This is a genomic window from Enterococcus spodopteracolus, assembly GCF_030441955.1.
Taxonomy (GTDB): Bacteria; Bacillota; Bacilli; order Lactobacillales; family Enterococcaceae; genus Enterococcus_B; species Enterococcus_B spodopteracolus.
The window spans coordinates 1-57671 of sequence record NZ_JARJHD010000009.1 but is presented as its reverse complement, the minus strand read 5'-3'; the positions used below and the strand labels follow the sequence as shown (position 1 = coordinate 57671).

Annotated in this window: 49 protein-coding genes and 2 pseudogenes; 35 read left to right on the top strand and 16 right to left on the bottom strand. The window is 37.2% G+C overall.

What is annotated here, in order from left to right; all coding sequences use genetic code 11:
- Positions 1–97 precede the first annotated feature (97 nt).
- The 4 genes from P3R27_RS10730 to P3R27_RS10715 all read right to left on the bottom strand — a co-directional run bounded on the left by P3R27_RS10730 (position 98) and on the right by P3R27_RS10715 (position 5134).
- Positions 98–1114: a LacI family DNA-binding transcriptional regulator gene (locus P3R27_RS10730; RefSeq protein ID WP_034690095.1), complete on the bottom strand. Its 1017-nt coding sequence runs from the start codon at positions 1112–1114 to the stop codon at positions 98–100.
- Positions 1115–1178: 64 nt separating this feature from the next.
- Positions 1179–2189 carry an aldose epimerase family protein gene (locus tag P3R27_RS10725; RefSeq protein WP_034690093.1) on the bottom strand — a complete coding sequence of 337 codons (1011 nt, stop codon included), beginning with the start codon at positions 2187–2189 and terminating at the stop codon, positions 1179–1181.
- The gene (gene pgmB, locus P3R27_RS10720) at positions 2182–2847 is read right to left on the bottom strand and encodes a beta-phosphoglucomutase (protein WP_126133874.1); all 666 of its coding nucleotides are present in this window, start codon (positions 2845–2847) and stop codon (positions 2182–2184) included. The genes P3R27_RS10725 and pgmB overlap by 8 nt, the downstream gene beginning before the upstream one ends.
- Positions 2840–5134 carry a glycoside hydrolase family 65 protein gene (locus tag P3R27_RS10715; protein WP_034690089.1) on the bottom strand — a complete coding sequence of 765 codons (2295 nt, stop codon included), beginning with the start codon at positions 5132–5134 and terminating at the stop codon, positions 2840–2842. Before P3R27_RS10715 ends, pgmB begins: the two co-directional genes overlap by 8 nt.
- 284 nt (positions 5135–5418) lie before the next feature.
- Between P3R27_RS10715 and P3R27_RS10710 the strand changes: the two genes are divergently transcribed.
- The 4 genes from P3R27_RS10710 to P3R27_RS10695 all read left to right on the top strand — a co-directional run bounded on the left by P3R27_RS10710 (position 5419) and on the right by P3R27_RS10695 (position 9449).
- Positions 5419–7581 carry a PTS transporter subunit IIBC gene (locus tag P3R27_RS10710; protein ID WP_034690087.1) on the top strand — a complete coding sequence of 721 codons (2163 nt, stop codon included), beginning with the start codon at positions 5419–5421 and terminating at the stop codon, positions 7579–7581.
- A 128-nt stretch (positions 7582–7709) separates the two neighbouring features.
- Positions 7710–8537 carry an endonuclease/exonuclease/phosphatase family protein gene (locus P3R27_RS10705; protein ID WP_301356979.1) on the top strand — a complete coding sequence of 276 codons (828 nt, stop codon included), beginning with the start codon at positions 7710–7712 and terminating at the stop codon, positions 8535–8537.
- Positions 8538–8804: 267 nt separating this feature from the next.
- Positions 8805–9212: a GNAT family N-acetyltransferase gene (locus P3R27_RS10700; RefSeq protein ID WP_034690085.1), complete on the top strand. Its 408-nt coding sequence runs from the start codon at positions 8805–8807 to the stop codon at positions 9210–9212.
- Between the two features lie 105 nt (positions 9213–9317).
- Positions 9318–9449 (top strand): hypothetical protein, encoded by a 132-nt coding sequence (locus P3R27_RS10695; protein ID WP_268745033.1) that lies wholly within the window; start codon positions 9318–9320, stop codon positions 9447–9449.
- A 426-nt stretch (positions 9450–9875) separates the two neighbouring features.
- Here P3R27_RS10695 and P3R27_RS10690 read toward each other — a convergent pair whose 3' ends face one another.
- Positions 9876–11555 (bottom strand): putative glycosyltransferase family protein, encoded by a 1680-nt coding sequence (locus P3R27_RS10690; protein ID WP_034690084.1) that lies wholly within the window; start codon positions 11553–11555, stop codon positions 9876–9878.
- Positions 11556–11814: 259 nt separating this feature from the next.
- Complete coding sequence (gene padC, locus P3R27_RS10685) at positions 11815–12348, bottom strand: phenolic acid decarboxylase (protein ID WP_034690082.1); 534 nt, start codon at positions 12346–12348, stop codon at positions 11815–11817.
- 103 nt (positions 12349–12451) lie between these two features.
- On the opposite strand from padC, the gene P3R27_RS10680 reads away from it, so the two are divergent.
- The gene (locus tag P3R27_RS10680) at positions 12452–13000 is read left to right on the top strand and encodes a PadR family transcriptional regulator (protein ID WP_010736381.1); all 549 of its coding nucleotides are present in this window, start codon (positions 12452–12454) and stop codon (positions 12998–13000) included.
- A 189-nt stretch (positions 13001–13189) separates the two neighbouring features.
- Here P3R27_RS10680 and P3R27_RS10675 read toward each other — a convergent pair whose 3' ends face one another.
- Positions 13190–13657, bottom strand: coding sequence for a MerR family transcriptional regulator (locus tag P3R27_RS10675; RefSeq protein WP_034690080.1), 468 nt, complete (start codon positions 13655–13657; stop codon positions 13190–13192).
- Positions 13658–13791: 134 nt separating this feature from the next.
- Here P3R27_RS10675 and P3R27_RS10670 point away from each other — a divergent pair, with 134 nt between their 5' ends.
- From P3R27_RS10670 to P3R27_RS10655, 4 genes and pseudogenes are all read left to right on the top strand, one after another.
- Positions 13792–15264 (top strand): MDR family MFS transporter, encoded by a 1473-nt coding sequence (locus P3R27_RS10670; RefSeq protein ID WP_126133876.1) that lies wholly within the window; start codon positions 13792–13794, stop codon positions 15262–15264.
- Positions 15261–15968, top strand: a complete 708-nt coding sequence (locus P3R27_RS10665) for a DUF4811 domain-containing protein (protein WP_034690077.1) — start codon at positions 15261–15263, stop codon at positions 15966–15968. Before P3R27_RS10670 ends, P3R27_RS10665 begins: the two co-directional genes overlap by 4 nt.
- Before the next feature lie 215 nt (positions 15969–16183).
- A pseudogene (locus P3R27_RS10660) lies at positions 16184–16444 on the top strand (AbrB/MazE/SpoVT family DNA-binding domain-containing protein).
- Entirely contained in the window at positions 16438–16788 is a 351-nt protein-coding gene (locus P3R27_RS10655) for a type II toxin-antitoxin system PemK/MazF family toxin (protein WP_126133877.1), read from the top strand. Before P3R27_RS10660 ends, P3R27_RS10655 begins: the two are co-directional and overlap by 7 nt.
- 142 nt (positions 16789–16930) lie before the next feature.
- Here P3R27_RS10655 and P3R27_RS10650 read toward each other — a convergent pair whose 3' ends face one another.
- Complete coding sequence (locus P3R27_RS10650; protein ID WP_034690025.1) at positions 16931–19267, bottom strand: ABC transporter ATP-binding protein/permease; 2337 nt, start codon at positions 19265–19267, stop codon at positions 16931–16933.
- Between the two features lie 145 nt (positions 19268–19412).
- Between P3R27_RS10650 and P3R27_RS10645 the strand changes: the two genes are divergently transcribed.
- The 12 genes and pseudogenes from P3R27_RS10645 to P3R27_RS10590 form a co-directional block, all read left to right on the top strand.
- Entirely contained in the window at positions 19413–20081 is a 669-nt protein-coding gene (locus P3R27_RS10645; protein WP_034690026.1) for a response regulator transcription factor, read from the top strand.
- Positions 20081–21145, top strand: coding sequence for a sensor histidine kinase (locus P3R27_RS10640; protein WP_034690027.1), 1065 nt, complete (start codon positions 20081–20083; stop codon positions 21143–21145). Before P3R27_RS10645 ends, P3R27_RS10640 begins: the two co-directional genes overlap by 1 nt.
- Positions 21146–21316: 171 nt before the next feature.
- Positions 21317–21610, top strand: coding sequence for a hypothetical protein (locus P3R27_RS10635; protein WP_126133879.1), 294 nt, complete (start codon positions 21317–21319; stop codon positions 21608–21610).
- A gap of 392 nt (positions 21611–22002) precedes the next feature.
- On the top strand, positions 22003–22320 hold the full coding sequence (locus tag P3R27_RS10630) for a PadR family transcriptional regulator (RefSeq protein ID WP_010736371.1): 318 nt from the start codon (positions 22003–22005) through the stop codon (positions 22318–22320).
- Positions 22313–22927, top strand: a complete 615-nt coding sequence (locus tag P3R27_RS10625) for a DUF1700 domain-containing protein (RefSeq protein WP_034690030.1) — start codon at positions 22313–22315, stop codon at positions 22925–22927. Before P3R27_RS10630 ends, P3R27_RS10625 begins: the two co-directional genes overlap by 8 nt.
- Before the next feature lie 3 nt (positions 22928–22930).
- On the top strand, positions 22931–23794 hold the full coding sequence (locus P3R27_RS10620; RefSeq protein WP_235186374.1) for a DUF4097 family beta strand repeat-containing protein: 864 nt from the start codon (positions 22931–22933) through the stop codon (positions 23792–23794).
- A gap of 195 nt (positions 23795–23989) precedes the next feature.
- On the top strand, positions 23990–24481 hold the full coding sequence (locus tag P3R27_RS10615; protein WP_034690033.1) for a DUF5348 domain-containing protein: 492 nt from the start codon (positions 23990–23992) through the stop codon (positions 24479–24481).
- Positions 24482–24565: 84 nt separating this feature from the next.
- Positions 24566–25375, top strand: a complete 810-nt coding sequence (locus P3R27_RS10610) for an SPFH domain-containing protein (RefSeq protein WP_126133880.1) — start codon at positions 24566–24568, stop codon at positions 25373–25375.
- Positions 25376–25587: 212 nt separating this feature from the next.
- Positions 25588–25965: a YxeA family protein gene (locus tag P3R27_RS10605; RefSeq protein ID WP_034690037.1), complete on the top strand. Its 378-nt coding sequence runs from the start codon at positions 25588–25590 to the stop codon at positions 25963–25965.
- Entirely contained in the window at positions 25958–26710 is a 753-nt protein-coding gene (locus P3R27_RS10600; RefSeq protein ID WP_034690038.1) for an ABC transporter ATP-binding protein, read from the top strand. The genes P3R27_RS10605 and P3R27_RS10600 overlap by 8 nt, the downstream gene beginning before the upstream one ends.
- A gap of 15 nt (positions 26711–26725) precedes the next feature.
- Positions 26726–28540 (top strand): FtsX-like permease family protein, encoded by a 1815-nt coding sequence (locus tag P3R27_RS10595; RefSeq protein WP_034690039.1) that lies wholly within the window; start codon positions 26726–26728, stop codon positions 28538–28540.
- A gap of 210 nt (positions 28541–28750) precedes the next feature.
- Positions 28751–28855: pseudogene (locus P3R27_RS10590) on the top strand (DUF2087 domain-containing protein); the annotation flags it as partial.
- Positions 28856–28993: 138 nt separating this feature from the next.
- On the opposite strand, the gene P3R27_RS10585 reads toward P3R27_RS10590, so the two are convergent.
- Complete coding sequence (locus P3R27_RS10585) at positions 28994–29761, bottom strand: MurR/RpiR family transcriptional regulator (RefSeq protein ID WP_034690042.1); 768 nt, start codon at positions 29759–29761, stop codon at positions 28994–28996.
- A gap of 657 nt (positions 29762–30418) precedes the next feature.
- Between P3R27_RS10585 and P3R27_RS10580 the strand changes: the two genes are divergently transcribed.
- The 5 genes from P3R27_RS10580 (at position 30419) to P3R27_RS15170 (ending at position 35006) form a co-directional block, all read left to right on the top strand.
- Positions 30419–32008, top strand: coding sequence for an alpha-glucoside-specific PTS transporter subunit IIBC (locus P3R27_RS10580; protein ID WP_126133881.1), 1590 nt, complete (start codon positions 30419–30421; stop codon positions 32006–32008).
- A gap of 13 nt (positions 32009–32021) precedes the next feature.
- Entirely contained in the window at positions 32022–33353 is a 1332-nt protein-coding gene (locus tag P3R27_RS10575; RefSeq protein ID WP_126133882.1) for a 6-phospho-alpha-glucosidase, read from the top strand.
- Positions 33354–34598: an MFS transporter gene (locus P3R27_RS10570; protein WP_235186375.1), complete on the top strand. Its 1245-nt coding sequence runs from the start codon at positions 33354–33356 to the stop codon at positions 34596–34598.
- 55 nt (positions 34599–34653) lie between these two features.
- Positions 34654–34767 (top strand): AbrB/MazE/SpoVT family DNA-binding domain-containing protein, encoded by a 114-nt coding sequence (locus P3R27_RS15205; RefSeq protein WP_369075742.1) that lies wholly within the window; start codon positions 34654–34656, stop codon positions 34765–34767.
- A 107-nt stretch (positions 34768–34874) separates the two neighbouring features.
- Entirely contained in the window at positions 34875–35006 is a 132-nt protein-coding gene (locus P3R27_RS15170; protein ID WP_235186379.1) for a hypothetical protein, read from the top strand.
- Between the two features lie 256 nt (positions 35007–35262).
- On the opposite strand, the gene P3R27_RS10565 is transcribed toward P3R27_RS15170, so the two are convergent.
- The gene (locus P3R27_RS10565; RefSeq protein WP_301356951.1) at positions 35263–37404 is read right to left on the bottom strand and encodes a glucosaminidase domain-containing protein; all 2142 of its coding nucleotides are present in this window, start codon (positions 37402–37404) and stop codon (positions 35263–35265) included.
- Positions 37405–37806: 402 nt separating this feature from the next.
- A complete protein-coding gene (rbsR, locus tag P3R27_RS10560) occupies positions 37807–38835 on the bottom strand; it encodes a ribose utilization transcriptional repressor RbsR (protein ID WP_034690049.1) in 1029 nt (342 codons plus the stop codon).
- 439 nt (positions 38836–39274) lie between these two features.
- Between rbsR and P3R27_RS10555 the strand changes: the two genes are divergently transcribed.
- The 3 genes from P3R27_RS10555 to P3R27_RS10545 are packed head-to-tail and all read left to right on the top strand — an operon-like array spanning position 39275 to position 43019.
- Complete coding sequence (locus P3R27_RS10555; RefSeq protein ID WP_010736355.1) at positions 39275–39976, top strand: ABC transporter ATP-binding protein; 702 nt, start codon at positions 39275–39277, stop codon at positions 39974–39976.
- 11 nt (positions 39977–39987) lie between these two features.
- Positions 39988–42699 carry an ABC transporter permease gene (locus P3R27_RS10550; protein WP_126133884.1) on the top strand — a complete coding sequence of 904 codons (2712 nt, stop codon included), beginning with the start codon at positions 39988–39990 and terminating at the stop codon, positions 42697–42699.
- A 17-nt stretch (positions 42700–42716) separates the two neighbouring features.
- The gene (locus P3R27_RS10545) at positions 42717–43019 is read left to right on the top strand and encodes an antibiotic biosynthesis monooxygenase family protein (protein ID WP_034690053.1); all 303 of its coding nucleotides are present in this window, start codon (positions 42717–42719) and stop codon (positions 43017–43019) included.
- 165 nt (positions 43020–43184) lie between these two features.
- On the opposite strand, the gene P3R27_RS10540 is transcribed toward P3R27_RS10545, so the two are convergent.
- Positions 43185–44279, bottom strand: a complete 1095-nt coding sequence (locus P3R27_RS10540) for an AI-2E family transporter (protein WP_034690054.1) — start codon at positions 44277–44279, stop codon at positions 43185–43187.
- Positions 44280–44634: 355 nt separating this feature from the next.
- Between P3R27_RS10540 and treC the strand changes: the two genes are divergently transcribed.
- Positions 44635–46266, top strand: coding sequence for an alpha,alpha-phosphotrehalase (gene treC / locus P3R27_RS10535; protein WP_126133885.1), 1632 nt, complete (start codon positions 44635–44637; stop codon positions 46264–46266).
- Positions 46267–46429: 163 nt separating this feature from the next.
- Here treC and P3R27_RS10530 read toward each other — a convergent pair whose 3' ends face one another.
- Positions 46430–47611, bottom strand: coding sequence for an AI-2E family transporter (locus tag P3R27_RS10530; RefSeq protein WP_034690058.1), 1182 nt, complete (start codon positions 47609–47611; stop codon positions 46430–46432).
- Between the two features lie 517 nt (positions 47612–48128).
- On the opposite strand from P3R27_RS10530, the gene P3R27_RS10525 reads away from it, so the two are divergent.
- Positions 48129–49712: a zinc ABC transporter substrate-binding protein AdcA gene (locus tag P3R27_RS10525; RefSeq protein WP_034690060.1), complete on the top strand. Its 1584-nt coding sequence runs from the start codon at positions 48129–48131 to the stop codon at positions 49710–49712.
- Positions 49713–49817: 105 nt separating this feature from the next.
- Here P3R27_RS10525 and P3R27_RS10520 read toward each other — a convergent pair whose 3' ends face one another.
- The 3 genes from P3R27_RS10520 to P3R27_RS10510 form a co-directional block, all read right to left on the bottom strand.
- Positions 49818–50546, bottom strand: a complete 729-nt coding sequence (locus P3R27_RS10520; RefSeq protein ID WP_010736348.1) for a LytR/AlgR family response regulator transcription factor — start codon at positions 50544–50546, stop codon at positions 49818–49820.
- Positions 50547–50550: 4 nt separating this feature from the next.
- Positions 50551–51834 carry a sensor histidine kinase gene (locus P3R27_RS10515; protein WP_034690062.1) on the bottom strand — a complete coding sequence of 428 codons (1284 nt, stop codon included), beginning with the start codon at positions 51832–51834 and terminating at the stop codon, positions 50551–50553.
- A 140-nt stretch (positions 51835–51974) separates the two neighbouring features.
- Positions 51975–52577, bottom strand: coding sequence for an accessory gene regulator B family protein (locus P3R27_RS10510; RefSeq protein WP_010736345.1), 603 nt, complete (start codon positions 52575–52577; stop codon positions 51975–51977).
- Positions 52578–53152: 575 nt separating this feature from the next.
- Here P3R27_RS10510 and P3R27_RS10505 point away from each other — a divergent pair.
- From P3R27_RS10505 to P3R27_RS10490, 4 genes are all read left to right on the top strand, one after another.
- Positions 53153–53368 carry a hypothetical protein gene (locus P3R27_RS10505; RefSeq protein ID WP_010736344.1) on the top strand — a complete coding sequence of 72 codons (216 nt, stop codon included), beginning with the start codon at positions 53153–53155 and terminating at the stop codon, positions 53366–53368.
- A gap of 301 nt (positions 53369–53669) precedes the next feature.
- Complete coding sequence (locus P3R27_RS10500; protein ID WP_034690064.1) at positions 53670–55874, top strand: ATP-dependent helicase; 2205 nt, start codon at positions 53670–53672, stop codon at positions 55872–55874.
- 248 nt (positions 55875–56122) lie between these two features.
- Positions 56123–56530 carry a transcriptional regulator Spx gene (gene spx / locus P3R27_RS10495; RefSeq protein WP_019724106.1) on the top strand — a complete coding sequence of 136 codons (408 nt, stop codon included), beginning with the start codon at positions 56123–56125 and terminating at the stop codon, positions 56528–56530.
- A gap of 17 nt (positions 56531–56547) precedes the next feature.
- Positions 56548–56904, top strand: coding sequence for an ArsC/Spx/MgsR family protein (locus P3R27_RS10490; protein ID WP_034690067.1), 357 nt, complete (start codon positions 56548–56550; stop codon positions 56902–56904).
- Positions 56905–57671 lie beyond the last annotated feature (767 nt).

Sequence of the window (57671 nt, the reverse complement as noted above, 5' to 3'; positions counted from 1 at the left end):
ATCAGTTGATTACTAGTAAAAATAAATAGCAAAGTATCTTTTGTCCTAAGACAAGATGCTTTGCTATTTTTTTTTGATTCGCCTAGGAATGGCTACCCTATTTTTCTTTCAATGGAACGACCGTTTCTCGTTTGATCAAACGATGGGGGATCACTAAGCGTACACCATTGCTCACTTCTTCATGGATCAGTTCTTGCAATTTTTGCATCGCGACTCGACCTAACTCAGAGATATCGATGTCGATACTTGTTAAGTAAGGATGCATCAATGTAGAAAAAATCGAGTTATTGAAGCTGATCATCGAAAGGGTTTCCGGGATGATATAGCCATACATTTGGGCGAGTTGCATCGTGCGTAAAGCAAAAATATCATCGATAACAACTAGCGCTGTCGCTTCAGCTTTTTTTAAGATCGTGTCAAAATCTAAGTAATCTTCAGCCTGTTCCAAAGTCACACTTGGTTGGGCACTCAGTCCTGCTAACATCATCGCTTTTTGATAACCGAAATAGCGTTCAAAGTATAAACTTTCATGTGTTGTATTGGTCACGAAAAGAATATTTTTATGGCCATTATCGATCAAAAATTCGGTGGCTTGTTTTCCTAATAGTTGATTGTCGTTATCAATGTAGATGATTTCGTTCTCATGATGATACGGTTGTCCGATCAGTGTGAACGGAATCTGTTGTTCATAAAGGTAATCGATGACTGGATCGTCACTATCGGAGTAGACTAGGATAAAACCATCAACTTGTTTTTGTAAATGCATACGCTGAACGTTCTCTAATAAGACGTCGAAACTTTTTGCGGTAGCAATAGCTGTTGTTACACCGTGATGTCGTGCTTCTTCGTTGATTGCTTCCATGATTTCTAAATAAAACGGGTTGCCAAGACGCTCTTTGGAATCGAGTGGTGGAAGAATGACACCTACAGCGCTTGATACACGTTTACCAAGATTTCTCGCTGTGATATTGGGAACATATCCTAGTTCATCCATGATTTTTCGTACTTTCTTTTTCGTTGTTTCGGAAATACTTGGATGGTCATTGATCACGCGAGAAACAGTAGATGTCGCTACGCCTGCTTTTTTTGCAACATCTTTCACTGTAATTGCCATAAGTTAAATCACCTTTCTTTTTCATCGTCCATCGTCTTGTTGAAACCAAGTTAAATCAAACTGGTTAAGTGAATGTACTAAATTCATAAGTTGTTTGGCTGACGCGTTCTTGTCCAGGTCGCAGCGTAATCGAGCCAAACTCCGGAAAATGAACGATATCTGGTATTTCTTGTGGTTCGATCGCTAAGCCAAAATGAGAATGCATGTGTTGACCGTTGATCTGTAAATCTGCATCGAACCCAGTTGTAGAAAATAATACCATACTTTTGTTCGTAGTTGCTATATTCATTTGGCGACCGGAAGCTTCTTCTGATAAAGTTAAGCTGTTTTTGGTGAGTTTAGGCGTATTTAATAAAAAAACGTCATCAAGACCTAAAGGATACTTGGATAAAATCTCTGTCACTGTATTTGATTCTTGAAAATTGATTGGTAAGTCCGCTTTGTCCAGGGTTTCCCCTGTAGGTAATTTGTCATGATCCAAAAGTAATAAGCTATCTAATTGAATCTGGAGTTGATGGGAATCAATATCACGTTTTCCATTTCCAGATAGATTGAAATAGGCATGATTTGTCGGGTTACAAATCGTTTCTACTACACTGTTGGCTTTAGTGATCATGACTAATCTATTTCCTTCTAATTGATAAGTCACAGTCGCGGTGATTGGTCCAGGATAACCTGAAAATGTATCTTTTAAATAAAAGACGACACCCACTGCTTGAGGTGATTTGAATACTTCTACCTCCCAAAACTGAAAGGACCAGCCGTTTGTTCCGCCGTGGATATGATGCTTGCCATGATTTTTTTCTAGTCGGTGAGGTCCCCATTCACCGTTTCTGATCCTACCTGCCACTGGACCAACAGTTGCACCGAAAAAACTATGATCAGATAAAACATCTTGAAGATGGTCGTAAGAGAGTAAGATATTTTCCATTTTTCCCACTCTATCTACTGTGAATATTTGATGCAAGCGAGCACCATAATTGAGAAGAACGACTTCTAGCTCGTCGTTCTTCAATGTGATTTTTTTTAGATTTGTTTGTTTGATGGGGAGGACAGAAATGCTTGGTTCAGACATCTTTGCGCCAAACGTGTTGTAGATAGTCGAGTGTTAACGAAGACGTATCAGCGACGATCGGAATGTCCTCCCCAAGATCTTCCTTGCGTCCAATGCCTACAGGATAAGCGCCACTTGCAATGATCGCTTGGATGCCTGCTTTTGCATCTTCAATACCTAAACAATCAGTCGCCTCTAATCCGATTTCTTTGGCTGCTAATAAAAAGATATCAGGGGCGGGTTTGCCACTTGCTACTTTGCTAGGATCAGCAATCGCATCAAAGTAATCCGCCAATTGCATTTTATCTAGTAAGAATGGCCCGTTTTTACTAGCAGAAGCTAAGGCGATCTTGATGCCAGCTTTCTTTAATTCTGTTAATAAAGGGACAATACCCGGAAATACGTCTGCTGGCGTGATTTCTTGAATCATTTCTAGATAATACTCATTTTTACGTTTGGCTAAAGCAGCGAATTCTTCGTTTGAAAAGACATTTTCTTTCTTTCCATAAGCAAGAAGCAATGTTAATGAATCTTCTCGGCTGACTCCTTTTAATTGTTCGTTGAAGTTTCGGTCGATTGAAATCCCGATTTCTTCACCAAGTTTTTTCCAGGCGCGATAATGGAATTCTGCTGTGTCGGTGATGACACCGTCTAAATCAAATAGGACACCTTTAAACATGTGCATCGTCCTTTCTTAATGGAATCGTTAGTTGATCTGCTAGCTCTTGTGTTTGTCCATACACAGTCAATTCCAGTGCCTCACCATTCAGTAAGGTAAATGTGACTTGTTCATCAGAAACAGCGATGAAAATCAAGCGACCGCGGTAATTGATATGGAAAGAATAGGCATTCCATGTGTTTGGTAAAAATGGTGCAAAAGATAATTCGCCATGGGCGGTTTTCATTTGCGCAAAACCTTGAACGATCGCTAACCAACTACCTGTCATTGAGGTGATATGCAATCCATCTTCTGTATCGTTGTTATAGTTATCCAAATCTAAGCGAGCAGTACGCTGATACATTTCGACCGCTTTTTCTTCCAAGCCAAGTTCAGCAGCTAAAATCGCATGGATACTTGGAGAAAGAGAAGATTCATGAACCGTCATCGGTTCATAGAAATCAAAGTTCCGTTGTTTTTCCTCTTTTGTAAATTCTTCATTGAAGAAATAGATGCCTTGTAACACATCTGCTTGTTTAATGAAGCAAGAACGCAAGATCTTATCCCAAGACCATTTTTGGTTCAAAGGCAATTCGCTAAGTGGTAAATCCGAAACTGGCATCAAATCTTTGTCTAGGAATGTATCATGTTGTACAAAAATTCCTTGTTCCTCGTCGATCGGGTAGTACATGTTTTCGACAATATCAGCCCATTTTGCTAATTCTTCTTCGCTGATTTCAATTGTTGTTTCTTCTTTGAACGCTAAATAATTTTCACGAGTATAACGAAGGACCCAAGCGGCAATCGTATTCGTGTACCAATTGTTATTGATATTGTTTTCGTATTCGTTCGGACCAGTCACACCATGGATCATATACTTATTTTGACGTTTTGAGTAATGGACACGATCCGCCCAGAAACGAGCAATCTCAGCCAATACTTCAAGTCCTTCATTTTTCAGATAAGACGTATCGCCTGTATAATTTGTATAATTGTAGATCGCGTAAGCAATCGCACCGTTACGATGGATTTCTTCAAAGGTGATTTCCCACTCGTTGTGGCACTCGACACCTGTAAAGGTCACCATTGGATAAAGCGCCCCTTTCAATCCTTGTTGTTGAGCATTGTGGATTGCTTGTGGTAATTGATTGTGACGGTATTTCAATAAATTTTTTGTGACTTCTGGGTCAGCTAATGCTAGATATAATGGCACGGCGTAAGCTTCTGTGTCCCAGTATGTCGCACCACCGTATTTTTCGCCAGTGAAGCCTTTTGGTCCAATATTCAAGCGCTCATCTTCACCATAATAAGTAGAGAATAATTGGAAAAGGTTGAAACGGATGCCTTGTTGCGCTTCATCGTCGCCTTCGATCACTACGTCAGCCAATTCCCAACGTTTTGCCCAAGCGGTTGTTTGCTCTTCTTTGGCTGCATCATAATGGGTAGTTAACTGGTCAAATTCAGCCATAAGTGTTGTGAATTGTTGTGCTTCAGGAATATCACGACTCGTCAAAATCAAGACTTCTTTATCCACGATCACAGGTTCATTTAGTGTTAGGTCATATGTGAAGACCCCTTGTAAAGCTAAAGTTTCTTCTTCAAATACAGGGATAGCTACTTCTCCGTTGATCAAATGGCGCATTCCGGCAGTGACAGTGAATTGCTCAATATCAAAAGCGTTAGGGATCGTTTTTGTCGTCAAATAGCCGATTGAGTCTTTTGTACCACGGTCAATTTGGTTCCAGAAATGCTCATCATAGTTACTATCTTCATTTTGTACATGTCCATCCAGTTTCGAAACGAACTTCACGGTGGCTGAACCAGCAAGCAATTCAACTTTTACACGAATATAGGCAGCTTCTCTTTTGGCGATACTCAAGAAACGTTCAAATGAGAAATGGACTTTATTCGTTGCTGTTGTGATAGTGAAGTGACGAGATAAGACCCCGTTTTGCATATCTAATTCCCAATGAAAATCTTCTGGATCAAGGGAAGCTAAATCGATCAATTGGTCATTGATATAAATATCCATTGCGATAAAGTTGACCGCATTGATGACTTTCCCAAAATATTCAGGATAACCGTTTTTCCACCAACCCACACGAGTTTTATCAGGATACCAGATGCCTGCTAAATAAGTGCCTTGGTGATGATCGCCAGAGTACGTTTCTTCGAAGTTTCCACGCATTCCCATGTAGCCGTTTCCAATGCTTGTCAATGACTCTTGCAAACGTAAGTTTTCTTTATCTAATGTTGTCGTACTGATTTTCCAAGGGTCGATTTGGAATAAGCGTTTGATTTGTTTCATGATTCTCCTCCTAAATGTTTCATTTCTTAGGTTTATAATAAACGCAACCGGTTGCGTCAGTCAATAGTAAACTGATAAATACTCAATCTTTTTTATTGTAGAACACTTCGCAAGAGGGTGGAAAGTATCATTGCCCTAGTTTTTCTGTATAGTTCTTATTGTATCTGTTGTATCATGCTTCTGGATCAAAAAATAAATAAAATAAAAATAAAGCATTTACAAAAAAAGGAATTACCTCTATAATACGGATTAACGAAACCGATTGCGTAAAGGAGAGGTAGAAATTGAAGAAAATGTTTAGTTTTGATTTTTGGCAGAAATTTGGAAAGGCTTTAATGGTCGTTGTAGCAGTTATGCCAGCTGCTGGTTTAATGATCAGTATCGGGAAATCGATCCCATTGATCAACCCGAACATGGCAGCACTTGTCACTACGGGTGGTGTTCTTGAAAGTATTGGTTGGGCAATTATTGGGAACTTGCATTTATTATTTGCATTAGCGATAGGTGGTAGTTGGGCAAAAGAACGAGCAGGTGGTGCATTCGCTGCCGGAATCTCGTTTGTTTTGATCAATCGGATCACAGGAGCGATCTTCGGTGTCACAACAGAGATGTTAGCCAATGAAGATGCCTTCACACATACGTTGTTTGGTACACGAATCATGGTGAAAGGATTCTTTACGAGTGTCTTAGAAGCTCCTGCATTGAACATGGGAGTATTCGTAGGGATCATCGCTGGGTTCGTCGGTGCGATGGCTTATAACAAATACTATAACTACCGTAAATTACCAGATGCACTTTCTTTCTTTAATGGGAAACGATTTGTTCCCTTTGTAGTGATTCTTTGGTCAACGATCGTAGCTCTTATTTTGGCAGCAGTTTGGCCAGCAATTCAAGCAGGAATCAATAATTTTGGTTTATGGATTGCACAATCACAAGATAGCGCACCGATTTTAGCACCATTTTTATATGGAACATTAGAACGTTTATTACTACCTTTTGGTTTACACCACATGTTGACGATTCCAATCAACTATACGCAATTAGGTGGAACATATGAGATTTTATCTGGCGCACAAGCCGGTACACAAGTATTTGGACAAGATCCATTATGGTTAGCTTGGGCAACTGACTTAGTGAACCTACGAGGTGCAGGAGACATGGCACAGTATGAATTCGTATTGAACAATTGGACACCCGCACGTTTCAAAGTCGGTCAAATGATTGGTTCTTCTGGTATTTTGATGGGGATGGCGCTTGCGATGTATCGCAATGTCGATCCAGACAAAAAAGCAAAATACAAATCCATGTATTTCTCAGCTGCTTTAGCTGTCTTTTTAACAGGGGTAACAGAACCATTAGAATTTATGTTTATGTTTGCAGCAGTTCCACTGTATGCGATCTATGCAGTCATTCAAGGAGCAGCTTTTGCGATGGCGGATATCTTACCATTGCGTGTCCATTCCTTCGGGAATATCGAATTATTGACACGAACACCATTAGGAATTAAAGCAGGGCTTGGTGGCGATTTAATCAACTTCGTCATTTGTGTCATTCTCTTTGGCGTAGTGACTTATTTCTTAGCAAACTTCTTGATTAAGAAGTTCAACTTTGCTACACCAGGACGTAACGGGAACTATGATAATGACAGTGAAGAAACAACAACTGGCACGACAACAGGAGTGGTGGATCAACAAATTATCCAAATCATCCATTTATTAGGTGGAAAAGAAAATATCAAAGACGTGGATGCTTGTATGACACGTTTACGTGTAACAGTGGCAGATCGAGGCAGAGTTGGTTCAGAAGACGCGTGGAAACGTGCTGGCGCAATGGGATTGATCGTCAAAGACAATGGTGTCCAAGCCGTTTATGGGCCAAAAGCAGATGTGTTAAAATCAGATATTGAAGATTTATTGCAATCAGGCGCAGATATTCCTGAACCACAAGTCAAAGAAGTCGTGATGGAAAAAGAAACAGCGACAGCAGCATTAGGAATCGAAAAAGAATTATACGCAGTAGCCAAAGGAGAAGTGATTGCTTTAGCAGCGGTCAATGATCCAGTCTTTTCACAAAAAATGATGGGTGACGGTTTTGCAGTCATTCCTGAAACAGATACGATCACTGCTCCAGTAGCGGGTAAAATCGTTAGCGTATTCCCAACGAAGCACGCTATTGGGATGGAAACAGCTGAAGGCGCAGAAGTACTGATCCACATGGGAATCGATACTGTCCAAATGGCGCAACCTGCATTTGAAATATCTGTGAAAGAAGGACAAGAAGTCACACCAGGTATGCCGATTGCACGCATGGATCTTGCAAAAGTCAAAGAACAAGGAAAAGATACAACGATCATGGTTGTTTTCACGGATGATAAAGTGAAAGAAATTGCGATCACTACACTGGGTTCTGTTGAAATGGGTACAGAAATCGGAAAAATCAAGCTATAATAAATACAAGAAGTGATCAGAGATTGTGACGAAAAAGCGAGACGATTGAGGAGAGATTTCTTCAATGATCAGCGCTGACGTAACAGTCTCTGATTTTTATGTAAAAATAGAAAAGAGGTTCCAAAAAAATGAAAATAATGACGTTGAATACACATAGTTGGTTGGAAGAAGAACCATTAACTAAACTACAAGACCTTGCAGATAAGATTTTAGTTGAGCGCTATGATGTGATTACTTTGCAAGAGGTCAATCAACTGATTGAAACAAAAATCGTAAATGAACAAGAGCTAGTCGGTTTTTGTCCAGTAACGAATCAGACCCCAATCCACAAAGATAATTTCGCTTATTGCTTGATCCAACGACTGGCAGAAGCAGGGGAATCCTATTTTTGGAGTTGGGAAATGAGTCATATTGGTTATGATAAGTACGAAGAAGGAAACGCTATTTTATCAAAGGTTCTTTTGGATAGTCGGGCATACATAGTGTCTGAAACAAAAGAAAAAGAAAACTACCGTACCCGCATGATCCTTGTGGCAGAAACAGTAATTGACAACCAACCAATCGTTGTCGCAAGCTGTCATTTCTCTTGGTGGTCAGATATAGAAACGGGCTTTGCCTACGAGTGGCAATTCTTACAGAGAGAACTCTTAACTTATCAAATACCTTGCTTGTTGATGGGTGATTTTAATAATCCAGCAGGTGAGGAAGGGTATTGCTTAGTGGCAGACAATCAATTGAATATCAAAGATGCGTATGTTCTAGCAGAGCAAAAATCTGAAGAAGCCACGATCGAGAAAAAAATCGATGGCTGGGAAAACAATACAGAAGCACTGCGAATCGACTATATTTTCGTTCCGATGGAGAGTAAAGTCAGTTCGTATATCCGTGTCTTTGATGGGACGAATGGTTCAATCGTTAGTGATCATTTTGGGGTAGCTGTGGAAATGGAGCTATAAAGTGAGAGTGAAAATATAAAAAGGCGAATAACAAAAAAGCACATCTTTAAAAAACAGTCAGTTGTTTTAAATGATGTGCTTTTATAGCGTTGCTGACTATTATTGGTGATCTAGAAAAACATTTGTAAACTAATTTTAGAATAGCTAGATAAAAATTGGGATAATTAGACTTGGTTTGCAGTATACTAAGCTGTTTAGAAGGAATATTGATATAATCGAAGTAATGATATGAAAAGAGCAAGCTAAAATAAATAGGAGTGAAAATCTATGATAAATTATCAGACCAATGTACAGATACATAAAAGTGAACTTGAAAATCTATATGCCAGTGTAGGATGGACTAGTTATACGAATGACTTGGATAGGTTAGAAAAAGCAATCGCTCATTCCTTATCCGTAATAACTGCTTGGCATCAAGATAAATTAGTGGGGTTGATCAGAGTGGTTGGTGATGGTCAGACAATTATATATATACAAGATCTCTTAGTTCATCCTGATTACCAAAATAAAAAGATAGGAACTTATTTACTGGCTGAGATTTTACAGGAATATAAAGAGGTAAGACAGAAAATACTTTTGACTGAAGATGCTCCAGATGTAAGGTACTTTTATGAGGGATTTGGATTTGTTTCTTGCGACAAAGGTAATCTCGTATCGTTTTACAAAGAGTTTTAGTTGTTGAAGATAAGATAATTAAAGTATTTCATCGTTTTGATAACAGTTTCGAAGGAATGGTTTGAGTGCTTGTCAATGAATACTATGATTAAGGAGAATGAGGATATGAAACTAAATAAAGCGGAAGTTTTATCAGATAAACAGAATGAACCCACAGAAAAATCAATAAAAATGTTTATTGGTGAGGATGCTTGCGAACGACTATCTAAGATAGAAGAGTTGTTAAATAATCTCTAGGATGTGAAACGTGAATTGAGATTTTGGGATAGTTGGCAATTTAGTTATTGCCATAAAAAAAGTAGCTATTTGATATTATTTAAAAAAAGAATGGCTTGATCGGAATAATGACGATAACCGATAAGAAAGTGAGTGAAATGGAAAGACTACAGGCCGTATTACAACCGGAGATCCAAGAAATCTGGAAAAAAAGAAAAAATTCGGTCCATCTAGTTGGCCCTTGCTATTTTAAGTAAAGACAGAAGCAGACATCAGCGTTTTGATGAAGATTGTGGCAATCCGATAACCATAAAAAAATAAACGTATTTAGTAGAGAAAGGAGGAGATTTCCTACTTTCAAAGTTCAAAATTAAGCGGGACTGCGACAGTCAGTCTGTCACAGTCCCGCTTATCGTACGTGTTTTGCATAATCTAAACAATGATGGTCTAACTGATTTTCACATTTTTTTCTTTCCTAAAATTAAACTTTTGTGAAAGATAGATTCCTAAAAAGGATAGCCAACCTGCAATAGTCGCAGCAACAACGAAGTAGAAATAGACGGGAAGGTCGTAATAGAGAATGATCTCGTTGATGCCATTATGCTGTTTGACGATCGGTGTACCGATATCGGTCAATTCAAAATCCGTCAATTTCTGTCCATTTTGCATCAAGACGGTTCGATCATACACGATAACTGGCACATGAACAGTCGGTTCACCGGTATTTTTCCATTTGATACTCAACCGACCATCAGGATGTGATTTGATGAATGTTGTTTCATTTTCCAGGATTTCTTCATTGTATCGATCGTATTTATTTGCCTTTGTTTGTTTATAGATCGGCAAATAATCTGGCGTAGTTTTCTGGAAAACAAATAAACTTTTGGACATATCACGACTGTAGAAAGTTTTTCTTGCTTCATCAGGTGTATCGAACAAATACGTATGACGACTGACGAAGGTTTCATCTTCCCATTTATTGAGGTGACGGTATAAGTTTTGGATGGTCTGAACAGAACTGATCAGGATCAGTAAGGTCGCAGCTATCCGTAACCAGGTTTTGTTTTCCCAACGATTGGCGACGATTGCAAAGTAAAGTAAAAAAAGCAAGGTAAATGGGACAAAGAAACGAAATGGAAACTGAATCAAGCTAATAAATGGCACTTCGTTTTCAACTAATGTATTCCAAGGGATCAGGCTGGTTGAAAGTAAGAAGAACACAACACTTGTGCGCAACAAAAGTTTTGGAAACAGTTCTTCTCGCTTTCGGAACAATAAGAAAAATAAAAAACCAGTAAATAAAACGACAGGAAGGATTTTCGGATAATTCAACCAGTAACTTCCCTCAAGGTTGATTGATTTCTCTGTCATTCGTCGATTGACGAAAGGTGGAAGAATCTTATTCCCACTGTAAACCATTGCCATACCTACCCAAATATTTGCCGTTAGGATAAAGTATAGAAGAATTGATTTACCTAACTGTAAAAGAGCTTTCCCTTTATTTGTTTGTGTGAAGAAATAATACCCATAAAAAGGAATATACATCAATACTAACATCACAGAAGATAGTAGATGGATCTGCGTCATCAATGCAATCGCTGCAGTTACTTTAAGTACAGGGAATTTTTTATGCACGATGAAATCAACGAGCGGGATCATACATAAAGGATAAAACACGGTGCCCCAGCTCGTAAAACCTTGATTGACAGCCCAATATTGAATCGAATAGGTCGTCATGAACAAGACTGAAACCGGCACACTCACCCAATCACGTACTTTTACATAACGCAACAAAGTCAACATGGAACAACCTGCGATAAGGAAGAGAATAAAATTCGATAAAATCTGGTAATGATACCAACTTCTAGCAACAAGTACGATCAACCCTTGAAAGTAGGAGAATAAGGGACCGTAGATTGCATTGACGATCCGACCGCTTTGTTGAAAGCCATACATCGATGGGAAGTAGTGTAAGTCTCCGTGAATAATTTGTTGGGCTGCATCATAAAAACGATTGTAATGAAATGGCGCATCCGCCCCGATGATCAATTTGTGTGATAAGATATTTGGCAATACGAAAATAATTGCGAAAATAAAAATCAAAAAATATGGTCTATATTTTTTCAACTGTTTGGCTCCTTTTCATATAATAACTAAACTTATCATAAAGGTTAATGAAAGGAGAGGCAAGGAATTAGAAAAAAATTGAAAATAACATGAAATTATTTATGTAAATCATAAAGAAATCAATTGGAAAAGTTAAATGACCATATTTATTTACAATAAAATAAAAGGTAGAAACAAAAGCCTCCATTTATAATGATCAAAAAGCCACTGGTCTTCATCAATTGAAGGAGTGGCTTTTGATTTTATACTAGTAGAGTGATTATTTATTGATGCGACGGTAGTTTTCGTCGAAGTAACGACCTTCACGAATGTCTTTTGGCATTCCTTCATAAGGTTCTTCGCTAATTACATCTTCATTATCAACACCCGCATCACCCATATAAGTAATTGTCGCAAATTCTGGAACGACTAATTTTGGATATGTTTCATATTTTTCACGAGCAGCTTCCATTTCCGCAAGATGTTCGTTTTGGAAAGTGACAGTGATCTCTGGATGTTCTTCGACCCATTTAGGGAAGAAAATCGTGCCATGGAGTTTTTTCTCATTTGGCATAAAGTCTAAAGCAACGTCTGTACCAGTTGGTTCAGTCCAAGTGATTTTAAAAACACCATCTGTTAATTTTACGATATCTGCTTCTTGATCTTTGACCCAACGCCCTTTGACCATCCCGCCATGAATACGATAGTCAACGGTGTGGTCATTTTTTGCATACCATTCATATTCCCAACCATTGTCATACGTATAGATAAAGTGAGTTCCGATAAAATCTTCTAAGTTTTTGAATTGTTTCATGTAAAACATCTCCCTTTAAATTAAAACATGTAATAATTTACATGTTTTTGATTACGTGATTATGATAGAATGATTTTGAGAGAATGTCAAGGAGGAAATTTTGATGGCTAGAAAAAACACATTACGCTATATATTACTGGGATTACTGAGCAAAAAAAATCAAACGGGGTATGAATTGAATCAGGCATTCAAAAATGAAATCGGTGAATTCTGGCAGGCAAAGCATAGTCAGATTTATCCTGAACTGGCCAAAATGGAAGAACTAGGAATCATCAAACATGAAGTAGGGATCACTGGAGTCAAGCTAGAAAAGAAAATTTATCAGCTGACTGAAGAAGGACGTGTTTTGTTAAACGAATGGATCCATACCTCACCAAATGAACTTCCAGTCAATCGAGACGAATTTGTCTTGAAACTTTATTTTGTGAAAGATATCAATGATCCAACATGGATCGAGATTCTTGAACAGCAAAAGGAGCTTCATGAAGAAAAAAGACAGCATTTATTCGCCCGACAACAAGTGATTTTCCCGACAGAAAAAGATCAACATGAAAATTATGGCCATTATCTGATCTTGTCTCACGCAATCAATCGAGAAACCGAATATATCAACTGGTTGACACAAGTATTGGAACAAGAAATAAGAAAATAAATGGAAAGTTTATGACAAACAGCTTAAAAAGGCGCCAATCACAAAAATTTGAAAAACAATTTTCGTGGTTGGCGCCTATTTCTCGAGGCTGAACACTTCTGTCCCGACCTCGTGGTGGTTTTTTTATTTAACTATAACATGTCGGCTACAAGCTCTAATGGAGTAAAAAAATCAATCTGCGCTCTTTTCTTATTTTTTCAGTACTTTTTTAGGATCGATCGTTTCATCTGCTGGAAGGATCTTATAAGAAAGTTCATCCGTTTCTTCGTCATGAATAATGCATAGCTGTTCCAGATCATTGAAGTCGCCAATTAAAAGGAGTGTATAACGTTCATCAATCAATTGAATGTCTTTGATGGATTTTGAGAAGACTTTTCGGACATGGTGCATTTTGTTTAAACGTTCCTGAGCTTTTTCAGCGGCTTTGGTCAACGTGTACCCTTCATCTAAAAATTTCTTGATGATCTCCACTTTGACCACTGTCGGTAATCGGTATTTTCTTGAACAATTTGCGTCAGCAGTAACGGATTGGATAAAGCCTTTTTGTTCCCAGTATCTCAATTGTCGTGGTGAAACTCCGACAATCTCACTCAATTCACTAATACCTACTAATAAATGGTCATTTTCCAATAATTGTTTAAGTGAAGCCCCCACCATTCGTCACACTCCTTTGTTGGTTGTTCCCTTAATTATACTTTTGTTGACTATTGTGTCAAGTAGGTTGACAAAAGGCAAAAATAGGAATAAAGTATCTTAGTGATTTCAGAAAACATTCAGAAAGAAGGAGACATATGAGTAAGAATCAACCCGTAGATATTTACGGAAAACCATATAATCGTACACTATTAGTTGTTGTGTTATTGATTGGGACATTTTGTACAGTCTTGAATCAGACCTTATTGACAACTGCTTTTCCAGCATTGATGAAAGCTTTTGATATTTCAGCTTCTGATGTGCAATGGTTGACAACAGGCTTTTTACTAGTGAACGGGATCATGATTCCGATTACTGCTTGGTTGATCAATAAGTTCAGTTCTAGAAAATTATATCTGTCTGCTATGACGATTTTTTTGATTGGGACGATCACCTGTTTTACTGCTCCTAATTTTAGTACACTATTGATTGGACGATTAATCCAAGCGTGTGGTGTAGGGGTATCTATGCCATTATTGCAAAATATCATGCTATCGATCTTCCCACCAGAAAAAAGAGGTTCGGCTATGGGAATGTCTGGGATCGTTATCGGATTAGCCCCAGCATTAGGCCCAACATTATCTGGCTATATCATTGATAACTATCATTGGCGCGATTTATTTGGAATGGTTATTCCCATCGTCGTTCTTGTTTTAGTACTTGCATTCTTTTTGATGAAGAGTGTGATTCCTTTGTCCAATCCAAGTATCGATATTTTCTCTGCTATTCTTTCAACGATTGGATTTGGTAGTTTACTTTATGGATTCTCAAGCGTAGGAGACGCCGGTTGGGGAAGTACGAAGGTAATCAGCTTTTTGATTGTTGGTGTGATTTTCATCGTCGCATTTGCTTGGCGGCAATTACATTTAGAACATCCATTCTTAGAGTTGCGTGTTTTTAAGTCACCAACCTTTACGATTGCAGCGATCCTAGCAGGCGTAACGAATATGGCGATGGTCGGAGCAGAAATGGTCGTTCCCTTATATATTCAAAATATTCGTGGAGAATCGGCATTCCACTCAGGTTTGATGTTGCTTCCGGGTGCATTGATCATGGGAGCAATGATGCCAATCACTGGTGCGATCTTTGACAAACACGGGGCAAAACGTCTTGCGATTGTTGGGATGTTCATCCTAACAGCAGCTACAGCACCTTTTGCCTTCTTGACTGAAACGACACCTGTTTTGTATATCGTCATTCTTTATGCGATCCGAATGTTTGGGATCTCGATGGTCATGATGCCGGTGACAACATCAGGAATGAATGCTTTACCTAACCACTTGATCAGTCACGGAACAGCAGTGAACAATACCTTCCGCCAAATTGCAAGTTCAATCGGAACTGCGATTTTGATCAGTGTGTTGACGAATGTTACGAAAGACAATCTACCAACTGATGCTGTGTTGAAAAGTACACCTTTAGCCTATAAAGATCAAGCAATCAACGCGACTTTATCTGGTTACCATGCAGCTTTCTTTGTCGCAATCATATTCGGCTTGATCGGCTTTGCGATTGCTTTCTTCTTAAAAAGAAAAGAACCAGTAGTGATGGAAGTGGGGGATAACGCATGATTATTTTCGTATTGATTGCCAGTGTCATTGCCTTTGCTTTGACAAATGTTTTTGCCAAAAAAATGTGGCAAACATTTCTTTCACTCGTCTTTGGCTTACTGTTTGTTCTCTCGTTAGGACTGATCGTAGGAAATATCACGAATCATTTTGGGATGGAAGAAGTGACAGAAACAAAAACGACTCCGCTCGTTTCCAGTGCGGATCAGTCAGAAGTAAATATGTTGCTTTATCAGTCACTAGGAGATGGGACAGAAAAAGTCTACTTATATCGAACAGATGACAAGCAAAAAGAACCAAAAGCAACTGGCACAAAAAATGAAACAAATAAGGTCGAACAAACGGACGGAAAAGCAGAAAAAGTCAGTGAAACAACTTATTGGGTTTATAAAAATGACCAATACAAATTCTGGTTCAACTTAGCGGATAATAACCATGAATATGAACGCCGGGTCAATACGTTCAAACTTCCCGCGGATTGGATCGAATTAAGTACTGACCAAGCTTCTGAGTTGGCAAAACGTGTCAAAGAACAAAAAAGCACGATGGAAGCCGATGCACAAAAGGTTGTAAAAGAAGGCTTGATGAAAGCCATTGCCCAAAATCCAGCGATGTCTCAAGAAGAACAACAACAAGTATCAAAAGACTTAGCGACAGCTTATCAAAAACAAGCATTGGCAAAATTAGTCGCAGAAGTGAAGAAGTAAATAGTTTAATAATATGACAAAAATAGTGGATGAAGTATTCGACAACATACTTTGTCCACTATTTTTTTATGGAAAAAGGAATAAAGATAAATTACATTTATACGTATTTAAAGAGTATAGACAGCAAGTTCCTAAAAGAAAGGAGGAAATGAAATACGAATAAGAAAATCACCACTAAAGATAATTATGTATATACATAGAGGAGGTCGTTTATAATGGAGATGTTACCAATAAAAAAATGGAGAAACAGTAATGGTCTTAGATTGCCAAAATACATTATGGAATACCTTGAAATCCATACAGAAGATAAAGTGAAAATCATATAAGAAGAGAAGAATGGGAAAAAATGTTTGATCCTCGAAGCGGCTACTCCAGAAAATGAATGGACAATTGAGCAATTGTTTGCAAACTACAAAAAAAGGGCTCATGTAGATCTACAGGATCTAGGTGAGGTAGGAGGAAATGAAAAATGGTGAGAACCCCTAGACAAGGGGTCATTTTATTATTAAATACAGTGCCTAGATCTGGATATGAACAAACAGGAAAACGTCCATATATTGTTTTGAGTCACGATATTATTGCAGAAAATAGTAATGTTGTAACTGTTGCACCCATTTCAACTACCAATAGAAGCTATCCGTTGGATGTACCTATTCGTTCTTCTTATGGAATGAAGACTGTAGGAAAAGTATTGTTAGATCAATTAACAACAATTGATCATGAAGCAAGACAATTTGTTTTCCTAGAAAAAGCGCATAAAAGGTTAGTCGATGAGTTGTTACAGAAGACAAAGCTGATATTTCAAAAAGTAAACAATTGAATAAAGAATTTTTTCTGGTTTGGTCAATAACTATACTACGACATTTGTATATCAGATAAGATGTATTGAACGATAAAAAAAACACGTTTGATTTTGACAAAGATCCTCAAAATCAAACGTGTTTTTTTATAAATACTTGTTATTATTCTGCTCTCAAAGCAATCGCTGCATCTTTCTTCGCTGCCATACGAGCTGGGATGTGTCCGCCTAACATCGTTAAGATCGTTGATACAACAATCAGAATCAAGGCGTGTACAGGATTTAGTTGAGCAACATTTTCTAAATCAGTCATATTGTACAAGAGACTATTGATTGGGAAAGTCGCTAGCCAAGCAATCAGGACCCCTAGTAAACCAGAAGAAATCCCTAAGATACAAGTCTCAGCATCGAATACTCGTGTGATATCTTTCTTACGCGCACCTAATGCTTTCAAGACACCGATTTCCTTCGTCCGCTCGATCACAGAAGTATAAGTGATGATGCTGATCATGATCATGCTGGTAACGAGTGAAATACCAGCAAAAGCAATCAGGACATACGTGATGGCATCCATCAATCCACCAGTCAATTCGGTCATCGTTCCAGCTAAATCAGAATAGATGATTTTATCTTCATCTGATTTTCCTTTGTTGAATTCATCTAAATAGTTTAGAATCTCTTCTTTATCGCCAAAATTATTTGGATAGATCATGATGCTTGAAGGTAAGCTATCTCCACCTAAGTAGCTGATCAATGTTTGTTTTGCTGAGTCATCTACTTTTTCGGTCGTCAATACGTTCATATCACTATCTTTTTGTGCTTGAACAATTTCAGAATCTTTGTTTTCATTGACGATTTCTGTTGTCAATTGGTCGCTGTAAGCAATACCAGGAGATAATAGATTCATCGTAGAAGAAGATTTGACACGCAAAATACCAGAAATCTTAACTTCTCTTGTTGCATCGTCGTACATTGCTTGGTAATCCGTATTAGGAATGAAGTTTCCTGTCGGTAATTTTGTATAGTACGTATCATTGTTCACTAATTTGAAAGTCGTTCCGACGATTTTGTCAAAATCAAGCGTTTCGCCGTCTTTCACATCAAAGCCTAAATTTTTCAACGCATTGATGTTGGTATTATTATTGCCATCCACGATCAATACGACATCATTTGCAGAGTTCGGATAACTACCAGAAAGCAATGAGTAATTTGATTCTAAGAAATTGTCTTTTTGGTCGTCTAGTTGTGTTGGGAAACTAGAAACACCTACGCCAGTCATGGAAGACATGGCACTTGAGAAGGACAGTGATTCAGAATCTGGGTTTTGATTCGAAAAGCTAACAGGCTGTACTTCGCCGTCAACATCTCTTAACAAATTAATACCAGTCGTGCGGGTAAAACCAATATTATTACTTAAATCAGGATCGATACTCGTTACATAATCAACATATTCTTGGTCGATATTATTCGTATGTTGTGCACGGTCTTCATCGCTGATTTTTGCCGTAACAGTTTTTGTGTCTGGATATTCGGCTGTGTTGGAACTCAAGCCATCCGATTCAGAAGGAGGGCTAGTGGTGACTCTGGAAATCGTGATTGGAAAACGAGCCATCGTTTCTGACTGTGTTTGATCAATTTGTTTTTGGAATCCTGTAGATAGGGCTAATACGATCGCAATCCCAATAATCCCGATACTTGAAGCAAAGGAAGTCAAAAATGTCCGGCCTTTTTTTGTGCGAATATTATTGAAAGATAATTTTAATGCGGTCCAAAAGCTCATCTTTGTCCGACGTAGATTAAATTGATCATCTTTTGGACGTTCGATATGTGGGTTAGAATCAGAAACGATTTTTCCATCTGAAAACTCAATGATCCGATCGGCATATTCATGTGCCAACTCAGGGTTATGTGTGACCATGATCACTAGTTTTTCATTGGATAGTTCTTCGATCAACTTCATGATTTGGACACTTGTTTCTGTATCTAAAGCACCGGTTGGCTCATCACATAAAAGGATGTCAGGATCATTGGCTAAAGCACGTGCAATTGCGACACGTTGCATTTGGCCCCCAGATAATTGATTGGGTTTTTTGTGCATGTGGTCGGTCAAGCCAACGCGACGCAATGATTCCTCGGCTTTTTTCCGTTTCTCATCTCTAGAGACACCACTTAATGTCATGCCAAGCTCAACATTTTCAATGATCCCTAAATGACCGATCAAGTTATAACTTTGGAAAACAAAACCGATGGAATTATTACGGTAAGCATCCCAATCGCTATCTTTAAAATCTTTTGTGGACTTTCCGTTGATGATCATATCGCCAGAGTCATAATTATCCAAGCCGCCGATCACGTTCAGCATAGTTGTTTTACCAGAACCACTAGGACCTAGAATAGCTACAAATTCTTTTTTTCTAAAAGCGACGGATACGCCGTCTAATGCTTTTGTCGTTGTTTCACCAACTTTATAATATTTCTTTATCTCTTTTAATTGTAACATTGTCACCCTTCTTTCCATTTGAAATATTCGTTATACTAATAAGTATAACAGAACAATGAACGTAGTATAATGAATGAATGTTAACTGAATATGAACAATCAGAAAAAAAACTGAAATTTTTCAAATAATTGTATGAGGAGAAATGATGAATCGAATATTACTAGTAGAAGATGATGAGCGTTTGCAACAACTTTATCAATCCGTTTTAGAACGCGCTGGTTTTTTGGTTTTCGCAGTCGCAAATGGGACCGAAGCTTTGAAGCAATTAGAGAGTACTCAAGTGGATGTGATCATCACAGATATTATGATGCCTGTGATGGATGGGTATGAACTGTTGGAAACTTTACGAAGCAGTCACGTAGAAACACCTATGTTGATCATCACAGCGAAAGCAGATTTTGAAGATAAAAAGAAGGGATTTCAACTAGGAACGGATGACTATATGACGAAACCAGTAGATGTCAATGAAATGGTGTTGCGGGTAGAGGCCTTGTTACGGCGAGCAAAAATCAATCATAGCCACCAATTGAACATTGGACACACTAGCTTGAACCAAGAAACGTATGAAGTGATCAAGCAGGATCAAGCCATCTTACTTCCACAAAAAGAATTTCAATTATTGTACAAACTACTTTCTTATCCAAATAAGATTTTTACACGACAACAATTAATGGATGATATATGGGGGTTGGATACCAATACGGAAGAACGGACGATCGATGTGCATATCAAACGATTACGCACGCGTTTTATTGAAAATGATGATTTTCAGATCATAACAGTTCGTGGCTTAGGCTATAAGGCGGTGATTTGATGCGTAAAAAAATCTTTTCCCAATTATGGATTTATTTTGCTTGCATTGTGTTTCTTTCCATTTTAGTTACTTTGTTATGTTTCTTAGGTTTTATTTTCTTACTGTCACACAAAACAGTCCCCGCTGCAGAGCAACAAGCGACATGGGTTCCTTTAGTCGTTTTTGCAGGATTTAGTATGATGGTGGGCACAGGGATCTCGATCTTTGTCGGTCGTCGGATCTTGCTGCCGATCAGTGATTTACGAACCAATATGAGTAAAGTAGCAACTGGCGATTTTTCGATTCGGATGGATGAGCAACAAAAAGTCGAAGAGGTGCAGCAACTATATAAAGATTTCAACGTGATGGTCCAAGAATTGAGTAGTATCGAAACGTTACGAAATGACTTTGTTTCCAATGTTTCTCATGAATTTAAGACCCCTCTTGCCACGATCCAAGGATACGTCCAATTATTGCAAGCACCTAACATTTCAGAAGAAGAAAAGCAGATTTTCTTGCAACGGATCATTGAGAGCATCACTCAGCTTTCGCAATTGACAGAGAACACACTGAAATTGAATAAATTAGAAAACCAGCGAATCAAATTAGAAAAGCGCCCTTTTTGTTTAGATGAACAGATCCGTGAAGTGATTGTTTTTTTACAACCTAAATGGGAGCAAGAACACCTTCAACTGGAGATCGATCTGGAAAGTGTCAACTTTGTCGGTAATGAAGAATTTCTATATCAAGTCTGGCTGAATCTCATGGACAATGCCATCAAGTACAATCAACCACAAGGGAAAATCAAGATTCGCCTAACACAAAATGCCACTCAAGTGATCGTTGAAGTGACAGATTCTGGCGTGGGTATGGATCAAGAAACACAAGCACGACTCTTTGAGAAATTTTATCAAGGGGAATCCAGTCGTCAATTTTCTGGGAACGGGCTGGGCTTGTCATTAGTCAAAAAAATCGTGGAATTGCATCATGGAAAAATTAGTTATAACAGTATCCCAAAAGTAGGTACGACTGTCGTCATCCAATTAGACAAAGAAAACACGTCGCTAACTTATCCGGTGGAATAAGATTCAGGGAAATGAACAGTTAATGAGCTATGGGAGCCATAAATCAACAAAAATAAAGAAAAAAACAACGCGTTAGATTAAATCGATCATGAGTCTTCTTTTCAAGTCATATAAAGATGGAAAAGTGTACGAAGTCATGTCGTACATAAGAGAGCAGAGGAATGATAGAAAATGAAAAAACAAGTCGGTTTATTGCTCGGACTTTTGACGTTAAGTGTTGGGCTAAGTGGAGCCAATCCCATAGTCATTGCAGAGGAAACAACTCATTCTCATGATACTCCCGTGGCATTATTGAAACAGGATACGGTCTTAAGTACACTTGTGGCAAATGCAAGTGCAGAGGATGAAAAACAAACCGATCGTGGCATCGGCTATTACTGGAAATGCCACACCTGTGGCTATAATAGTGAGTGGCATCTCTTTTCTGGAACAGCTGTTTCTGCTGCCAATAAACATGCACAGTAATACAATCATGTCACCTCTGTCTATCCAAATTAGCAAGCGATCACTTTAGAATGGAGTGGAACAAACAATGAATGAAACGTGGTTGAGTAGAAATAAAAAAGAATTGATCCGTCTCTTACTTGCAGTTTTTCTAGGCTTTATGCTAAGTTTTATTGTGTTTGCATTGTTGTAGGTAAGAGGAGAATAAAAAAGTATTCAAAAGGAACAAAGACCAGAAATTATTACGGTCTTTGTTCCTTTTTTGTCAGTAGAGGTTTATGATACTCAGCGTTATTTTCGCGAATATTCAAGTAATTAGTGGGTATGATTGTGAATTTTACTTGCAAACAATATTATACATGATATAATATTGGTGAATATAAAATATTGCAAACTATAAAGAAGGTGAAGTAATGCATATCCAAGTCCCAACAGTTTTACTCGATGGTACAGTTTTAGCGGCTTTGAGCAGAGAAGACATGTACGGTTACGCATTAACGAAAATCGTCCAAGAAAGTTTATCTGTCAGTGAATCAACGATGTATCCTGTTTTACGCAGATTAAAAAAAGAAGAATACTTAGAAACATACGACGAACCATTCGAAGGTAGAAATCGCCGATATTACCGCTTAACTCCGAAAGGACGTCAACATTTAGAAGAAATCATTGATAAATGGATCGTGTTTCGAGATTCCTTAAACCGATTACTGGAGGAGAATACGAATGAATGAATATTTAAATGATGTGTTGGACGAACTTCAAGAAATACCTGAAGATGATCGCTTTGATATTATTCAGTATTATGAAGAATACTTCTTGGATTCTGGCAAAACAGTAGAAGAAGTCGTGGATGAATATGGCTCACCAAAGCAATTTGCCCTGAAACTGAAAATCAATTATTACTCGGAACAAGACGACGATGAATCAGAATACAGCCAAAGTCCTAAACGGAAAATCCGTTTGATTTGGATGATCGTTATCGGGTTGTGTGCATCACCTTTATTGATTCCTTTGGCATTAGCTTTTATTCTAGCGATTTTTGGTATTCTGATTGGCTTAATTGGCGTGATCATTGGAATCTATGTCGTATGTATCAGTATTTTAGGAGCTGGTTTATTTTCGATTATTTCAGGTGTTGCTGTCTTGCAACAATCGATTGCTAGTGGGTTGTTCTTTGTAGGATTAGGGTTACTTGCCACGGGAGGGGCTGTCTTCTTTGCACCATTACTGTTAAAAGGAACTAAATGGTTATTCCAAATGATGATGAACTTTGTCAAGTGGGTAGGACGCCGGTTTATTACGAAACGAGCGATTCATACGACGAATAGTGGGGTGTAAAAAATGAAATTAAAATATATCTTGGGGATAGGTTTAGGACTGATGATCATTGGTGGCTTGACGGCAGGATTAAGTTATGCCTCTGGTGCCCAAACGAGTCTGACTTGGGAAGGTGGTCCAAGAATCATAGAAATGACTCGTGAAATAAAAGATTTTTCGTCTGAAAAAATTGAAAAAATCGTTGTACGAGCAGATCACCAAAATATCATGATCCAACGAGGCGTGAACTTTGAGGTTGAAACGTCTCATGACAAAGCGCAAAAACCAAAAATCAATCTGGAAGATCACACATTGGATATTTCAGCTGATGGTCAAACACCGGCAGTGATGATCAATGTGACAGACACACGTTCGATGTTGAAAATCACGATCCCTAAAACCATTTCCTTAAAAGAATTAGTGATTGAAGGAAAAAACAATGAATTGTTTTTAGATGAATTTAGTAGTAAGAATATCAACTTGAATTTAGCCAATACTTGGACGTCGATCAATGAAGTAAGTGGGGAACTTCTTACTGTTGAAAATCAAATGGGCTCACTAGATTTACAGGAGTTTTCGATAGATAAAGTCAAATTAGCTACAAGTGATGGCAGTATCATTTTTAACGATAACGAAAAATCAATCAAAGGCGAAGTCACACTTCATAATAGTAGTGTTGATTTTTATAACAACCAAGAGCAAGGACTAGCTGTGACCCTAGAAGGGGATTCTTATATCAACAAAAATTATGAATCTTTGACAACCAAGACGTACAATCAAGGAAACAAAGATCTCAAAGTAACTGCTTATAATAGTCAAGTGAACTTGACGAATGAAGATTATGAAGAGCCTCCGATGGATGATAAAGATTATGGAGAGTATGATTAATCGTTGAACAGTCAAGACTGTCTTTTTCAAAATAACGAATAAATAGTTGAAGAAGCGTATAATTCTTTATGGAATAAGGAATTATACGCTTTTTTATTTATTTTACATGAAATATCATCGCCTATCATTCAATAATATAGTAGAATAAGGAAAGGGAAAAACGTACATATATGGGGAAAATAGGGTGAATATTGAATGAAAACAGAGGAAATCAAGCGGGAAGAATTGAAAAGTGAATTAGGGAAATTGCATCATTTTTTAACAGAACTGAGTACCAAGTATTATGATACAGACAAAGAAAGGGTAACGATCCAATATCCAAATAACTCCGAAGGTCGACAACTTGAACAAGTGTACAACGAAATGTTCAAACATCTATTGAAAGTGAAAAAAGAATTAGATTATTATTCACTGCCAATCATTGATACGGGTATTTTAAAATACGATCAAGCAAGTGAGCGATTTGTCTTCAAGTCGGTTCGTGAGAATCTTGAATTATCCGCCGGTATGGACCTAGAGATCTTAGTGGAAGACTATTTTACTGAAACGAAACAGTGGGTCCGTACACGATTAGAATATTTGCCAGAAGCATCAGGTGGTGTACACGAAAACGGTTGGTATATCACGGAAGACAAAGAATTGGAACTAGAAGGAGCCATGGCAAGGATTCGTAAAAAAACAGAATAGAACCAAAAAAATTAGGAGTGAGTAAATGAAAGAAAAAAGGCTTTCACTATCAATGGCTATATCGGGCTATTTATTATTCTTCTAATGTTTGTCGTAGGAATCTTACTATTTTTCATAGGGGTTGCTCGATTTTTAGTTGGCTTTTCAATTGTTGGGATTTTCTTGTGGTTGCTGGTTTTCTTAGCAATCAGCGGACTGACAGTAGTCAGCCCCAATCAAGCAAAGGCCATCGTCTTTTTTGGGCAATACATCGGAACGATTCGTGAGAGCGGGTTTTTCTTAACGATTCCTTTTGCACAAAAAATCAACTTGTCGTTAAAAGTTCGAAACTTCAATAGTTCGCTGTTGAAGGTCAATGACTTAGATGGAAATCCAATCGAGATTTCCGCTGTCGTCGTTTTTAAAGTAGTAGATACAGCTAAGGCGCTTTTTGATGTAGCAAACTATCATCAATTTGTTGAAATCCAAAGTGAAACCGCCATTCGTCATATCGCCAGTCAATATCCATATGACACATTCAACGAGGATGATCTTACTTTACGTGGAAATACCACTGCGATTTCAGATGAATTGGCAAAGGAATTACAAGAACGTTTATCGGTGGCGGGGGTCGAAGTTTTAGAGACGAGATTGAATCACCTGGCTTATGCAACAGAAATTGCCAGTGCGATGTTGCAACGACAACAAGCTAAGGCCATTTTATCTGCCCGTCAAACCATCGTTGAAGGCGCAGTGACGATGACACAAATGGCTCTGGAACAAATCGAAGCAGGTCAGGATATGACCTTTACCGATGATCGAAAGATCCAGTTGATCAACAATCTACTTGTATCGATTATTACGGATAAAGGCACACAACCAGTGATCAATACGGGCAATAACAAAGGAAAATAGCTGAATGAGGAAAGCATCCGCCAATGGAGCGTTTATCCAACGAATATCGGTTTGAATCAATAAAAAGAAATTTGGAGTGATTTACACTTCCAGATTTCTTTTTTTTTGGAAACATATGACAATAATGAAAGAGGTTTGATAGTAAAAAGAAAGGAATTTTCACGGATACTTGACTATACTTAATTTATCAGAACAGGAAAGAAGGAGTCACAATGAAAAAATTATTGATTGGGTTGGGAGCATTTATCATCATCGCTTTTGGTGGCTACCGTTTAGCAGATCATTTGATCATGGGTGGTGAAAGCTACTATGTTCAAATCACAACGGATGGTGAGAAACAGGTGGATCGCGCTGACGGTGGACAAGAGATCATTAGTTATCGTTATGAACTACCGGGGTTTAATAAAGAAGGTAAAGAAAAAATAATGGATTTCAACGGCTCTCAAGAGCGACCATTAAGAAAAGATGCATTTTTGAAAGTAACTTGGAATAAAAACAAAGGCGTGACGTCGTATGAAGAAGTACAGGCAAAAGATATTCCGTCAGCAGCACAAGAAAAATTAAGTAAAGGAACGGTCAATAATGGATAAAATCGTAGAAATCAATAATGTAACAAAAGTTTACGGAAAAAGTAATGAGAAACAGACACAAGCCTTGAATGGTATCAGTTTTAGTGTAGAAAAAGGTGAATTCATTGGCATCATGGGGGCTTCTGGATCAGGTAAATCAACCTTATTGAATATCTTATCAACATTAGATAAACCAACAAGTGGCACGATCCATATCAACCAAGCAGATGTCACGAAGTTGAAAGGAAATCAGTTAGCCGATTTTCGAGCAAAAGAAATCGGCTTTATTTTCCAAGATTTTAATCTTTTAGAAAACTTGACTGCACAAGAAAATATTGCAGTTCCGCTTTCTTTACAAGGCGTGAAACCAAAAGAAATCAAGAAAAAAGTCAATGCAGTCGCTGAACGTTTGTCAATCACTCATATCTTGGACAGCTATCCAGCGAAAATCTCAGGTGGACAAAAACAACGGGTAGCAGCAGCCCGGGCACTAGTTACGCAACCAACGATTCTATTAGGGGATGAACCAACTGGTGCGTTGGATTCAAAAAGTGCGAAAGACCTATTAGATACGATGGAAGAATTGAATACAAATGATAAGGTTTCGATTCTGTTGGTGACACATGACGCTTTTTCAGCAAGTTACTGTCAACGAATCTTGTTTATTAAAGATGGCGTGATCCATCAGGAAGTTAAACGCGGAGAACAAAGCCGTCCAGACTTTTATCGTCAAATATTAACGATTCTAGGTAATCTAGAACAGTAAGGGGGAAACTTGAACATGCTTTGGAAATTATCACTTACTGGGATCAAGAGTCGGTTAAGAGACTATATTGTTCTATTTTCAGGTTTAGTCATGGCTTCAGCCATCTTTTATATGTTCGAATCAATGGCAAGTAACACAGATTTTTTGAAAAATAATTCTACATTAGCGATGACTGTGATCATCTTCCGTTTTGGTTCGGTTCTATTGGGTATTATTACGTTTGTCTATATTCTTTATGCTAACTCATTTTTGATGACGATGCGACAAAAAGATTATGCAATGTTTATGATGCTAGGAGCAAAAGGCCGAAAGATTGCCCAAATGATTTTCTCTGAGACTTTGATTGTCGGAACAATTGCCACATTAGTTGGTTCAGTGTTGGGGATTGGTTTGACAAGTGTCGTCCATCGACTATTAGTGGCACAGTTGAATATTGAAATCACCCATTTTACGCCATTGAATATGGATGGATTATTGATTACCTTGCTATTTTTCATCGTATTATTCTTATTAGCCGCGTTTGTCAACGCATTCTCGATTGTCAAAAAGCCAATTTTGACCTTACTACGTGCAGACCAAACACCTGCACAGATGAAACAACACAAATTCTTGTTTTTCCTTGAAGTGGTTTTAGGAATCATTTTTATTGGCGTAGGTTACTACATGATGGCAAATATCGGAACATATCAGTTGATGGCCATCGCCATCGCGTTAGTTACAATCGTTTTAGGAACGTACTTTATTTTCCATTCGGTCATCATTTTCTTCCTTAAACTATTGAAGAAAACAGAAAATATTTCGATGAAAAAACTGAATAATTTTACGTTATCACAGTTAAGTTTCCGTATCCGTGAGTACACGCAAATGCTGTCAATGGTGGCAATGTTACTAGCATTAGCATTAGGTGCATTGACAGTCGGCCTAGGCTTTAAAAATCAAATCACCCAATTGACGAATGAAGCATCCAATTATGATTTAGTATTGAATCAATCAGAATTGATCGATCAATCAAAGGTGGAGAAACTTTCACCAACGATCAATGCGGTCTATCAACAAAAAGAAGACGAAAAAACAGTGTACTATAATTATAGTGAATTTGAACAAAATCCATTTTTGATCATGGAAAATCAAACACCTAACACTGGGGAAAGAAACGTCAAAACAAAAAAAGTAACAGCAGAGGAATTAGCGACAAACTTAAACTATCAAGATGAGCTACGCTATTACGAGTTGCCAGAACAACGAGCAAAAGAAATCAAATTATTACCAGCAGAAGAATTTGCCCAATTAACTCTTCCACAAACAAGTCTACAACTGATTCAAGCAAAAGATTTCCATGAGAGTATTGAACAGATTGGGAATCTGGTAGCAGAAAATAATAAAAACAATGAATCATTAAAAGATGAAATGTTAAGTTTCACACAAAAATATGATGCTTACCAATTGATCAACAGTATGTTCTCAGGCTTTGAATTTATGGGATTCTTTTTAGGGATCGCCTTCTTGACGATGTTAGCAAGCTGTTTGATGTTCAAGATTCTTTCAGGTAGCAAAAGTGATGTTGTTCGTTATGAAATGCTCGGTAAAATTGGTGCTCGACAAGCATTATTAAAACAATCGATTCGCCGAGAAATCGGGATTCTCTTCTTAGCACCAGGAATTCTAGGAGCTATCCATGTATTATTTGGCCTTCAAATGTTTACTGTTTTGATGGATGATCCATATCATGACTTATGGATACCATTTGCAATCTTCTTTGTTCTTTACTTTATCTACTATGCGTTAACCACTTGGTTGTATACAGGCATTGTGTTGAACAAAAAAGAATGATACTTGAATAGGGATGGATCAAACACGTGAAGAAAGTTCGTAGAAGAACTTTCTTCACGTGTTTTCTATACCATCGATAAAATTTTCTTGAAGCATGATCAAATAGAGAAGAGACCACTGGATATGATGGAAGGATATCGGTTATGAGGGAACTGGCGAATTTTTTCAAAGACGGACAACCACAATAGATACCTAGAAAAAAATAAACGCTTGCTTTTGGATTATCTTTATTCAAAGTTTGGATTTGATAAAGATGATTTAGAAAATGAGATCAATACGATTCTAAAAAATATTTATTCTGACCATGCGATATTACGTCGCTACCTCGCCGATTACCGTTATCTTGATCGAGAAAAGGGCGGTTCGATCTATAAAAAGACAGTGAGAGAGACAGAATCAAATAAAAAAACGCATCTCTTTATAAGCCATATTGGCAAGCAAGAGATGCGTTTTTTAGGAACTTTTATTTATTTGTTTTTGCCAACCATCATATTTCAACAAAAAATATTCGATCACGAAAAAAAGCGTCGAAGTTGTTTCAAAAGGTGTAAGGATATCTTCTCGATCTTGTACTTCAGGATTCAAGAAGAAAATCGTTTCATCACAAAGTTTTGAGACAGTTGAGTTCCTAAGTTTTGTGATACCAATTGTCTGGATTTTTCGTTGTTTCAGTTGCTTCGCTAATTTGACGACTTCAGGAGACTCACCATTTAGCGTGATCAACAGGACTAAGTCTTCTGGCTGAATGATTTGGTAAAACTGCTTGTTGATGGAAACGGCACCGAAGTCATAGAGTATCAATCCGTTGTGTACGAAGAGCAATTTCATATAACTCGAAACTAGCGTTTGTATATCACCTGATCCATAGATAAAAATCCGATTAGCATTAGCCATCATTGTACATAGATCAGTGAAATCTTTTTTCTTAAGGTTTTCAATTGTTTGGATATGATTTTCCAAGATTTCCCCCTCAAACTCAGATAGACGTACATTTTCCTGTGTCAGTTCATTTTTTAGATGATATTTGAATTCTGAGAAACCATCAAACCCTAATTTTTGGCAAAAACGCATGATTGTCGTGCGAGAAACGTTGCATTGTTTCGCCAGTTCGTTAATGGACATTGTTAAAGAATTTTTTTTGTGATTTGTGATATAGGACCAGATAAGAAAATCATTTTCAGTCAACCTTGACTGAAACATCGTAATACGGTCTTGTAACATCTCTTTTCATCATTGCCAAAAATCTATAAATCGTTAGAACTCACCATTAAAGTTTTCAGAGCCATGGTTCTACTACGCTTGTTTGGTCATTTGTAAATATAGATCTGGTGAATAGTGATTATTTTTTTGATGTATCGATTGAATGTCCGATTCTAATTTATAGATATTACAGGTTTTGACAAATCAGTTTCCCCCTTTTTCATTTGATATTTTTGAGAGAGTTCACGTTGTAATCGACGTAGACGTTTCTCAATTTTGCTTGTTTTATTGCAATTTTCATAGACCATGCAAGGTGATACAACTGCTAAATCTTTGTTACCTAACTCAATAACCAATTTTTTTTCAGTCAATTTTTGGTTGGTAGACTGTCTTCAATCACCCTTTGGTTTACTTAGAGGATTTTCCAATTGCGTGTGTCCTTATTGTTCTCACCTCACTATTAAGATACGTCTTCATGTACCGTTTATTTGATTAACTATTACCAGCCCCCTTGTTTTATTTTCGAAGATAGGACGTGACCATTCACAAATTTTGTGACAAAAACCTTTTTTCTGTGAGGAGTTTTTAAATCATCTTAAAGTGTTTCAGGCATCCATTTTAATAGTAAACTAAGAATCAGTATAGCGCTTACTAAAAAATACAAAGGACTAAAAGACTATGATGAAAAAAATTCAAAGATTTGGTGGAGCAATGTTAGCACCTGTCATGCTATTTTCTTTTTTCGGTATCGTTATTGGTTTTTCTTTACTTTTTTCCAATCAAACGATCATGGGAGATATTGCTGCGCCTGATACACTCTGGTATAAGTTCTGGAATGTTGTAGCAGCCGGTGGCTGGACCCCGTTTTTTCAATTACCACTTTTATTTGTGGTCGGATTACCAATCAGCTTAGCTAAAAAATATGCGGCTCGAGCAACGATGGAAGCATTAGTGATCTATATTGCTTTCAATTATTTCGTCAATGCAATTTTAACGATATGGCCCGATTCTTTCGCTGTGGATCTATCTCAAGGAACAGCCGTTGGTTCTGGATTAACAGCGATTGCTGGAATCATTACTTTAGATACGGGCATGATCGGAGCATTATTGATTTCAGGTATCGTGGTTTATTTGCATAATCGCTTTTATGAAAAAGAATTACCAGAAATGTTGACGATTTTTAGTGGTTCTGTTTTCGTTACAATGATCGCTTTTTTTGTCATGATTCCTCTAGCACTGTTGATGTGTGTCATATGGCCAATCATTCAAGAAGGAATGAGAAGCATGCAAGGATTTTTTATCCATTCGGGGAATTTTGGTGTATTCATCTATCAATTTTTACAGAAAATCCTTATTCCAACTGGCTTACATCATTTCGTATACGCGCCATTTGCTTATGATAGTGCGGTGGTTGAAGGAGGGATGGCTGCGTATTGGGCGTCAAATATTGGTGAATTCCAAACGAATGCGCTTTCGCTTAAAGAACTTTATCCTTTTGGAGGTTTTTCTTTATCGGGTATGTCAAAAGTATTTGGAACTGCTGGCTTAAGCTTAGCCATTATTCAAGCCGCTCATCCAGAGAAAAAGAAGAAGGTCATCGCATTGATCGCTCCAGCTGCATTAACTGCGATGTTGACAGGAATCACCGAACCTATTGAGTTTACTTTCTTATTTGTTGCCCCAGCTTTATGGGGTGTCCATGCCCTATTAGATGCTTCCATTGCTACGATTTCTTACGCTTTTGGCGTCGTTGGTGATTTTGGTGGTGGTTTAATCAATTGGTTAGGACTAAATTGGTTGCCTCTTTGGAAATTTCATGGTTCGACCTACCTCACCCAAATCATGATCGGACTTACATTTACTGCAATCTGGTTCTTAGTATTCACCTTCATGATCAAAAAATTCAATTTAAAAACTCCAGGACGTGAAGAGGAGGTATCAGAGATACAACTTTATTCAAAAGCTGATTACGAAAACAAAAAGAAGACACAACAAGATGAACAAGAGAAAAATCTACCTAAACATGCTAGACAAGCACAAGCCTATCTAGTGTTAGTAGGTGGAAAAGAGAATGTACTGGATGTGACGAATTGTGCAACACGGTTACGACTTACCGTGAAAGATGCAAGTAGAGTAGCCAGTCCTACTGATTTTCAGGAAGCTGGGGCCGCAGGACTTGTCAATCCTGGAAATGGTGGTATCCAAATCATTGTTGGGTTAACTGTACCAAGAGTGCGAGAATCATTTGAAGAATTGATTGTAAAATAAGAGGAGGATAATTATGAATAAGAAAAAAAGTTCAATCTTGATCGCAGGTGGAGGGAGTACATATACACCTTCATTAGTGATGATGTTAATAGAAGACCGAGAACGATTTCCAGTCAGAAAAATCAAATTTTATGATAATGATGAACAAAGGCAAGCAGTTATAGCAAAAGCATGCGCGATCATCCTCGCAGAACGAGCGCCAGAAATCGAATTTGATTATTCAATAGATCCCAAAGAGGCTTTTACAGATGTTGATATCGTTATGGCACAACTAAGAGTTGGAAAATATGCCATGAGGGAACAAGATGAAAAAATTCCATTTAAACATAATGTTGTAGGTCAAGAAACATGTGGACCAGGGGGACTTGCTTATGGGTTACGCTCGATCGGGCCAGTCTTAGAACTAGTCGATTATATGGAAAAGTATTCACCGAATGCTTGGTTATTGAATTATTCTAATCCAGCAGCAGTGGTCGCAGAAGCAACAAGAAGGTTTCGCCCCAATTCAAAAATCATCAATATTTGTGACATGCCCGTTTGTTTAGAAGATATCATGGCTCGAGTGATTGGGCTACGGGATCGTAAAGATTTTGAAACGTCTTATTTTGGCTTGAATCACTTTGGGTGGTGGACAAGCATCAAAGACCATGACGGCAATGATTTGCTACCAAAAATAAGCGCCCATGTAAAAAAATATGGCTATACAGAACAAACACAACAAGGCCAACACAAAGAAACTAGCTGGGTAGAAACCATGCTAGCAGCCAAAGAGTTACATGAAATCGAACCCACCTTTTTATCCAATACGTATTTAAAATATTATTTGATGGCTGATGAAACGGTTGCTCATGCCGATAAACAGTATACAAGAGCGAATGAAATCATTGATGGACGGGAGAAAATCGTTTTTGAAGAATGCCAGCGGATCATTAATCATCAAACAGCCAAAGATACACTTTTTGCCTCTAATGAGCATGCCTCATTTATTACAGATCTAGCTTGTGCGTTGACATTCAATACGAAAGAGCGCATGATCCTGATCGTTGAAAATAACGGTGCCATTTCTAATTTCAATCACAATGCGATGGTCGAATTGCCTTGTATCGTAGGGAAAGATGGCTACGAAGTACTATCGATTGGTGAAATCCCTACTTTCCAAAAAGGCTTGATGGAACAGCAAATTGCCTCTGAAAAGTTAGCAGTCGATGCGTGGGAACAAAAATCATATCAAAAATTATGGCAAGCCTTCATCATGAACAAAACGGTACCTAGTGCAAAAGTAGCAAAGGAAATCCTTGATGAAATGATCGAAGTCAATGCTTCTTATTGGCCGGAGCTTCAATAAGTGCCACTTATAAAAAATGAAAGGGATCGGCTGGGGGAAATCCTTCAGTCGATCATTTTGAAAGTCGATATGGTAGTAAAGAATAAATTTCAATTCATCTATTTTTTTCAATATGCGCTGATGGCTATTTTGATGACACAAATCGTTCCGTTTTTAACTGGACAAGGATATGATGCGGTACAAAGAGGTTGGTTTTTAGCTTCTTATAGTGTTACTACGATTATTTTCCAAATCTTTATTGGCTATTATTCTGACCGAAGCAAGCAGCTAAAGAAAGTTTCCATGGTAGTTTCTATACTATTCGTATGCTTTGCGATTACTTTTTATTTGCTAGTAAAAGATGTCTGGATGATACATCTGATCGTACTGGCTATTGCGGGAGGGCTATCCAATACAGGAGCAACCGTCCTAGATAACTGGGTGTTGTCAGAGTCAGAGATGCGAAACAATCTTGCGGCGATCAAAGCAATAGGTTCTTTAGGTTGGAGTGTGATAAGTGTATGTATTCCATTCTTCATTTTTAATAATAATTACCAGTGGCTGATCGTTCCCTTTCTCTTTTTTCTAATCAGTTATTTGTACATCGCAAAAACAGTGCCCCAAACACCTCAAGATAAAAATGAATATAAAGAACAAAAAAGCGAGGAATTTAATCTGTCAGATATGTATCAGCTGTGCAAGAATAGGGAGTTTTTATGTCATACGTTGCTATTTTTCCTTTTATATTTAACGATCGTCGCCAATAATACGATCGTGATTGACAAATTATTCTTAATGGATAGTGGAAATATGTACGTAGGATTAAAGTGGGCGATTCAAGCTTTCTGTGAAATCCCGGCGTACCTTTTGTTGAATCATTCGGTGACAAAATGGAAAAATGAGCGATTACTTTTTATTTCTGGTTTCTTTTTGGTCCTGCAATTTTTGGTTTATGCAACTTCGCGAACGCCGTTAGTATTGCTTGCTGCCAGTTTCTTGCAGTTTTTCACTGTACCAGCTTTTACTATCGGTAGTCGAATGATCATCAGTGAGATTACCCCTAAAAATGTTTTTTCCTCCGGACAACTTCTGTCTATAAGTGTTTATATGGGGCTTTCTTCCTTTGTTTCCCCATTACTAGGCGGTATCTTGGCGCAACAGTTATCATTGGACCAAGCACTTTACTTTTTTAGTATGCTACCGATCTTTGCTTTTATTTGTTATTACTGTTACAGGAAGTATCAAAGAAATAAAAGAAAAATCTGAACAGATGCGTACAAGAAAGGTGGGGATTCCTTACTCTTTTTGTATAATCAAATAAATGAGCGGAATACTTTTGGATAAAAAAGTGCAAGTCTCAGCTAAAATGACGTCCAAAAATCAAATTACTGTTCCTAAGAGTGTGCGTCAAAAATTAGGCTTGAAAGAGAATTAAAGAGTTATTTTTGAACTCACACCTGAAGGTGAAATTAAAGTGACTAGTGAAAAATATAATCTGGATTTTGAAGAGGATGTAGGCGAGCAAAAAAACGCCCGTGTGTCATCAGTAGCAATCATAACTATAATAAGATATTCAATGCTGTTTTAGTCATGCCAATCAGTAGTTCAACAAAATATTTACAGGGAAAATATCAACATTCAGGTGATTTTAAACAATTTCTGATACAGCGATGAATACAATCCAAGGAACGATATTATGTCAACATATCCGAAGCATCGATTTATCTCAACGCAGTAATCTTCAAGTGGTTGATCAAATTGATCCTCAAACGGAAGAAAGGTTATCAGAAATTACCAAATATTTTTTCTAACCAATAATGCAACTTTCCAGCGCCTATTTAGGTGGAGTAAGATATATAAAAAGAACCAGAACTCAGAAGTATTCCATCGACTTCTGAGTTTTGGTTCTTTGATAGGGTGTCCATTTTTTCTATCTCAAAAATTGTTTCATCCGAAAGACACGGTCAATGTTTAAGCGACTAACAAGTGGCTGATCGGTTTCTTTGATCGTTACAGAAAGTTTCTGTGGGATCTCTCTCACTGAAAAATGATGCCATAGGTCCCAGAAAGAAGCAAATCTTAATTCTGATAGATATAGAAGTGAAGGTTTTCTTTGATTGAACAAAGAAATGGTCATTCTAGATGAGGTAGACGAAGAATTTCGCCAACGAGTGGGAACGATAAAGGAATCCATTCGCTCATTTGTTTCAGAATCTTGTATTTCTTGTTTTTTTGGTTCATCATATTGCGTCAAGTCATAGGCTTCAATGATGGCATTCAATTTTCTAGAATATTGTCGATCTGTCGCATAGCGCCCTTCTAAATATTTCGTTGCATCTCGGTAATCTTTGGTCTCAGATTTCCACGTTGATTTGTAAAAATCAGTATTATGAGGCAAGCCATTTTTGATCAAATCAGCATAGTCTTCTAAGCTTTCTTTATAAGATGGATATTTACGAAATGCTGCACGAATTTGATAATTTTGCCCAGCTGCCGTTTGTTCTAAGGTATTGAAGGAAATACTACTCCCTTTATAAGCGCCCTTGATCCCAAAAAGATTATAGTTCGGTGAACGAGAAAGCAAGCTGTTACCAGAACCACTTTCTAGGATAGCTTGTGCCATCATAACAGAAGCATAAATATTTTCTTCTTGTCCAATTTCTCGAGCGTCCTCAGCGATTTTTGCAACAAATTGATCTGTTGTTTGATTTTGTGCGAAATGAAATGAGTCGTTGATTCCATCTAAAATCGTTGAGCTAGCTAATGAATTTGTCGCTCGTGGTAAACCAGCTATATCGACACGTAAGGCAAAGTCGGGTCTGTAATCCTTGATAGAAGTGATCCGCACATGGTCACCCGGCTGAGGAGCATGGATGTAATTCCCATTACCAATATAAATACCTACATGATGGGTAGTACCAGAAGCAGGGCCCCAAAAGACTAAATCGCCCGGTTGAGCATTCTCGACAGGGATTTGTGTACCAGCATATTGTTGTTCCCCTGTCCAACCTCCAATCGAATGGCCAGTTACTTTTTTATAGATGTAATAAGTCAAACCAGAACAATCGAAAGTCGTAGGACCTTTGGCACCCCAGATATATGGTTTTCCCAGCTGACGATACGCTTCTTTTACAAGTGCTTGTTGAATGCTCGTTGTGTTGGCCGGTAAAATTGCTTCGATCGGTGTTTTTACAACAAAATCAGATGATTCTGAAGCTAGGTTTTCAATTCGATCGGGCATCTGTGGCCGATTCGTATTTGTTGTCTGGTTTGGAGATGAGCCATTATTGTTTGTTGATCCTGTAGAACCGTTTGTATTGCCAGTATTATTTGACGAACTTGGTGGTTGTGAAGGATTCGCTGTATTTCCTGTAGTTGAATTTCCGTTGTTGTTGCCATTATTTCCCGCATTGCCAGTGTTGCCATTATTACCACTATCCGGAATATCTGGAGTAACTGGCGTTGGCTCAGAAGAATCTGTCGTTTCTTCTTCTGGGGATGTTGGTTCAGAAGGGGAAGTCGACGACTCAAACTTCGCGGAGATCGTTAAATCAGTCACACCAACTGTAAACAGTTGTTTGGTGTAGTCGATTTCTTGCGCACCTTCGATTTTGACAGAAACTAATTGTTCTTTTGTTTCAGGTGTGATCATATATGTAACTTTGGTTCCTTCTTCTAAGTCTTTGACTTTGCCAGACTTAGAAATCTCTAGAAAATCTTCTTCTGTGTACTCTCTTGTTTTGATCTCAGATTTTTCTTTCTCTTCATCAACGATCTTCAATTTGATTTTTCCACGTAAATTCCGAGCAATCGATAGCGTACGAGTAGCTGTTTCGGTCGTTTCCTCTGTGGATTCCTCTGTGCTAGTGCTATCGGAAGAATCAGTTGAAGAACTTGAGAGCGTGGAATCATTAGTACTTGAATCGGCCGTAGCTGAAGGTGACTCAGCTACGATCGTGGTTTCGGATGTCTGTGTTCGCCTGATTGTAGCAAACACAGGCTGTGTAGATAACAAAGTTGGAGCAATCAGCCAAGATGCTGCAAGTAGGCGTATTGCTGTTTTTTTCTTCATAACGAAATACTCCTTTTCTTTTTCCACAGTTGCACTAATAAAGTGGCATCTGTTCTGTCAGTTGCTTGATTCCGTGAATATATTCAATCATGATTCACGAATAAAAAACAAATAAACATTGGACAAAAATATTAAGTAGCCATTCATTACGTTTGAACATTCATTGTTTGATGTACCCTATTTCATTTGTGGGGGCACAAATTTTGGGGGAAATGAGTACACTTACTATAAGTTTACCAAAGATTTATAAATTCTTCAAAACATTTCGTTAAATAACCAACGTAAAAAAAAAGCCCAAGTTGTGGGCTTTTTATGGAAGAAATAAAAATATAAAATAACGTATCGTTTTAAAAACCAATGACAACAGGTTCAGTCATCATTGGTTCGCAACAAATATTCGTGTTATTGAGGGGCGGAGAGATCGAGCGATTGAGTCGAGGAACGTTGGATCAACTCTACGGGCAATAAAAGTTCTTCCCAGGATTTATCAGGGTGTTGGATGCGTTCTAAGAGTAAACGAGCAGTCGCTTTACCTAACTCTAAAATGGGTTGAGCAATGGTCGTTAATTTAGGTTTCATGTATTCACACATATCAATATTGTCATAGCCAATGATGCTATAATCTTCGGGAATGAGTTTATCATGCTCCGCTAATCCGCGATATACACCAAAAGCTAGTTCGTCATTTAATGCGAAGATCGCTGTAACAGCAGAAGAAAGTAAATCAGGAACGATTTCATAGCCCCCTTTTTTTGAAAAGTGAGTAGGGAACCAATGAATCTGTTTCTCAGAATGATCCACATGTTTACACGCTGCTAAAAAACCATCTATCCGATTTTGGACATTTTGCGGTGTTTGTTGTGGATAGACTAAAGCAATTTCCTGATGGCCTAAGCCTAGTAGATGCTCACCGGCTAAGTACCCACCTTGATAATCATCTGTTAAGACGGCATCACTAGAACCTTCTGCTTTTTTCTGATCTAATACGATAAATGGTTTCCCTTGTTTCTTCAAAGAAACTTGGAGGGCTTTCGTTGAGACAGCCGAAGAGGCAATAATAAAACCGTCGACACCACGTTGCGTCAACTCAAGTAAATAATCCGTTTCTTTTTGATGATCAAAATCTGCATTGCATAGAATCGTGACAAAATTTTGTTGGTAAAGATAGTCTTCTATCCCTTGCATCAACATATTGAAAAAAGGATTGGTGATATCAGGGACAAGGACACCGATTGTTTTTGTTTTCTTTGTGATCATTTGACGTGCAATGTAATCGGGTTGGTAACCTAATTCTTCTCTGGCTTTTACTACTTTTTTGACCGTATCTGGATGGAATTTTGCTTCATTGCCATTCAAGATCAGTGAGACAGTTGCGATGGATACACCTGAATGTTTCGCAACGTCTTTGATCGTCACTTTTTTCTTTGCCATTACTATACTCCTATCTCTTTCTTAGTGTCATTTTCCCATGAATACGTAAAGAAGTAAATGATGATTCTGTGATATTCGTCATCTTGCACACCCTAGAACCAAATAAACGATGTTCCAGAGGTAAAACTTCAATAATAAGTCAAAAAAATCAAAAAATGAAAAAGCCATTTTAGCTTTTCCTCTCTTATGACTCAGTACTAATCGCTTCTCTCACGACCTCTTGTAAATGGTGTTCAAGGCGCAACACTTCGGACATAAGACAAAAGATAAAAAATGAAAGAACCATTTTCTATTTTTCTGTCTTATGCCTCTGTGCTGAATGCGCCTTTCGCAACCTCCTCTTTTGAAAAGGTTTTTTTCACAACCTTTCATTTCAGTGTTAAAATATAAGAGATTTACCAGATAGATAAATAAACGGGAGAATGAAGGTGGAAGTTTTATGAAATATGTAGAAGTAAAAAATGAATTTAAGCGTTACCAGATGGGCGAAACAACGATTACAGCGAATGACGATATTTCATTCTCCATTGAAAAAGGAGAATTAGTGATCATTCTTGGGCCTAGTGGAGCAGGGAAATCAACGGTATTGAATATTTTAGGTGGGATGGATACACCGGATGAGGGACAGATCATTATTGATGAAACAGATATTGCTCAATTCAATGACAAACAATTAACGGCTTATCGCCGGACAGATGTTGGCTTTGTTTTTCAATTTTATAATCTTGTTCCTAACTTAACTGCAAAAGAAAATGTTGAATTGGCTACAGAAGTTTCGCCAAATGCGTTAGATCCTGTAGAAGTTTTGACACAAGTTGGGCTTGCGCACCGGTTGAATAATTTCCCATCACAATTATCAGGGGGCGAACAACAACGTGTGTCGATTGCACGAGCGCTTGCGAAAAACCCGAAATTATTACTTTGTGATGAACCAACTGGCGCATTGGATTTTGAAACAGGAAAACAAGTATTGAAATTGTTGCAAAATGCTAGTCGTGAACATGGCAATACCGTTTTGATCATTACACATAACTCGGCTTTAGCGCCAATCGCTGATCGAGTAATCCATATCAATGATGCAAAAGTCCGTGCAGTCGAATTGAATGAACAGCCTTCATCTATCGATGAACTTGTTTGGTAAGGAGGTTTGCCATGAAAAATAGAACTTACCTCAAAGCAGGATTTCGTGAAATACGCCAATCAAAAGGACGCTTTATCGCGATTATATTGATCATTTTACTCGGCACGCTCTTATATGTAGGCGTCAAGACAGCCGGTCCTGTGATGCAAAAAACGATGGATGAATATGTCAGGGCAGGTAAACTCTCTGATCTACAGATCGTTTCGACAGCAGGATTGACGAAAGAAGATGTTGCAGAAGCAGAGAAACTCTCACATGTAACCGTTGAAACGGGCAAACAACTATATTACGCGAATGCCAATAAAAATGAAGTTGTCCAAGTATTCTCTTATGCTCCAGATATGAAACAAAATCAGTTGACGGTGATCGATGGTTACTTGCCACAATCGGATGATGAACTTGTACTAGATGAGAAGGCAAAAAATCAAGGATACAGCATCGGTGACACCTACACGATTGAATCAGATGACTTGAAAGAGACGGCGTACAAGATTACAGGTTTTGTACGCTCGCCGTTATTCATCAATAATTTAGAACGAGGTTTTGCAAATGTAGGGAATGGGAGTATTGATTACTTTGCCTATGTCCCCAAAGATAATTTTAAAACAGATATCCAATCCGTTTTATATCTTGACTTTGCAAATGTCGACGATTTAAATACGTACAGTGAAGAATACCAAGAAGAGATGGAAAAAAACATCGAAAAGCTGGAAGTGTTGTTTGAAGAGCGACCGCAGCAACGTTTAGAACAGTTGAAGCAAGAGGGCAAGGATGCTTTAGCACCTGCAAAACAAGAAATCGCAGCCGGGAAATCACAAGTGGTAGATGCGAAAAGTCAATTAGAAGCAGCAAGAACGCAGATTGATCAACAACGTCAAGTCTTGGATCAGTTACCTGAACCGCAGCGAACGCCGGCATTGAGTGCTTTAGCGGAACAAGAAAGTCAATTATCAGAACAAGAAGCACAATTGACAACAAAAGAAGCGGAGCTAACAGAGGCCGAAGCGTCTATTGCGGAGAATGAAGAAAAAATCAATGAATTAGCCAAGCCAACTTATCTTTTCCAAGAGCGATCGGAAAATGTCGGCTTTCAGGAATTTGGCGATCTAGCTGAACGCATCGCAGCCATCGCAAATGTCTTTCCAGTCTTTTTCTTCTTTATTGCAGCGTTGATCACTTTTACCACGATGACACGGATGGTAGAAGAAAATAGACGAGAAATCGGTACATTGAAAGCCTTAGGATACAGTAAATTGGAGATTGCCAAAAAATATGCCATTTATGCTTGTCTCGCTTCAGGTATCGGAATTATTTTAGGAACGATATTAGGAACCAATCTTTTGCCTCGGATCATTTTCGAGCTTTCAAACGAACGTTATGATATTGGCAGTGCGGTGATTTTCTATGATTGGCCACCAATCATCCAAGCAGCTATTGCGTTCTTCATTGCTGCTTTTGGTGCAGCGATGTTAGTTCTATTCAAAGATCTACGCGAACGACCAGCTGCTTTGTTACAGCCTAAAGCACCGAAACCAGGGAAAAGAATTCTTTTAGAATACATTACTCCTCTTTGGTCACGTTTAAGCTTCAACCAAAAAATCAGTTATCGTAATCTTTTCCGTTATAAATCACGGATGTTCATGGCAATCATCGGAATTGCCGGTTGTGCAGGATTGATGGTTGCAGGAGTTGGGCTAAAGGATTCGCTTAGCTCGGTTTCTGCCAAACAGTTTGGACCAATCATTGATTATCAAGCGATCGTAACGACCAATCAAACTGATGAAACGAGTCAAAAAGAAATCAATGACGCAATGGATGATCAAGCGAAGATCACTGATCGTTTAGCGGTTGATTCGCAAACGATTGAACTACGTAAAAAAGGCCAAGCATCACAAAGTTTGACATTGATGGTACCAGAAAATGAACAAGCATTAGAAACGTTCATCCATTTGAAAACAACTGACGATCAATCGGTAGAACTACCAGATCATGGGCTTGCGATTACACGCAAAGCGGCCGAATTATTCGATTTATCTGTCGGTGATACGGTGGAAATGTATGATGACGATCAACAAAAATTAAATGGAACGGTGGCAGTCATTTTGCAAAATTATTTGGGTAATTTTGTCTATATGAGTCCAACGTATTATGAAGAGATTTCTGGACAGCAAATGACGACAAATGCGTATTTACTCAAAACAGAAAAGATGTCGAAAGAAGAAGAGGATACGCTCTCAGAAGAATTACTGAAAACGGGGGCGGTCACTAATACCTCATTTATTTCGACACAGATCAAGAACCAAGAAGAATCTCTTTCAAATTTAGATGCAGTGGTCATCATTTTCGTCGTTCTATCTGGTTTATTGGCGTTTATCGTTTTATACAATTTAACGAATATCAATATCTCTGAACGAGTACGAGAGCTTTCTACGATCAAAGTATTAGGCTTTTTTGATAAAGAAGTCACGATGTACATCGTTCGAGAAAATATCATCTTTACTTTATTAGGGATTTTTGGAGGATTTGGGATCGGTTATGTGCTGACCGACTTTATTTTACGCCAAGCTTCAATGGAATCAGTGATTTTTCCGTTAGTTATTACCTGGGTTGCTTATACACTATCCGCTGCTTTGACGATTCTATTCACGGTGATCGTGATGATCGTCACTCATTTCAAATTGAAGCATATTGATATGATCGATGCATTGAAATCAAATGAATAACGAGTGGGAGGAATAAGATGAGTATTACTGTGAATATCCTATATAGCGGTAAAGAAGGCAATGCAAAGGCATTTGCCCAAGAAATGACAGAGCGAGGGATCGTCGAACGCATTCGTGTGCAAGAAGGGAATGAGCGTTATGAGTATTTTATTCCTTTAGAAGATGCTGAATCGATCTTATTGGTGGATCGCTGGACAGATCAAGAAGCAATCGATCATCACCACAAATCAGAGATGATGATGGAGATTGCTGAATTACGAAAAAAATATCATCTGAAGATGAAGGTCCAACGTTTCATTGATGAACCAACAGAAAGATAAATCGATATTTATGATCCGTTTATTGCTTATTCTTGAAAAACAAGATAGCAATAAACGGTTTTTTTGTTGAAAGGATAGAGGAGAATAGCTAAAGAGAGCCTTAGTGTAAAGCAAAAAAAGGATAAACGGTAAATTTCCCCGTTTATCCCCCGTTTATTCCTAGGACTATTCAGTTGGATAAGTTGAATTAGATGTATCAGTAGTGTTCTTAAAGCGAATAAAGCTACGGATCATCTCCCGAATGATCGTATACGTTGGCAATACGAGGATCATTCCTAATAAGCCAAACAAGTTCCCAGCGACAAGTAAAAGAAAAACAGTCGCAATTGGATGGATATGAATCATCTTATTCATCACTAGAGGAGATACCAGGTAAGATTCCCCAAATTGAATCAAGGTGATGAAAGCCACTAAGAGTAAGGCTGTTTTAACGTCTTGACTTAATGCGTACAGTAAAGCCGGTGCAGCACCAATAAACGGACCAAAATAAGGAATGATATCCATCAATCCACAAATCAAGGCAAGTAATAACGCATTTGGCAAGCCTAATACTTTAAAAACAAGATAACTCCCCACACCTACATACGTACAGACTAAAAGCTTGCCACTAATATAGGTCGAAGCTGCTAAATGGAAATCATGGCACCAATCTCTGACTAACTGATGGAATTTCTTAGGCGTGTAGCGCGTCAATATAGCTGGAATCCTGTCGCCATCTTTGAACATATAAATCAATAAGAGCGGAATCGTAAAGAGAATGATCGCAGAGCGCGAAACGATTTCGAATACATTGACTAAACTTGAAGTGGCACCTGAAACAAATTGTAAAACAAAACGTGTCAATTGGTTCAATTCCAGTGTATCAATAAATGGGAGCAAGCGTTCTTCTAATAAGGAACCATCTAGATTCTCTGCCAAAACATAAAGAATTTGAGGAACCTGACCGATAAATCTACTGATTTCCAAAATGATGATCGGTAAAACCACTTGTACGGTCAAATACACAGTTAACAAAATCAGTAGCATCATTAGTGTGACCGCAAGCGTTCTTGATTTTATATATTTGAGGAGTTGATTGTATATTGGAAGAAAAATATAAAAAACGAAAACTGAAATCAAGATTGGCAAGAAGATACTTGCCATGATCGCTTCGAGTGGCCTGAAAATAAAAGTGATCTTAGAAAAAATAAAAATAGTGATTCCTGTCAAGCTAAGTAAAACAAGTGTTGCAAATAATTTGGAACGTTTTAAAAAAGTCATAGTAGAGATCCTCCGCTTTTTGGCTTTTTATCGTTTAGGGGATGTATGAAAAAAGCATGTTACTTGAAGACTGTTCAATCGATTTTAGATGCTACAAGCTGATTTATATCACGACCCTATACTTAAATATAACATAACTAAAAGAATTTATTTTCTTGAAAAAGAAATTTGTCAAAAAATAAATAGTTAAATGAATTGAGCGCGACGTGAATGATCGATTTAACGTAAAATATTTGCTTGAAAAATGATGGCACATATTTCCTAGCGTGATTGATTTACAAACGCTTACGTTTCATATATAATTGGGTTATAAACTTGTATATATAAGTTAAAAATCAGCTGGAGGTACAGGCTTATGGCGTTTACAGAAAAAGTGATTTATCAGATTTATCCCAAGTCATATCGTGACACGAATGGTGATGGGATTGGTGATTTACCAGGAGTCAAAGAAAAATTGCCTTATTTAAATGAATTGGGCATTGATATGATTTGGTTGAACCCCTTTTATCCAAGCCCGCAAAAAGACAATGGGTATGATATCTCTGATTATCAAGCAATCGATCCATTATTCGGTACGATGGCTGACTTTGAAGAGCTAGTTGCTGAAGCAAAAAAATATCAGATCGACATCATGCTAGATATGGTATTGAATCATGTCTCTATTGAACATGAATGGTTTCAAAAAGCATTAGCTGGAGACAAGTACTATCAAGATTTCTTTATTTTAAGAGATGAACCAACAGATTGGGTATCAAAATTCGGTGGGAACGCTTGGGCGCCATTCGGCGAAACAGGGAAATACTATTTGCATTTGTATGATAAAACGCAAGCCGATTTGAATTGGCGTAATGAAGCAGTACAACAAGAATTATTCAAAGTTGTTCGTTTTTGGATGGCTAAAGGTGTCAAAGGGTTCCGTTTTGATGTAATCAACGTGATCGGAAAAGACGAGGAACTGAAAAACAACGCGGAAAATGAAGGGAAAGCCGAGTACACAGATAAACCAATTACTCATACGTATTTACAACGCTTGAATAAAGAAACATTTGGCCAAGACCCTGAAATCATAACGGTAGGGGAAATGAGTTCAACGACTATCGAAAACTGTCTTTTATATACGTCACCTGAACGAAATGAATTGTCCATGGTATTTAATTTCCACCATTTAAAAGTCGATTATGAGAATGGCAATAAATGGACAACTCCGCCATTTGATTTTGAAGAATTAAAGCGTTTGTTCCATACTTGGGGAGAAGAAATGAGCGCAGGAAATGGCTGGAATGCACTATTTTTGAATAACCATGATCAGCCACGTGCTTTAAATCGTTTTGTCGACGTCGAACAGTATCATAAACAAGGGGCAGAAATGTTGGCCACGATGATCCATTTAAATCGAGGTACTCCGTATATCTATATGGGAGAAGAAATCGGCATGATCGATCCTGACTTCGATTCGATTTCTGACTATCGGGACATTGAAAGCTTAAACGCATATAACCTGTTACAAGAACAAGGATTCACGCCAGAAGAAGCCTTTCGACGAATTAAAGCAAAGTCACGAGATAATTCACGCACACCGATGCAGTGGACGGATGAACCACAGGCTGGCTTCACGTCAGGAACACCTTGGTTACCTTTAGCATCGAAGCACGAAACAATCAATGTAGCCAATGAGCAAAAGCAAGAACAGTCGATTTTTGCCTATTACCAAAGACTGATCCAACTTAGAAAAACATATCCAGTGATTGCTAATGGTGATTACAAAGCCTATGCACCTGAGCATCCACAAGTTTATGGCTATATTAGACAAACCGATGATCAAAAATTATTAGTTCTGACCAATTTTTACGCGAAAGAAACTTCGGTGGAATTACCGGAAGAATTTGTAGGTGCGGAAGTATTGATCAGTAACTACCCAACGACAGTTGAAAAAGAAATGACGTTACAGCCTTATCAAGCAGTCGCACTATTAGTGCAAGAAAAGTAGAGACTGTGACAAACAAATAGTTTTAAAAATAAGCAGCAAAAGCATGAATAGCTTTTGCTGCTTATTTATGGGATTTACTTATCTCTGAAATGTTGCTCGATGAATACCGTATAGTTTTTTTGAAGATAGGAGTGGACTCATGTCTCACGCCTTTCCTTTTTTGTTACTTAAAGTAATCCTTCTCTGAAAAATCAGCTTTTTGATAAACCCCTTGATCCCCATAAAACTTATTGTAACGCTGTTTGAATTTTCTAAAGAGAAAAACAACAAGTAGTTTGATCAATGTATAGATCGGGATACCAAAAATGACGCCCATGATTCCTAGAAGATCTCCCATGACTAATAAGACAATCAAAATCGTGATGGGGTGGATCTGTAACCGATCACCCATCACACGAGGGACCACAAGATCTCCGTGAAGCAACTGGACAACGAACCAGACAATCACAAATTTTACAGCCATGAACGTCGAATCTTGAAAAGCAATGAATAGTCCAGGAAAGAAAGCGATGAATGGACCGATATAAGGAATAATACATAATAAACCAGCTGCAATAGCCAGAATACTTGCAAATTCTAAGCCAATCAATAAGAAAGTTACCCAATAAACGGCACCTAAAATGAAAGAAGCGATGATTTGTCCTTTTAAGAAAGCACCTAATTGTTGGTTCGCAATTTTAGTCAATGTCCGAAAATCTGTGCGAAATTTTGGGGGAACGATACCTAAGACCGCTTGATAAAAATTGTGCGGATCTTTTAAAAGGAAAAAGGCAATGATCGGACCAGTAAATAAAGTGATAAAGGTCGTTGTGACCGCTGAGAATAGATTTCCTAGACTTTCGGCACCGCTCTGCCAATAGTTACCGATGAATGAAGTAAAGTTATCGGTGAAATCATCAATCGATGCAAAGAATTGATTGAACGAATCAGAAAATGGTGTCTGTGCTAAAAAGTCCTTCAACGTTTGTTGGAAATCTTGGAATAGGTCAGGTAGTTGTTGAATCAATGTGGTTGCTTGCTGTTCTAAAAATGGAAACAGCCAGACACCTCCTAAGCCAATCAGCAATAAAATAATAACAAAAACTAAAATGACTGACAGATTACGTGAGAGTTTCTTGCTGAGACGTTTGATCAAAGGTTCTAATAAATAATATAAGACCAAAGCAAAAAGGACTGGTGGTAAAGTCGTGATGAAAATGACAACCAGGGGTTTGAATATAAAAGCAATCTTTTGGAAAAAGTAAATGACCAATGCGATCATCACAAGTAATCCTAGAACGTAATACGAAGTTTTCCCTCCTAAAAAACGAATCAGTCGGGAAGATTCTTTCGGTTTGTTTTCCACGATAGTTCTCCTTTCTCTTGAAATAAGCAGTTTTTTTTAGGGGTTGGGCTATTCTTACGAAGCAACTGTTGAGATCCAATGAAGCCTTTTTAATAGTCAGCCAACTGTGAAAAATATGAGAAGCTATTTTCTCAAATTCTGTCTTACTACTTAGAGCTGAACATCTTTCTCACAACCTAATAAACGGTGTTCGAAAAGCTGACCTTCAACAGTAAGCTGAAAAATCAAAAAATATGGAAAGCTATTTTCTGATTTCCCAGCTTACTGTTCAGGTCAAAATGCTTTTCTCATAACCTTGTCCTACTTCAAGTTATTATAATCTGAAACGGGTATAAAAAGAAAATAATACAGTTGAAAAATCAATCGAATTTCGATAATAAAATAAATTTAGTAATAATACTTGACGGTTACTTTGATTCTATGCTAAATTAATTCCTGTTGCTAAAACGTAACTATTACGATTTATACTTATTAATCGTAATCAAATAGAGAAAGAAGATGAGAAGGAGCGAATAAAATGAAACGTTGGATCAAGGTGGTAGGAGGATTACTGTTGACAGGGATCCTTGCAAGTTGTGGCACAGGAGGTACTACAACAAATACAAATGGACAAAATGATGAAAGCTTAAATGTAATGACAACATTTTATCCAATGTACGAATTTACGAAGCAAGTAGTTGGTGAAGAGGGAAATGTTGAATTATTGATTCCAGCTGGAACAGATTCACATGACTACGAACCTTCTGCAAGAGATATGGCAAAAATCCAAAATGCTGATGTTTTTGTTTATAATGATGAAAATATGGAAACTTGGGTTCCAGCAATTGAACATACTTTAAAAGAGGGCGAGGTACTTCCAATCAAAGCAACAGAAGGAATGTTGTTATTGCCTGGGGATGGTCATTGCCATCACCACGATCATGACGACGAAGACCACGATCACGATGATCATGCGGATGACCATGATCACGCTCACGGAGACCACGGTCATTCTCATGAATTAGATCCACATGTTTGGTTAGCTCCTAATCTAGCGATGAAGCAAGTAGAAACGATTCGTGACCAATTGATTGAGGCATATCCTGAAAAAGAAGAAGCATTCACTGAAAATGCTGCCTCTTATTTAGAAGAATTAGAAGCGTTACACAACACTTTTAAAGAAACATTAGGTCAAGCAAAACAAAAATCATTTGTAACCCAACACGCTGCGTTCAATTATTTAGCTCTAGAATATGGTCTTAATCAAGTACCAATTGCCGGTCTTTCTTCAAGTGAAGAACCATCTGCTGCAAGAATTGCCGAGTTAAAAGAATTTGTTGAAGACCATGGGATTGAATATATCTATTTTGAAGAGAATGCCAAGGACAGTATCGCTCGTACGTTAGCTACTGAAGCAGGCGTATCGTTAGCAGTATTGAATCCTTTAGAAGGACTGACAAAAGAGCAAATGGATAACGGTGAAACGTATATTTCAATCATGGAAGCAAACTTAAAAGCGCTCCAAAAAACAACGGACATTGAGAATCCATTGGAAGATACGTTGAAGCCGGAGAAAGAAAAAACAATCTACAATGGTTATTTTGAAGATTCAGAGGTCCAAGACCGTCCATTGTCAGATTGGAATGGTATCTGGCAAACTGTCGATACGTATATGGCAGATGGAACGTTTGATCAAGTATTTGAATATAAAGCCAAAACAAACCCAGATATGACAGTTGAAGAATATCGTGAATACTATGAAATAGGCTACAAAACAGATGTCGAAAAAATTGAGATCAAAGATGATACGATGATCTTTACTTTCAAGGATGGCGAAGTGAAAGAATCGAAATACCGTTATGCGGGTAAAGAAATCTTGAACTATTCAGCAGGTAATCGCGGTGTCCGTTTCTTGTTTGAAGCAGAAGATCCTGATTCTGGTGCGTTTAAGTATATACAATTCAGTGACCACTCGATTGCGCCTACCAAATCGGACCATTTCCATATCTATTTAGGAAATGATAGCCAAGAAGCTTTACTAGAAGAAATGGATAATTGGCCAACTTTCTATCCTGAAGAAATGACTGGAAAAGAAATCGCGCAAGAAATGATCGCGCATTAAACGATACTAAAAACGAAGAATGAATGGAAAAGAGGATTTACGACTTTTTCATTCATTCTTCGTTTCTTTTCTTTATTAAAAAGAATTTATTTATTTTATTGTCTTTCAAGAAATCAACTTCTTTAGCCCACGAATCGAAACAGGGATCACTTCCCCATTAGATAGAGTCACTTCTCGTGTTTTCTTATTGATTGTTTGGACATTTTGGGTATTGATAACATAAGATTTGTGACAGCGGATAAAGTGTTGACTTTTCTTTTCGATATCTTTTATCTTCTCATAAAACTGCATCTGGGCATGTGTCAAATGGACCTCAAGTTTATGAGGAGTACCTTGAGCAGTAGAAAAGTATTGGATATCTCGAATAGGTAAAAATTTGATTTCATCATTGAATTCAATTCTAAAAATATCCTTTTGTAATGGCGCAGTTTGGAAATCTTCGAATATTTTACTTAAGATACGTTCAACATTTTCTTTAAGATCAAAAATATCTTCTTTGATGATATAATCAGTCGGCTCAATGTTGCTTTTCAAAATCGTCATGGAAAGATCGGTGTGTGAAGTAACATAAATGATTTTTCCAAGCGAGTCCAAGTCACGTACTCGTTTTCCAATGGCAATGCCATCTAATTCACTGTCTTTCAGTTCGATATCCAAAAAATAAATACCAAAAGAAGACGTACGTATCCTTGCTGCATTGAGGAGTTCAATAGGATCAGAAGTTGCAATATGGACATAACTATCCAAATTTTCAATCATGATCCGATTCTTGATTACTGTAGAGATGACTTCCAGTTGTTTCGGATCGTCTTCACAAATGTAAATGGGAATCATAAAATTACTCCTTTAATTGTATATGGATTGTTTGTGAAAATCGCTGATTCTCAATCGATGTTTCAAGAAAAAGATAAGGATTCGTTTTTGTTAACTCATCAAGAATAAATAAACCTAATCCTTCATTTTTGGGATTTGTTTTCGTCGAGAAGCCTTTTTGTTTTAACTTACTCAATGGAAACGTATTCGTAGTGGTGTTGATGACACGTATCATCAACGACTGTTTTTTCTTGATGATCAGTACTTCGATTTTTTTCTTTTTAGTTACTGTTGCACCTTCGATTGCATTGTCAAGAATAATACCAAGCATTCTTACCAAATTGATCGTATATTTTTTACCAATGACGATTTCATCTGGAACGGTCAATTGGACAGAGATACCTTTTTCTTGTGCCATCATTAATTTTAAAGAGAATAGACTTCTTATTTCAGGTACCTTCATTTTGTCTAGTAAGCTAAGATTTGCTGGGAAGAGATTCATCATTTCACGTGTAGGTAAAATCGTTTGGTTGTAATATTTTTGTAAGCCCTCAAGATCGCCTTCAGAAATATAACTATTCAAAGAAAACAACAGATTTTGATAATCGTGTTTAAACTCTCTAAGCTCTTGATAATTTTTTTCTAGATCTCTAATGTAATCTTGCTGTAATTGGATACGTTGTTCCAATAATTGATCTGCCATCTTTTTATTGGATATTTTCCAATAGTAAATCAAGATAATTAGTCCGACACACAGATAAAGGATAAAAAAGCTCGTATTTAATGCTAGTACTTTTGGCGTTTCACCAGAAAACCGTGTATAAAAAATAATGATATAGTAGGTGAGTAAAACCAATGAACCGATTGTACCAATCATTCGACGGTCAACACTAGCGGACCAATTATCTAAAAACTTTTTGAATCCATACGCAAATAATAAAGATAAAATCGCTGATACAGTTATATGGAAATATTGTAATGCATCTCCAGGTTCAATAACAGCAGATTCCAATACTAAAAAATCCGCGACGCTCGTCAAATGATCACCTAAAATGGAAGCTAATAATCCCAAAGGTAATGCGTAGATCATATGTTGGCGCGAGGATGAAAAGAAAAAGAAAAGTAGACTCAACATGGCAATTGCGACAAGTGCAGAAAAAATACCTAAAATCGGGTAAAGTATTCCCAACAGGACTGCTGCCAAGAGACTAAACGTAGAAAATAGGTATTTATTTTTAATTTGGGAATTGATGATTAAGATAGAACTTGTGTAAATCAGATATTGCAAGGCTATGGACCACAAAAACATAAAGCACAGCTCCCATTGCGTTTTCCCAAATTATAGCATATTTATAATATTATTTTTTTAATTTTTCAGGTATTTTAAATTCTGAGCTCATACCGAAGCAGCAGCCAGATACAAAGAAATCAGAAAGGTTAGTTAATTGTTTAACGATTGTTTTTTTCATAAAAAATTCCTCCAATATTCATCATGTAATTTGTAACTGGAAGCAACGTAGCTATTTCTAAAATAATCCCAAGTAGTAAATAGGTAGAAAAGTAAGAAGCAGAGAAAAATAATGTGAGTACTGCAAATAAAAGATACATGAAAATTGCTTTTTTTAGTAGAGGTGGGCGTTTCTCTGGTGCAATCGGGTTAAGGGCTGTGCCTCTTGATCCATAGCGAAGCAAAAGGAAAAAACAAACAATTAACAAAAGGACCATCATAGGGAAAGAGAAAGTCAATTGATAATGTTTCATTACTAAGGGAACCCCCCACAAATAAAGCAAAGTCCAAAGTAAGCAAACAAATTCAGAATCGGAATGGAGACCGTAAGCATATCTGCGAATACAGATATATGAAAGGAAAGTCATTCCTGTTTCTGCCCACGTGCCTGTCAATAAAGAAAATACAAAAACGACAGCAAGTTTTCCAAGGTTGTTCAGCAAAACTTCCAGAGCAAACTTCACTTGGATGTAAGTCATATCTTCTTCATCTTGTTTTCCGTTGAATAATATTGCCAATATTCGATTTACCACTTTATTTTTCATCTCTATACGTACCTCCGAATACTATAATAAGCGAAAAGACACAAAAAAAGTTTTTCGATTCATAAAAGGATGTTTTGACATCAAAATCGTTAACTAAGTGGATTTTGTAACATATTTGTTATATAAGAATGAAATGCTTTTTCTTATGTAAAAAATAAAAGACATGTTTATCTCTAAATAATTAAAAAATTTCCTATAAAACTATCAAATCATCTTTAAATTTTCAACTAAACGTAGGATTATACCAAAAAGAGTGAGATTAATTAACAGTTTTGATGTCAAAAGAACTTTTTATGATATTTCTGTGTTATGTTTAAAAATTTATGTTAAAAATTAGTAGAGGTTGCGAAGATAAATGTAAGTGACACGTTCTTATATTTTGTTTTAACAACTTCTTAATAGAAGGCAGCAACTCCCCTTCCCCTTTTGTTGTTGCCTTCTGATATCAGCAACGAGGTAATTTCTATGTTAAAATGCAAGCCTTTAAGAAGGTGAGTTTGTCAATAGAGGTAACAGATTCGAAATTTTTATCAAAAGAAGTTGTGCCATATGCACAACATAATGGAGGAAATAGCATGGAAAATGAAAATCTATTTGAAGTCGGTAAAACGTACGCATTTGTATCAGATTTATTTTGTTCTCCAATTGAAGCAGAAATTGAAAAAATCTATGAGAACAGTTTGATGGTTCGTGTGCTCAATTGCGCAGATGAAGACAATGAAACTGCACACAATTTACACTGGCAATTAGTCGTTCGTAAGTCAAGTGCAGTGAAAGAGTACAGCTACTAATAGTAACTGTTCATGAATAAAAATTAGTATTTTGATAAATAGGCAGCCAAATCTTGAATGATGGAAATCATTTTTGGATTTGACTGCCTATTTTTACTTTTAAAGGTAAAGGAAAAGTTAGTTTTGCTTTTTTGTGGTTCTCATTAGTTTTAGGTACTTATCAAATACATCAGTTTATAGTAGAGATTCTTTTGTTTCTTCCTAAGACAACGATCGTAAAAGGATGAAGCCCCATTTTATTTTTTGTAAAGGTCTGGTAGTATAAAGAAAATAAATGGAGTAGAAAATAAATAAAAGAAAGATGGGGAAGATGATCAATCAAGAAAATGAGAAAGAAATTCTTCGATTGCAAAGAGAAATCAGCCATTGGGATAGAAAATATAAAAAGCTCCAACAAATTTTTCGAATGCAAGAAGAAATAATTGCTAGTTATGAAGCTGCATATGGGGAAGCACCAGGGTTGGTAGAAGAACACCATGAGGAAGAACAGCCAAATGAATCATTTTTTGAACATATTGAGAAGCGTTCTTATAATCGATTCAATAATGAACAAAAAGCAGCAATCACTTATGATATGAGCAAACACTTACGAATCATCGCAGGTGCAGGAAGTGGAAAAACACAAACAATATGTGCGAAAGCTGTATATCTGATGAATGAAGAACAAGTAGAAGAGCAAAGGATCTTAATGATTACCTTTACTAGAAATGCTGCCAATGAATTGAAAAAACGGGTGGATAATTTTAGTCAAAGAAAAACGAATGTGACGATCGGAACTTTTCATAGTATTTTTTATCGTCTCTACAGTGATATCAAACGGCAGTTTCCGGATCTTTCTGCCGAAGGGATTCAAGGTGAGTTTTCTAAAGACACACCATATAAAGTAAATATTTTACTACAGAAACTAATAAAAAAATATCAACTATATTCTTTCGATCAGTATGGTGAGAAAACGATCGCTAACCGATTGGATTATTGGCAAAACATGAATCTCTCCCGACAGGAGATCATCCAATTGATCAAAAAGAGATTTGATTCCATTGAAAAAGACCCACGTCACCCCATCTCTGAGCGTATGGATCAATTAATGACTGAACTATATGAAGAAAAACAAAAGCAACGACTTTTTGAATTCAATGATGTTCTGCAAAATTTAAAAAATGCTCTTTCTCATGTAGATGTCAGAAGATATGTAGGTCAAAAATACGATTACTTGTTTATCGACGAGTTTCAAGACACGAATCCTTTGCAATGGGCAATCGTTCAGTTGATTACGAAAGACTCGCCGATCAAGTTGATCATCGTTGGAGATGATGATCAAAGTATCTATGGCTTTAGAGGATCAGAACCTGATTATATTAAACAGTTTGAGAAAGAATATCCAACAAAAACACTCTTTCTATTGACCAATTATCGTTCGCGAGCGTCGATCGTTCAAGGAGCGAATCGATTGATCACGTACAATAAAGAGGATCGCATACCTAAAGCGATGGTACCAGCACAAAAGGAACCAGGCGTATTACAGGCATTATCATTTAAAACGGTACAAGAGGAAAGTGACTGGTTGATTCAGCAAGTATATGCCTTTATAGAAGACAAAGGAAAATACAAAGAATCTATTATTTTATATCGTTCATTATCACAAACACAAGCATTAGTGCAACGTTTGATCCAAACAGATATTCCATTTGTACTAGAAGCAGATACCCAATATGCGGGGATCTACGGAATTAAGCTTTTTTATCAATTTTATCAAAAATTTATCGGTTGGTATGATGCGGCAACACCGATAAAAGTGCAAGCACACCAACAGTTATTACGACAGTTGATGATTAATTGTTATCTGAAAACAAATGAATGTGACCAATTTTTCTCTAATAAAAACAGTGACCAAGATATTGTCGCTTATATTTTAAAACGGCGTCCTAATTTAGAAACTAGAGAAAAAGAACTAAAGACATTTGTCAGCGTGCTAGAAACATTTGCTCAACCAACGAAGCGGTCATGTGTTTCACTGATTGAGGCCTATTGTCGGTTGCCAAGACCGAATAAAGAAATCGAGCAAGGTGACAAAGAATGGCTGCTGCAGACTGTCGGACAATATCCAACGATCCCACAATTGAAAAAATTGTATCTTGAGATCCAAGGAATTGCAGCAGAACTAAAAACAAGGTTGATTGCTTATCGTAAGGGGAAACTAGATGCATTATGTATCCAGAGTATTCACAAAAGTAAAGGTTTAAGTTATCGTAACGTTTTTTTAATCGGTTGTAATGAAGGGATGATTCCTTACAATGGTGCGGTAGCAAAAGACAAAAGACTGAAAAGTGAGTTGAAAATCGAACCATTAACGACGATTGAGGAAGAGAGGCGTCTTTTTTATGTCGCAATGACTAGAGCAAGGAATCGTCTTTATTTATGTGTACCTGAGTTTAAAGGGAAAAGAAAATTACAACCTTCCCGTTTTATTAAAGAAACAGGTTGTAAAGTTAAAAAAATCAAATAAATTACGAAAAGCAAAGCGAGTAAAAATACATTCGCTTTGCTTTTTTATCCAAATAAATATATAACTTTTATTATTTATGTCGTTTTTTAATAATCTTTATTTATAAACGGTATATAACCTTTAAATGGTATTTTAAATAACGATTATATGTGATTAATCAAATTTTATTTATTTTGAGGATAGCGTATGACTGGCATTATTTTGAGATTACGTTTAGAATGGGATTACAATTAAAAAGGAGTGAGAAAATGATAAAACTATACACTTCGCCTAGCTGTACATCTTGCAGAAAGGCCAAAGCATGGTTACAAACGAATCATCTTGATTTTGAAGAAAAGAATATCTTTGCAGAACCTCTATCAGAAAATGAGATACGACAAATATTGGCCGCAACAGAAGGTGGAGTCGAAGATATTATTTCTACTCGTTCAAAAGTTTATGAGAAATTAGGAATCGATTTTAATGATTTATCTCTAAAAGAAATGATTCGCTTGTTCAAAGAATATCCATCTTTACTTAGACGTCCGATTCTACTTGATGAAAAAAGAGTATTGATTGGATTCAATGAAGATGAAATACGAGCATTTATTCCTAGAGAAATACGAGGTGTCGCAAGAAACTTGATTTATATGAAACATAGTGTCTTGTATTCGTAAGAATAGGAGGAGACGTTGTGAATATCAAAATCTATAGTTCAACGAATTGCACCATAACGGTTAAAGCCATCCAATGGTTAGAGAAAAAGAACTTATCTTATCAATTTGTTGATCTAGAAAGTAGAGCTTTAAGTAATAAAGAAGTCAAGGAGTTATGTAGTTTTGAAAATGCAGATATTGAACAATTATTTACTACATGGTCATTTGAATTCAAAAAAATTAAAGCTGGACTTCCAAAAAAACAGGAAGATCAACTTCTATTTTTGTGCACTACGCAACGTCATCTTTTTAGACGTCCCTTGATCATCATCGATGATGCGCTGTTTGTTGGCTACGATCAACGATTGATGGAGCAATTGATTTTACATGAATAGACTGTATCCAATTGTGTTACATACTGAAAAAGGCAATTGGAATCATCGATTTTTCCTTAGTAACAAGCCAAAGAATCAAAATCTCACTTACCTGTTCTCTGTTTTTTTGGCTTATTACCAAAGGCGCGTTGCCTATTTTTCGTAAAGAAACTAGTGATAACTAGCAAAAAGTGTAAGAGGTAAATCGTATATTCTAAAATAAAACATTTCGACTTTTTCGTATTTCTACTATAAAGAGGATCAGAATTGAAAGTATACCAGATCGATTTATCAGAAATAGTGATTGACAACTAAATAGAATAAATGGTATATTTTTTTTTGTTGTTTTTTGTTTATTACTGATTTTAATCGTGTAAATAAAACTTTAAATAGTGCTTGACGAATAGAAAAACACATGTTAATATAACTTTTGTTGTTTGAGGAATTCATCAAGGAATGTTGTCTCTGCAAAAGAAGAGGTAAAAAAAGTTGTTGACAAATAACAAACAATGAGTTATGATGAGTGAGTTGCTAAAACGACCTCGTGAAAAACGAGTTCAAAAAACTTTTAAAAAATAGTTGACAATCATCCGAGAGTTTGCTAAGATATAAAAGTTGCTACGGCAATCACAAATGATAAGTTGAGGCAGTTGTGTTTCATTTATCACGTAGACCTTTGAAAACTGAACAAAGTAAGACAAACCAAATGTGTAGGGCGTCTTGATTCAATTCAAGACAACAAACATTTTTAACAAGCAAGCAATATGCTAGCAAACAAATTGAGCTTA

Excerpts from the sequence above, each read along its gene's own strand:
- P3R27_RS10730 (WP_034690095.1), bottom strand. The coding sequence starts at position 1,114 with ATGGCAATTACAGTGAAAGATGTTGCAAAAAAAGCAGGCGTAGCGACA.
- P3R27_RS10725 (WP_034690093.1), bottom strand. The coding sequence starts at position 2,189 with ATGTCTGAACCAAGCATTTCTGTCCTCCCCATCAAACAAACAAATCTA.
- pgmB (WP_126133874.1), bottom strand. The coding sequence starts at position 2,847 with ATGTTTAAAGGTGTCCTATTTGATTTAGACGGTGTCATCACCGACACA.
- P3R27_RS10715 (WP_034690089.1), bottom strand. The coding sequence starts at position 5,134 with ATGAAACAAATCAAACGCTTATTCCAAATCGACCCTTGGAAAATCAGT.
- P3R27_RS10705 (WP_301356979.1), top strand. The coding sequence starts at position 7,710 with ATGAAAATAATGACGTTGAATACACATAGTTGGTTGGAAGAAGAACCA.
- P3R27_RS10700 (WP_034690085.1), top strand. The coding sequence starts at position 8,805 with ATGATAAATTATCAGACCAATGTACAGATACATAAAAGTGAACTTGAA.
- P3R27_RS10695 (WP_268745033.1), top strand. The coding sequence starts at position 9,318 with ATGAAACTAAATAAAGCGGAAGTTTTATCAGATAAACAGAATGAACCC.
- padC (WP_034690082.1), bottom strand. The coding sequence starts at position 12,348 with ATGAAACAATTCAAAAACTTAGAAGATTTTATCGGAACTCACTTTATC.
- P3R27_RS10680 (WP_010736381.1), top strand. The coding sequence starts at position 12,452 with ATGGCTAGAAAAAACACATTACGCTATATATTACTGGGATTACTGAGC.
- P3R27_RS10675 (WP_034690080.1), bottom strand. The coding sequence starts at position 13,657 with ATGGTGGGGGCTTCACTTAAACAATTATTGGAAAATGACCATTTATTA.
- P3R27_RS10670 (WP_126133876.1), top strand. The coding sequence starts at position 13,792 with ATGAGTAAGAATCAACCCGTAGATATTTACGGAAAACCATATAATCGT.
- P3R27_RS10665 (WP_034690077.1), top strand. The coding sequence starts at position 15,261 with ATGATTATTTTCGTATTGATTGCCAGTGTCATTGCCTTTGCTTTGACA.
- P3R27_RS10655 (WP_126133877.1), top strand. The coding sequence starts at position 16,438 with ATGGTGAGAACCCCTAGACAAGGGGTCATTTTATTATTAAATACAGTG.
- P3R27_RS10650 (WP_034690025.1), bottom strand. The coding sequence starts at position 19,267 with ATGTTACAATTAAAAGAGATAAAGAAATATTATAAAGTTGGTGAAACA.
- P3R27_RS10645 (WP_034690026.1), top strand. The coding sequence starts at position 19,413 with ATGAATCGAATATTACTAGTAGAAGATGATGAGCGTTTGCAACAACTT.
- P3R27_RS10640 (WP_034690027.1), top strand. The coding sequence starts at position 20,081 with ATGCGTAAAAAAATCTTTTCCCAATTATGGATTTATTTTGCTTGCATT.
- P3R27_RS10635 (WP_126133879.1), top strand. The coding sequence starts at position 21,317 with ATGAAAAAACAAGTCGGTTTATTGCTCGGACTTTTGACGTTAAGTGTT.
- P3R27_RS10630 (WP_010736371.1), top strand. The coding sequence starts at position 22,003 with ATGCATATCCAAGTCCCAACAGTTTTACTCGATGGTACAGTTTTAGCG.
- P3R27_RS10625 (WP_034690030.1), top strand. The coding sequence starts at position 22,313 with ATGAATGAATATTTAAATGATGTGTTGGACGAACTTCAAGAAATACCT.
- P3R27_RS10620 (WP_235186374.1), top strand. The coding sequence starts at position 22,931 with ATGAAATTAAAATATATCTTGGGGATAGGTTTAGGACTGATGATCATT.
- P3R27_RS10615 (WP_034690033.1), top strand. The coding sequence starts at position 23,990 with ATGAAAACAGAGGAAATCAAGCGGGAAGAATTGAAAAGTGAATTAGGG.
- P3R27_RS10610 (WP_126133880.1), top strand. The coding sequence starts at position 24,566 with ATGTTTGTCGTAGGAATCTTACTATTTTTCATAGGGGTTGCTCGATTT.
- P3R27_RS10605 (WP_034690037.1), top strand. The coding sequence starts at position 25,588 with ATGAAAAAATTATTGATTGGGTTGGGAGCATTTATCATCATCGCTTTT.
- P3R27_RS10600 (WP_034690038.1), top strand. The coding sequence starts at position 25,958 with ATGGATAAAATCGTAGAAATCAATAATGTAACAAAAGTTTACGGAAAA.
- P3R27_RS10595 (WP_034690039.1), top strand. The coding sequence starts at position 26,726 with ATGCTTTGGAAATTATCACTTACTGGGATCAAGAGTCGGTTAAGAGAC.
- P3R27_RS10585 (WP_034690042.1), bottom strand. The coding sequence starts at position 29,761 with ATGTTACAAGACCGTATTACGATGTTTCAGTCAAGGTTGACTGAAAAT.
- P3R27_RS10580 (WP_126133881.1), top strand. The coding sequence starts at position 30,419 with ATGATGAAAAAAATTCAAAGATTTGGTGGAGCAATGTTAGCACCTGTC.
- P3R27_RS10575 (WP_126133882.1), top strand. The coding sequence starts at position 32,022 with ATGAATAAGAAAAAAAGTTCAATCTTGATCGCAGGTGGAGGGAGTACA.
- P3R27_RS15205 (WP_369075742.1), top strand. The coding sequence starts at position 34,654 with ATGAGCGGAATACTTTTGGATAAAAAAGTGCAAGTCTCAGCTAAAATG.
- P3R27_RS10565 (WP_301356951.1), bottom strand. The coding sequence starts at position 37,404 with ATGAAGAAAAAAACAGCAATACGCCTACTTGCAGCATCTTGGCTGATT.
- rbsR (WP_034690049.1), bottom strand. The coding sequence starts at position 38,835 with ATGGCAAAGAAAAAAGTGACGATCAAAGACGTTGCGAAACATTCAGGT.
- P3R27_RS10555 (WP_010736355.1), top strand. The coding sequence starts at position 39,275 with ATGAAATATGTAGAAGTAAAAAATGAATTTAAGCGTTACCAGATGGGC.
- P3R27_RS10550 (WP_126133884.1), top strand. The coding sequence starts at position 39,988 with ATGAAAAATAGAACTTACCTCAAAGCAGGATTTCGTGAAATACGCCAA.
- P3R27_RS10545 (WP_034690053.1), top strand. The coding sequence starts at position 42,717 with ATGAGTATTACTGTGAATATCCTATATAGCGGTAAAGAAGGCAATGCA.
- P3R27_RS10540 (WP_034690054.1), bottom strand. The coding sequence starts at position 44,279 with ATGACTTTTTTAAAACGTTCCAAATTATTTGCAACACTTGTTTTACTT.
- treC (WP_126133885.1), top strand. The coding sequence starts at position 44,635 with ATGGCGTTTACAGAAAAAGTGATTTATCAGATTTATCCCAAGTCATAT.
- P3R27_RS10525 (WP_034690060.1), top strand. The coding sequence starts at position 48,129 with ATGAAACGTTGGATCAAGGTGGTAGGAGGATTACTGTTGACAGGGATC.
- P3R27_RS10520 (WP_010736348.1), bottom strand. The coding sequence starts at position 50,546 with ATGATTCCCATTTACATTTGTGAAGACGATCCGAAACAACTGGAAGTC.
- P3R27_RS10515 (WP_034690062.1), bottom strand. The coding sequence starts at position 51,834 with ATGTTTTTGTGGTCCATAGCCTTGCAATATCTGATTTACACAAGTTCT.
- P3R27_RS10510 (WP_010736345.1), bottom strand. The coding sequence starts at position 52,577 with ATGAAAAATAAAGTGGTAAATCGAATATTGGCAATATTATTCAACGGA.
- P3R27_RS10505 (WP_010736344.1), top strand. The coding sequence starts at position 53,153 with ATGGAAAATGAAAATCTATTTGAAGTCGGTAAAACGTACGCATTTGTA.
- P3R27_RS10500 (WP_034690064.1), top strand. The coding sequence starts at position 53,670 with ATGGGGAAGATGATCAATCAAGAAAATGAGAAAGAAATTCTTCGATTG.
- spx (WP_019724106.1), top strand. The coding sequence starts at position 56,123 with ATGATAAAACTATACACTTCGCCTAGCTGTACATCTTGCAGAAAGGCC.